The sequence below is a fragment of the Streptomyces polyasparticus genome (genome assembly GCF_014493765.1).
In the GTDB taxonomy this organism is placed as follows: Bacteria; Actinomycetota; Actinomycetes; order Streptomycetales; family Streptomycetaceae; genus Streptomyces; species Streptomyces polyasparticus.
In genome coordinates this window covers 55260-101870 of record NZ_JACTVJ010000031.1, presented here as the reverse complement: position 1 = coordinate 101870, position 46611 = coordinate 55260, and the positions used below count along the sequence as shown (strand labels likewise).

Here is a 46611-nt window from a genome sequence, read left to right as displayed (position 1 = left end):
CTTCGACTAAGGCCGGATCGCGGCGGCGGTGCAATGTCGACGGACCCGCTTCCATGGTCGTTGCCCATCGGCGGGGGGCGGCCGGCTCCACGGCTTTACCCACCTCCCCGGTCCGGGACCCGCGTCGGGCAAGACCAGGGGGCCACTCGATCACATTGCGGTCAGGCTCAAAGAGCTTGACCGAGTTGCCAACCAGCGTACGGCCCCCTGATCATGCCCGACCCCAAACCAGGCAGGACACCGGCCAAAGCCGCTACGCCGACCTCAGGTGCAATTCACGCTCTCCCCGTTCGAGTAACGACATAGAGCACCGCAGGAACGGCCACGATGGCAAACGTCAGCCACGGACCGATCAGACCTTGCAGCGCGAGCACACCGCCGCAGAACAGAAGCCATCCAAGCCCGATGGCCAACGGCTCGTTTGGCGTTGGCTGCCGGACTCTGCCCTCATCAGCCATGGGGCGGCGAGTGCCCCACTACCAAAGAGGGAAACCGCAGTTCAGGCGAGTTCCCGGAACTGCAGAGGGCCCCACCCAATGGATGGAGCCCCTGCACTACTGCGAGCAGCGTCAGCCGTGACGACTCACGTGCAGCCCCACGCGGTGATCGAAAGCCCGATGAGGAAGACGCTCGAACCACCAGTCGTAGGAGCCGTCAGAGCCGCAAAACCCAAGCTCGCTGCGCACTTACGGGCAGCGTTCTTCTGAGCCGATGTCAGCTTCGGGCCACCAACGTAGATGTAGTTCTTCCCCTTGTAAGTGATGCACCCAGTCGACGACGAGCAGTAGCCGGTGTACTTGCGGAACATCTCCTTGCGGCAACTGGCGCCCGGCTTGCAGTAGTTCTTGCTGCTCGTGTTGACCGTCTTGCACTTCCCGGACGGGGCACAAATCTTCTTGGTGGCCGCCTCAGCAGGGCTGGCCGTGGTGCCCAGGGTCGTCATCGCGAGGGCAAGAATCGCCAGGACCGCCAGGAGCCAGCGGCGCCGCTTCCCGGTGCTCGACATGGCCGGACCATGCGCGAGTGTGCTCATTACTACCTCCCCAGTTCAGGCAGTCGCACCCTCCTTCACGAGGGGCGAAGCCGACTCAGAGAGGTTCTCTCACGGACCAACCTGGGCGTAATGGACTAAAGTCCCTTTCTTTGATCTTGGTTCGGACAGCCGAGGTTGCGGGCTACTCCCCCAGTTCGATGCCGAGCGCATCCGCAAGATCCCTCAGGATCTCATCCGGCAATGCTGGCGCCGACTCGGTTTGCCGGGCTGCCCATTCGTCTAGGATCTCGTCCATTACGCCTCCTAGCTGCACAGACTCCAAGTGTCTGAGTTTCAGTAACTGACGCCCGACATCAGCCACTTGCGCAGCTTGGTGCCGTAGCCGTCGCCCTCGTCACCGGCCGCCTCCACCGGGGTGGGGGCTCCGGAGGACACCTCACCGCGCGCGGCCTTCTCGCGGACCTCGGCGATGAGGGCGGCGGGGCGGTTGATGCCCGCCTTCACACCGACGTCGACGGTGGGCTTTCCGGCGAAGCGGTCCTTGTCCCGTACGGGGACGTCGTGGGCGAAGATCACCGCGTCGGCGGCCGCGATCACGGCCGGGTCGAGCCGCGTGAAGCCCGCCGAGCCCTGCGTCTCGACGACGAGCTCTACGCCTGCCTCGCGCCCGGCGTTCTCCAGGGACTCGGCGGCCATGTAGGTGTGGGCGATGCCGGTGGGGCAGGAGGTGACGGCCACGATCTTGAAGGTCTGGCCGGGAGGGGTGGCGGAGGGGGCTTCGGGGGTGTGGGCCTCGGGGGTGGGGTGCTGCGGTGCCTTCAATGCCTCAGGTGTGTCCTTGGCCTCAGGCGTGTCCTTGGCCTCAGGTGCCGCTTGTGCCTCCGCTGCGGGCGCCTCAGCCGATTCCGATACGGGTGAGTCCCCACGTATCAGCGCGGCAGCCCTCGCCGGGTCCCCGACCGCCCGCAGCGCACCCGTGAACTCGGCGTTCATCAGCTGGCGGGCCAGCGAGGACAGGATCGTGAGGTGGTCCTCGTCCGCGCCCGCGGGAGCGGCGATCAGGAAGATCAGGTCGGCCGGGCCGTCCGGCGCCCCGAAGTCGATGCCCTCGGCGGCCCGCCCGAACGCCAGCGTGGGCTCGGTGACATGGGCGCTGCGGCAGTGCGGGATGCCGATGCCGCCGTCGAGCCCGGTCGGCATCTGCGCCTCACGCGCGGCGACATCGGCGAGAAAGCCGTCGAGGTCGGTGACGCGGCCCGCGGCCACCATCCGCTCGGCGAGCGAACGCGCCGCGGCCTCCTTGGTCTCGGCGGACAGGTCGAGGTCGACCAGTTCCGCGGTGATCATCTCGCTCATCGCGGGCTCCTTTGCTCGCATATGGGGGACAGCTGAAGGGAGTTGAAGGGCTGGGAGCGGCGAAGAGGAGCTCCCGGAACCCCGGGGTGGCCAAGCCGTTGGCGGACGGGGTGGCGGCGGGCGGAGTGGTGGCGGGCGGGGTGGTGGTGGCCGTGCAGTAAGGGGCGTTCGCGGGCGATGTCAGTGGGGGTCGATAGCCTTATTGGGGCTCGGCCCCCGGGTGGGCGGGGACTGTCCGGGTGGCTAGTGTGCTCAGAGGGCTTCACGCCGCCGGCTCCCTCAACGCCCGGTCCAGGGGCACCTCGTCGGTGAGCCGCACCGCCGCCGGATCGAGGTCGCCGGGTGTCGGCATCACGCTGCCCGGCAGCTGTACGGCGGCCGCTCCGTGCGCCACCGCGGAGGCGAGGGCCTCGGGCCCGGAGCCGCCCGCGATCAGGAAGCCGGCGAGGGAGGCGTCGCCCGCGCCGACATTGCTGCGGACGGTTTCGACCGGGGCGCTCGCGAAGTACGTACCGCTGTCGTCGACGAGCAGCTGCCCGTCGGCGCCGAGCGAGGCGAGCACGGCCCGGGCGCCGAGCGAGCGCAGCTCCTCGGCGGCCTTCACCGCGTCGCCAATGGTGGCCAGCGGGCGGCCCACTGCTTCGGCCAGCTCCTCGGCGTTGGGCTTGACGACGTCGGGGCGCTCTCGCAGTGCGGCGGTCAGCGCGGGTCCTGACGTGTCGAGCGCGATCCGGGCGCCGGCCGCGTGGGCGCGGGCCACCAGGTCGGCGTACCAGGACGGTGCGAGACCGCGCGGCAGGCTGCCGCAGCAGGCGATCCAGCTCGCGCCGACCGACTCGGCGCGTACGGCCTTGAGCAGCGACTCGGCCTCGGCGGCGGAGAGTTCGGGCCCCGCGGCGTTGATCTTCGTCAGGGTGCCGTCGGGTTCGGCGAGCGAGATGTTGGAGCGGGTCGCGCCTTCGACCTGCACCGGCGCCACCTCGATGCCCTGCTCGCCGAGGAGCTGGGCGACCAGGGCGCCGGGCATCCCGCCGAGCGGAAGCACCGCGACGGTGCGCTTGCCGGCGGCGGCCACGGCGCGCGACACGTTGACGCCCTTGCCGCCCGGGTCCATCCGGTCGCCGACGGCGCGGTTGACCTCGCCGCGCTCGAGGGCGGGCACCTCGTAGGTGCGGTCGAGGGAGGGGTTCGGGGTGACGGTGAGGATCATGCGTACCGCTTCCAAGTGGTTCATGTCGTACGGGAGTTCAGGTGCGACAGGTGGGGGTGGGGAACCGGGGGCCGGAGTGGGGTCCGGCGGGGCGGGGTCGAGGTGCGGGGAGGTCAGGGGCGGGGAGGTCGGCGGCGGGGGCCGGCGAGGGGAAGTCCGGCACGTGGAGGCCGGGCACGTGGAGGTAGGGCGCGGGATGGCCCGGCAGCGGAAGACCGGTACGGGGAGGTCATACGCGCCGGACCTCCACGCCGGACTTCTCGAGGGCCTCGGTGTCGGCGTCGCTCAGGCCGCTGTCGGTGATCAGGAGGTCGACATCGGCCAGGTCGCCGAAGCGGGCGAAGTGCTCCTCGCCGCACTTGGCGGAGTCCGCGAGCAGCACCACGCGGCGGGCCGCGGCGATCGCGGCGCGCTTGACGGCGGCCTCGGCGAGGTCGGGGGTGGTCAGGCCGTGGTCGGCGGAGAAGCCGTTGGCGGCGAGGAGGAGGACGTCGGCGCGGACCTCGCCGTAGGCGCGCAGGGCCCAGGCGTCGACGGCCGCGCGCGTACGGTGCCGTACCCGGCCGCCGATCAGGTGCAGCTGGATGCCGGGGTGGTCGGCGAGGCGGGCCGCGGTGGGCAGCGAGTGCGTGACGACCGTGAGCGCGGATTCGAGCGGCAGGTCGGCGGCGACACGGGCGACGGTGGAGCCGGCGTCGAGGATCACGCTGCCGTCGGCGGGGAGTTCGGCGAGGGCGGCCCGGGCGATGCGGTCCTTCTCGTCGGCGGCGGTGGACTCGCGCTCGGCGAGGTCGGGCTCGAAGTCGAGCCGTCCGGCCGGTATCGCTCCGCCGTGCACCCGGCGGACCAGGCCCGCGCGGTCGAGGGCCTTCAGGTCGCGCCGTACGGTCTCGGCGGTGACCTGGAACTCCTCGGCCAGCGACAGCACATCGACGCGTCCGCTCTCACGGGCGAGCCGCAGGATCTCCTGCTGACGCTCCGGTGCGTACATGTGGATTCAGCTCCGCTTCATGCCCGACTGTGTGGGTTCTCCGTCAGACTACGTCCACGTATCAACGAAGTAAACAGATTCGGGCACGGTCCGGGCAGAAACGGGCTTTGGTCCTACGAGGGGAACTGCTGGGCGGGCCCTTGGGCCCGGCTGCGGGGCGTGCGGGCCGAACTCCGGGGGCCTGCTGCGGGGGCGTGCGGGCCGGCCGTCGGGGGCCCGCACGCAACGGCGCCCCCGCACCACAGGGGTGCGAGGGCGCCGCAAGCAAGCGCGCGGGTCAGGTCAGTGGACCAGCACCGGCTCCTCGTCGTCGTCCGCCGCCTTGCGCGGAGCCTCGTCCGAAGACGAAGCCGCGTCCTCGTCCGAAGACGAAGCCGCGTCCTCGTCCGAAGACGGAGCCGCACCCTCGTCCGCCCCACCCTCGAGGTGCTGCTTCGGCCGCTTCGGCAGCGCGAACATCACCAGGAAGATGACGCCGAGCACCGCGGCCACGTACTTCAGGGCGTACTGGAACGCCGCCACGATCTCCGCCGCCATCTCCTGCGGCACCACGCTGTCCGAGAGCTGTCCGAAGAAGACCACCGAGACCAGGCCGAGGCCGAGCGCGTTGCCCATCTGCATGGTCGTGTTGATCAGACCCGAGGCCGATCCCGCGTGCTCACGCGGCACCTCGGAGAGCACCGCGTCGGTCAGCGGGGCGACGATCAGGCCCATGCCCAGGCCCATGACGATCAGCGGGAGGGCCATCTGCCACTGGGTGATGGCCATGCCGTACCGGTCGGCCTCCCAGATGTAGAGCAGGACGCCGACGGCCATGGTCAGCGCGCCCGCCTGCAGCACCTTGCGGCCGAAGACCGGGACCAGCTTCTGCACCGAGATACCGGCCGCGAAGGAGACGGCGATCGAGAACGGCACACCGGTCAGGCCCGCCTTCAGGACGCTCCAGCCGAGGCCCGTCTGCATGTAGAGGGTCCATACCAGGAAGAAGATGCCCATGACCAGACCGAAGGTCAGCTGCACCGCGATGCCCGCCGCGAAGCTCTTCACCTTGAACAGCGGCAGCTCGATCAGCGGCGATCCGTCCTTCTTCGCCTTGTGGTTCTCGTACGCCACGAGGAGGCCGAAGACCGGCAGCGAGCCCGCCATCATCAGGTGGCCCCACAGCGGCCAGTCCAGCTCGTGTCCGCGGGTCAGCGGGTAGAGCAGCATCAGCAGGGCGATCACGACGAGCACCACACCGACGAGGTCCAGCTTGAGCGCCTTGGGCGCCTTGGACTCGCTGATGAACTTGCGGCCGAGGATCAGGGCCGCGATGCCCACCGGCAGGTTGATGAGGAAGATCGGGCGCCATTCGAGGCCGAACAGATTCCACTCGGTGAGCAGCGCGCCGAGCAGCGGTCCGGTCACCGCGCCGAGCCCGACGATCGCGCCGAACAGACCGAAGACCTTGCCGCGCTCGTGCGCCGGGAACGTGGCGTGCACGATCGACAGGACCTGCGGCACCATCAGCGCCGCGGTCGCGCCCTGCAGGAAGCGGGAGGCGACCAGCATGTCCGGGTTGACCGCGAAGCCGCACAGCGCGGACGCGAGCGTGAAGCCGGCGATGCCGATCAGGAAGAGCCGCTTGCGGCCGTAGATGTCGCCGAGCCTGCCGCCGGTGATCAGGCCGGCCGCGAAGGCCAGCGCGTATCCCGCGGTGATCCACTGGATCTGGCTGAGCGAGGCGCCCTCGTCGCGTGTGATGGTGGGGATCGCGACGTTCACGATCGTCACGTCCACGAGGTCCATGAACGAAGCGGTCATCACGATCGCGAGCGCGATCCACCGCCGCCGGTCGGCCGCCGCCCCCTGCGCCGAAGCCTGTCCCGGGCTCTGGGCTATGCCCTGCGCGCTGCTGCTTGTCTTCTTCATGAGAAGTACGTTAGACGTCATGTAGGACAGGTCACGACCTAATTGAGGGGCATCCTCAAAAACATGACGACCGATACTCCGGCACGACTGCTGCAGCTTCTGTCGCTTCTGCAGACGCCACGCGAGTGGCCAGGCAGTGAGCTCGCCGATCGCCTCCAGGTCTCCCGGCGGACCGTCCGCCGTGATGTGGACCGGCTGCGCGAACTCGGCTATCCGGTGCAGGCGACCATGGGCGCGGACGGCGGCTACCGCCTCGTCGCGGGCAAGGCCCTGCCGCCCCTCGTGCTCGACGACGAGGAGGCGGTGGCGATCGCGGTCGGCCTGCGCGCGGGCGCGGGCCATGCGGTCGAGGGCATCGAGGAGGCCTCCGTACGCGCCCTCGCGAAACTCGAACAGGTGCTGCCCACGCGGCTTCGCCACCGCGTCAACACGCTCGGCGCGGCGACGAGTTCGCTCGTGTACAGCGGGGGCGGCGACGGCGCGACCATCGCGCCCGAGACCCTCACGGTCCTGGCGGCGGCGACCTCGGGACACGAGCGGCTGCGCTTCTCGTACGAGGCCGGGGACGGCGCGCGGACCCGGCGGCTGACCGAGCCGTATCGGCTGGTCTCGGCGGGCCGGCGCTGGTATCTGGTCGCGTACGACATGGACCGCGACGACTGGCGTACGTTCCGCGTCGACCGCGTCAGCGAACCCTTCGCGACCGGTGCGCGCTTCGTGCCGCGCGAGGTGCCGACCGGGGACGCGGCGGAGTTCATGCGGGCGACGGTGTGGCGGGGCTCGCCCACGTTCGAGATCGACGTGGCCTTCGCGGCTCCGGTGGCCGAGGTGGCCCGCCGGCTGCCGCCGGCCTTCGGGACCCCGGAGGCGACCGGTGAGGACAGCTGCCGGCTGCGCTCGACGGTCAAGGACTCCCTGGAGTGGGCGGCGATGCGCCTGGCCATGACGGGGGTGGACTTCACGGTCCACGGGCCGGCGGAACTGGTCGAGCAGGTGGCCCAGTTGGGCAGCCGGCTGACCAGGGCGACCTCGGCCTGACGGACGAGGCCTCCACCTGACCGCCGCCGGACCGGCGCGGCCGCCGTCCGATGCCGGGCAGCCGCTGCCGGGTCATGGCGGCGGGCGCCCGGCCCGCACGACAAACGAGCCCCGGCGCCAGGGGGGGGTGGGCGCCGGGGCTCGGTCTATGGGGGGCGGCCTGGGGCCGCCCCATGGTTACGCCGCCGCGTCGAAGCCGGTGTCGCGGGCGAGGCGCTTCAGTTCGAGCAGGGCGTGCTTCTCGATCTGGCGGATCCGCTCGCGGGTCAGACCGTGTTCCTTGCCGACCTCGGTCAGGGTGCGCTCGCGGCCGTCCTCGATGCCGTACCGCATCTTGATGATCGACGCGGTGCGCTGGTCGAGCCGGCCGATCAGACCGTCGAGCTCCTCGCTGCGAAGGAGCGTGAGCACGGACTGCTCGGGCGAGACGGCCGAGGTGTCCTCGAGGAGGTCACCGAACTGGGTGTCGCCGTCGTCGTCCACCGACATGTTGAGCGAGACCGGGTCGCGCGCCCAGTCGAGCACGTCGCCGACACGCTCCGGCGTCGAGCCGAGCTCGGCGGCGATCTCGGTGTGCTCCGGGTCGCGGCCGTTCTCCCGGTTGAACTCGCGCTGCACCCGGCGGATGCGGCCGAGCTCCTCGACGAGGTGGACGGGCAGCCGGATCGTGCGCGACTGGTCCGCGATCGAGCGCGTGATGGCCTGACGGATCCACCAGGTGGCATACGTGGAGAACTTGAAGCCCTTGCGGTAGTCGAACTTCTCGACCGCGCGCACCAGGCCCGCGTTGCCCTCCTGGATCAGGTCGAGCAGCGGCAGACCCGAGCGCGGATAGCGGCGGGCGACCGCGACGACCAGACGGAGGTTGGAGCGGATGAAGATGTCCTTGGCGCGCTCGCTGTCGGCGATCAGGGCCTCGAGCTCTTCACGGCTCGCGTCCTTGCCCGTCTCGGTCTCCTGCTCGAGCGTGCCGTCGAGGATCTGCTCGGCATACACACCCGCTTCGATGATCTGGGACAGCTCGACCTCCTTGGCGGCGTCGAGCAGCGGCGTGCGGGCTATCTCGTCCAGATACATGCCGACCAGGTCGCGGTCGGCGATTTCACCGGTTCCGACGCGAACACTGCTTGCCGCGTCGTTCTCGCCCTTGGCGGACTTACGACGGGCGACGGCACGGGTTGCCATGCGTGCTCCCTTGCGATGAGTGGGGCCTGCTGGTGGTCTTCGGGACTCCAGGGGCGGTGGCCGGTAACGCTTTGACTACCGCTTCCGAAGGAAACAACGACTGGAATCCGGACAGAATTCCCAAGCTGCCCAACATTTTTCGTGATCTTGCAGTACCCTGTGCCGCCGCAACGTGTGCCGACGCTCCGTCGGCGTCACGGAGGTGCAGGTCAGGCCGGGTGCGAAGACCCTTCCCGTACCCCTCGGGCGTCCTCGTCGACGCCCGGGAAATGAGACGGCCCTCACACGTTGTGCCTGCTCCGCCCCCCGGGCCGGCCCGCTTTCCCCGCTCCTGAAGACGGCGCCGACCGCTTCGTGGTTGCCCGGCAGCTCCCCGGGTTCCCTCGATCCGGCCCCTGCAACACCGCCACAGCCGCTTCAATCGCCCAACGGCCCGAACGCGCCAACAGTTCCCACGGCATCCGCAGGCTCACGGAGGCATCCGTCAGCCGAACTGCACCGACCTCTTCGCGAGCCCCATCCAGAACCCGTCGATCACCGACCGCTGCGCCCCGAGATCACCGGCCGCGTCCGCCGCCCCCATCGTCACGAACAGCGGCGCGAAGTGCTCGGTACGGGGGTGCGCGAGCTGTCCCGCGGGGGACTTCGCCGTGAAGTCGAGCAGCGCGTCCACGTCGCCGGCGTCCAGCGCCTCGTACCCCCAGGCGTCGAACTCCGCGGACCAGGAAGGGATTCCGCCCTGCCGCAGTGCCGCCAGGTTGTGCGTGAAGAAGCCGCTGCCGACGATCAGTACGCCCTCGTCGCGCAGCGGTGCGAGGGTGCGGCCGATGTCCATGAGCCGGCGCGGGTCGAGCGTGGGCATGGAGATCTGCAGGACCGGGATGTCCGCGCCGGGGAACATCTCCTTGAGCGGCACGTACGCGCCGTGGTCGAGGCCGCGGTCCGCGATGTCCTGCACGGGGGTGCCGGGCGTGCGCAGCAACTTCCTTACGGATGCGGCGAGTTCCGGCGCTCTGGGCGCCGCGTACTCGACCTGGTAGTAGTGCTCGGGGAAGCCCCAGAAGTCGTAGACGAGCGGGACGGTCTCGGTGGCGCCGAGGGCGAGCGGCGCTTCTTCCCAGTGCGCGGAGACCATCAGGATCGCCTTCGGCTTCGGCAGGTCGGCCGACCAGGCGGCGAGCTGGCCCGGCCACAGGGCGTCGTCGGCGAGCGGCGGTGCGCCGTGCGAGAGGTAGAGCGCGGGCATGCGCTCGGCGGTGGTGGCGTTCATGGCGACTCCCTGGCTCTCCGGCTCGCTGACCAGCCGACGTTCATGCTTGAAAGTTCAAGCACTACCTCGACGGTACTCCCGTCCCCCCTTTCCTTCAACCTTCAAGAAAGCCCTCCGTACAGTGGAGGCATGGCGACGAAGCACGAGGACGGGCCCCGCTGGCTCAGCGACGAGGAACAGCAGGTCTGGCGCACGTATCTGCAGGCCACCATGCTGCTCGACGACCATCTGGACCGGCAGCTGCAACGCGACGCCAAGCTGCCGCACCTCTATTACGCGCTGCTCGTCCAGCTCGGCGAGGCCCCGCGCCGGCGGCTGCGGATGACCGAGCTCGCCAAGCAGGCGAAGATCACCCGCTCCCGGCTCTCGCACGCGATCGCGCGCCTGGAGAAGAACGGCTGGGTCCGCCGCGAGGACTGCCCCTCCGACAGGCGCGGCCAGAACGCCATCCTCACCGAGCGCGGCGCCGAGGTGCTCGCCGAGGCGGCGCCCGGCCATGTCGCCGCCGTACGGCAGGCGCTCTTCGACCGACTGACCCCCGAACAGCAGAAGTCCCTCGGCGAGATCATGAAGATCGTCGCCGAGGGACTGCAGCCGTGCGAGGCGGGTGCGGATCTGCCCTGGTTGCGCTGAGTTCCCTACGGGGTGCTCAGGGCGGATCCGGTTGTTTCTGCGTGACGCGGGTCAGTGCGCCATGACCGGGACCTGGACGTCCTCGTCCGCACCCTTGCCGCCGCCGGAGGCGACGGGCGAGGAGCCCTGCGCCTTGGTGGTGATGAAGGTGAACGCGATCGCCGCGGAGACCGCGAGGATGCCGACAGCCCACCAGATCGCCGAGGTGTAGCCCTCGACCATCGCCTGCGACTGCAGGAGCTGCTGGTTGGTCGCACCGGCCGCGTTGTCCACCAGGTACGCGGTCGTGGCCGAGGCCGCGATCGTGTTCAGGAGCGCGGTGCCGATGGCGCCGCCGACCTGCTGCGAGGTGTTGACCATCGCGGAGGCCACACCGGCGTCCCGCGCCTCGACACCGATGGTGGCGAGGGACATGGCCGGCATGAACGCCGTACCCATACCGAGACCGAGCAGCAGCTGCGCCGGCAGGATCAGGAGCGGGTACGAGGAGTCGATCTCCATCTGCGTCAGGAGCAGCATGCCGAGCGCGGCGACCAGGAAGCCCGGGCCCATGAGCAGGCGCGGAGCGACACGGGTCATCAGACGGGCGCCGATCTGGGTCGAGCCCGTGATCATGCCCGCGATCATCGGCAGGAAGGCGAAGCCGGTCATGACCGGGCTGTAGCCCTTGACGATCTGCAGGTAGTACGTGAGGAAGAGGAACAGGCCGAACATCGAGATGACGGCGAGTCCGAGCGAGAGGTACACGCCACCGCGGTTGCGGTCGGTGATCACGCGCAGCGGGAGCAGCGGGTGCTTGACCTTGGCCTCGGTGAGGACGAACGCGGCGAGCAGCACCGCGGACGCGATGAACATCGCGATGGTCACGGAGTCGGACCAGCCGTCGGACTCGGCGCGCGTGAAGCCGTAGACGAGCGCGACCAGACCGGTGGTCGACAGGACCACACCCGGGATGTCGAGCGGCGAGCGGTTGCGGCCGCCGGCCGGCTCACGGATCACGAGGTACGCGCCGACGGCGGCGACGATCGCGAACGGAATGTTGACGAAGAAGGTCCAGCGCCAGTTCAGGTACTCGGTGAGCACACCGCCGAGGATCAGACCCACGGCGCCGCCGCCACCGGCGATCGCACCGTAGATACCGAAGGCCTTGGCGCGCTCCTTGGCGTCGGTGAACATCACCGCGAGCAGCGACAGAGCGGCCGGCGCGAGCAGCGCGCCGAAGGCACCCTGCGCGGCACGGGCGATCAGCATCATGGCCTCACCGGTGGCGGCGCCGCCGAGGGCGGACGCGCCGGCGAAACCGATCAGACCGGTCACGAAGGTGCGCTTGCGGCCCCACAGGTCGGCGATGCGTCCGCCGAACAGGAGCAGACCGCCGAAGGCCAGCGCGTAGGCCGTGATGACCCACTGGCGGTTGGCGTCCGAGATGCCCAGGTCCTGCTGGGCGGTCGGCAGCGCGATGTTCACGATCGTCGCGTCGAGCACGACCATCAGCTGCGCCAGGGCGATGAAGACCAGCGCCGTCCAGCGCTTGGGATCGAGCCCGGAATCGGGCTTGAGGGCTGTTTCAGACATGGGGGTACCCACCTCGGTATTTCTTGAAATTTCGCACGCGCACGACAGCGCACGATGACGGGAAAGAGAGCTGCTACGGAAGCTTGTGGTTACTGCGGAAGCCTGTGGTCACTGCGGAAGCTGGGGCGGGCCGGTCAGGCCCTTCGGCGGAGGTCCTCCAAAGTGGCCGCCGCGCCCGGGAGTTCGGATCGGGCCGGGGCCTGCAGGCCGTCGAGGAACAGCTGCAGGTGGCGGTGGACGAACTGGTCGAAGTTCACGCACCCCGACCCTGGCAGGGGCCGGGTGAGCTGGGACAGGGCCACCATCAGGTCGCCGACAGCGACATCGGTGCGCAGTCGACCTGCGGTGCGGGCCCGTTCCATCAGCCCTTCGACGAGGGACTCGATGCGGTCCCGGGCCTCGTCGAGGTCCGGGTGCTGCTTGTCGAAGTCGCCGGAGAGCATCGGGCACAGGGCTCCGATCCGCTCCTCGGCGGCCGCGTGCACGAAACGGCGCAGCGCCTCGAACGCGTCGCCCTCCTCGGCGAGCGCGCGCTCGGCCTGCTCCGCCGTGCGGTCCATCACGAAGCAGACGACCTCGCGGATGAGCTCCGCGCGGTCGGCGAAGTGCCGGTACAGGGTGGCGTTGCCGACGCCGGCCCTGCGGGCGATCTCGTCGAACGGGACCTCGGGTCCGAACTCGACGAACATCTCCCTGGCCGCCGCGACGATCCGCTCACGGTTGCGCAGTGCGTCGGCCCGGGGGCGCGGCACGGGACGCGACCGTTCAGCGGCTGCTGCGGTGACCATAACCATCCTGCCCTCCGAAGCGGACATCTGTCCACTTCTATTTTCCGGCTCCTTCACCCCCGTCTGCCGGTGCCGGCCGCGGGGCGCTGTCGCCTCGATGCGGGGAGTCAGTCCCCGTTTCGCGCGAACACAGGTCTAAACGGGGAGGGCGTCCCCGGTTATTTCCCGCACTCATGTGACCTGGCTCACACCTGTTCCGGGCGAGAAACCCACGATCGGCGCACCCAGCGCGCGCGTGTCGGGGCCCCGGCAGAAGGTGATCGTCATGGACGCGGTGCGCGCCGGCTCCCGGCTGCGCACCGCCGGACGGAAGGGCCCTCGCATGCAGCTGTCCCCTCGCTGGATACGCAGGCCGAGCCGCAGCAGCTTGCTCGCCGCGGCCGCCGCGCTGGCCATCTCCGCGACGGCGACGGCCAGTACGGGACAGCTTCTCGCCGACCCCTCCAGCGCGGCCGGACCGGTGTCCGCCGCCCGTTCCACCGCCCTCGGACCGTGCATGATCACGGGCTCGATGGGTGTGCAGATGTCCGAGGGCGTGCCCACTCCGCCCGGCTACTCCCGTTCCACGGGCACCATCCGCGCACTGAACCTGATGGTCGACTTCCCGGACGCCCCCGGTGAGGGGTCCGCGCTCGACCGGTACGCGGAGTTCTTCCCGCAGACCCAGAAGTGGTTCCGCACCAGCTCGTACGGGCGGCTCGACTACCAGCCGCACGCCCCGGTCAAGGACTGGCTGCGGATGCCCCGCAAGTTCTCCGCGTACGGGATAGAGCGCGGCGCGCCGTTCGATCCGGGCTACCGGGCGCTGGTGGAGGACATCGTGCGGGCCGCGGATCCCGATGTGGACTTCCGCGCGTACGACCTCGTGAACATCCTCGTGACGCCGAACGCGGGGCCCTCGGCGCTCGACACGGTCCTTTCGGTGACCTTCGCGGGGAACCACGAGGCGCCGGTCGCGGACGGGGTGCCCGTGGCCAACGCGTCCTTCGTGTACTCGCGGCAGGACGACGGGTCGGGGTCGTACCAGGAGACCGGGTACCGGGTGCTGCCGCACGAGAACGGGCACGTGTTCGGGCTGCCCGATCTGTACACCGCCGACGGGGGTGGGGCCGTGGGGCACTGGGACATCATGAGCGAGGACTGGGGGGCCAACAACGATCTGCTCGGCTGGCACAAGTGGAAGCTGGGGTGGCTGGACGACAGTCAGGTGCGGTGTGCTTCGGCTTCGGGGGTGTCCGAGCATCTGCTGAGTCCGCTGTCGTCGGGGGCGGACGGGTCGAAGCTGACGTTCGTGCCCGTGAGTGAGCAGATGGGGTACGCGGTGGAGGTGCGGACCCGTGGGGGGAACGACGAGGCCGTGTGCAAGCCGGGGGTGTTGGTGTACCGGGTCGATGCGGATGTGGACACCGGGCAGGGGCCGGTGGTTGTCGCCGATTCCGCGCGGGATTCCGGGGGGTGTACGCGGCGGCCCAATGTGCATGCGGAGCTGTCGGATGCGCCGTATGGGGTGGGTGAGTCGTTTGTGGACCGGGAGCATGGGGTCCGTGTGACGGTTCTTGGCGAGGAGCCGGACGGGCGTTTCAAGGTCCGCGTCCGCCGCGACTGAGGTCACGGGGGCGCCGCCCCCGGGCCCCCGCTGGTGGCTTCCGCTCCCAGGCCCCCTCTGGCTTGGGTGCGGCTTCGTGTCCGGCTTGCGGTGCACGGTGGGGCCTGCGGCTTCGTGTCCGGCTTCCGGTGCACGGTGGGGCCTGCCGCTTCGTGTCCGGCTTGCGGTGCACGGTGGGGCCTGCCGCTTCGTGTCCGGCTCTCCGCCGTCTCGTCTGCGCCTGCGGTTCGTCTTGGGTCGGTGCCGGGTGGGGTACCTGGTTTTCGGGCAATGTGGGCCGGTACCGAGGGACTCACCTGGTCGTCTCGGACCGCCCGAAAACCAGGCACCCCACCCCGTCCCCTCCCGCCGTCCCGCGGCTGCAGGCTGGGTGGGCTCCTGCCCCAGCGGTGCGCAACTGCAGGCCCGGGGGTTCCGCCCCCGCCGTCCCGCAACTGCGGCCCGGTGACGCCTTCGCCCGCACCCCTGCCGCCCCGCTCCATGCGCGCACTCCCACCCACCCTCGCGCCTCCCACCCGCCCTTGCGCCACGCACGCTGACTGCGCTGGACGGAGCGTCCAACTGCAGCCCGTCCGGCGTTTGAGGACGAGGGCCGTTCAGGCGCGACAAGGGGGCAAGGGGCGAAGCCCCAAAAGGCCCACCCACCCGGGTGCCCACAAGAGCCGGGGCTCAGCCCCACGTTGACCCACCCACCCCGGGACCCACTCACCCCGGGTGCCCGCCCGCCCTGCTTGCCCACCCACCCCGGGGGTCCGGGAGCGCTGCCCACGCCCGCGGCGGAGCCGCAAATCGATACAGCGGAAAGGGGCGGGTAGGGGAAAACCGCCCGCCGCAGGCGCAGACCACCCGCAGGGGGCGGCGCGAGGACAGTGGCACCCTGGGGGGCGTGAACCATGTGCAGCATGCCGAGCGTCCGCCCGAGAATCTGGTGCAGGCGCTCGCCGAGTACTCGACCCTCACCCTCGCCTACGTCGACAGCCAGGCGCAGCCCCAGGCATGTGCCGTGTTCTTCGCCGTGGCGGAGAGTGGCGCGCTGGTGTTTCTGACGGCTGTGAGCACGGGGCACGGGGCCGCCCTGGAGGCGCAACAGCCGGACGCCCACGTCGCGTTCACGGCGCAGGCCGATCAGCAGACGTGGACGTCGATCACCGGCGTGCAGGGGCGCGGAGTGTGCCGGCGGGTGGGCGAGGAAGGGCTTGCGGACGCGCGCGCCGCGTATCTGCGGGCCTTTCCGTATGTGGCGGAGGATCCGCGGCTCGCCAAGGCGGTCGCGTCCGCCGCGATGTGGGAGATCACGCCGCAGTGGCTGCGCGTGATCGACAACGCGAAGGGGTTCGGGCACAAGGAGGAGTGGGCGGCACCGGTGGCGGGGTGAGGCCGCCGCTCAGCTCTTGGTCGCGTCCAGGCCCGCTCAGCTCTTGGTCGCGCCCAGGCCCGTACCGCTCTTGGTCGCGCCCGAGCCCGCCCCGCTCTTGGTCGCGTCCAGCCCCGCCCCGCTCTTGGTCGCCCCGCTCTTCGTCGCCGGCGGACCGAAGGGGCCCGACGAGCTCTTCGTCGCGCCGAGAACCCGTATCGCCGCGATCGACGCGCAGCTCACGGCCGCGTCGCGCCCCGCGTGCAGGAAGCCGGTGAGTGCCGCGTCGACGACGTGGCGGAACAGGCCGAGCGGCGTCTCGGCGCGTACGAGGACCGCGAGCACCGAGCCGACCGTGAGCAGGCCGGAGCCGGGCTCCGGGGCGTCGGACTTGTCGTGGCTCGCGTACTCCGTGAAGGCCGCGCCCTCCGTGTCGCTCAGGAGGCCGGAGTTCGTCAAGTAGCGCAGGGCGTGGCCCACTTCGGCCCGGTCGGCGTCCGAGGGCGGCGCGTCCGACTTGGTGGCGGCGGGGCCCGGGTGGTGCAGGCCCGCGGTGACCGCTGTGCCCAGGAGGGCCGCCTGGTCGAGGGGGCCGGCAGGGTGGGAAGGTGCGTGTGTGGTCATGGTCTGTGCCTCCTTGTCGGAGTTTTCGTACCTTCGGCGGCGGAGTTCGGGAATTCCGCCCGGGACCACGCGGCGAGTGCGTCATCCTCAAGTCTCCGGGGTTCGCAGGTGAGTTGACGAAAACTGACACAACTGGCCGGGGAGGGCGCATGGGGGTGCTGCCGAGGCCCGAAGGGCTCGAAGGTCCGTTACGGGACCTGTTCGACGCGCTGCACGATCTGCATCACCGGGCCGGCCGCCCGAGTCTGCGGCAGATGGCCAAGGAGGTGGGGTGCAGCCATACGACGGTGTCCGTGGCGTTCTCCGGGCCCGCGCTGCCCCGATGGGGGCTGATCGAGCTGCTGGTGGAGACGCTCGGCGGGGACACGGAGCGTTTCCACGGGCTGTGGCTCGCGGCCGGTACGGATCCCGCACGGCCGCCCGCGGCGGCCCCGGCCGGGCGGCTCGTGCCGCGCCAACTGCCCGGTGACGTACCGGTGTTCACCGGTCGCGTACGGCAGCTCGCGGAGCTGGACCGGCTGCTCTCGGCGCCGGCCGCTTCGGGCGCGGTGGCGATCTGCGCGCTGTCCGGCACCGCCGGCGTGGGCAAGACGGCGCTCGCGGTGCACTGGGCGCACCGCGCGGCTCCCGCGTTCCCCGACGGGCAGCTGTATCTGAATCTGCGCGGGTACGACCCGGAGCGTCCGGTGTCCGCGGCCGAGGCGCTCGAGGTGTTCCTGCGGGCGCTCGGCGTGGAGGGGCCGGCCGTGCCGCACGGGCTCGACGAGCGTGCGGCCCTGTACCGGACGCTGCTCGCGGGGCGCCGGGTGCTCGTCGTCCTGGACAACGTCCGCGGGATCGAGCAGGTCCGCGAGCTGCTTCCCGGCACCCCGAGCTGCCAGGTCCTGGTCACCAGCCGTGACTCGCTGCCGTCGCTGGTGGCCCGCTACGGCGCCGTACGACTGACGCTTGACGTGCTGCCGGGCGAGGACGCGTCCGACCTGCTCGCCCGGCTGATCGGGGCCCGGGCCGAGGCCGAGCCCGGGCACACCGCGGCGCTCGCCGAGCGGTGCGCACGGCTGCCGCTCGCCCTGCGGATCGCCGCCGAACTGGCCGCCGCACGGCCAGGCGTGCCGCTCGCCCGCCTGGTCGCCGATCTGGGCGACGAATCCCGCCGGCTCGACCTCCTGAACGCGGGCGAGGACGACCACACCGCCGTACGGGCCGTGTTCTCGTGGTCCTGCCGCGCACTGCCCGAGCCCGCGCTCGACGCCTTCCATCTGCTCGGCCTGCACCCGGGTCCTGATCTGTCCGCCGCGGCCGCCGCGGCTCTGCTCGGTGTCGAACAGGCCGTCGCCTACCGGCAGTTGGACACCCTCGCGCGCGCCCATCTCGTGGACGAGACGGACGTGGGCCGGTTCACCATGCACGATCTGCTGCGCGCGTACGCGGCCGAGCAGGCGGCCACGCGCCCCGACCGCGAGTCCGCCCTGCTGCGGCTCTTCGACCACTACGCCGAGGCCGCACACCGTACGACCGATCCGCACGCCCCGTGGCTCGCGGCCGAGCGCCGCAATCTGCTCGCCGTGGCCGCCGCGTCAGCCGGCGTCTCGCCCCGGCACACCCTCGCGCTGTCCGCCGGTCTCGACCGGCTCCTGGACACCGCCGCCCACTACCGCGACGCCCTGGCCCTGCACGCCCTCGCCCTCGACGCGGCCCGCGCCCTGGGCGACCGCGCCGCCGAGGCCGCCGCGCTCAACCGGCTCGGCCACGCCCATCTGCGCACCGGCTCCTACACCGCGGCCGTACGCCACCACCAGGAGGCGCTCGACGCGCACCGCGTGGGCGGCGACCGGCTCGGCGAGGCGGACGCACTGCACGGGCTCGGCACCCTGTCCTGGCGGCTCGGGCGGTACGAGGACGCCAGGGCGCATCTGGAGGCCGCGCTCGCACTGCGCCGCGAGCTGGCCGACACCGGCGGCGAAGGCGCCGCGCTGTACGGCCTGGGCACCGTGCACCGCCAACTCGGCGACTATCCCCGGGCACTTGACCACCAGGAACGCGCCCTCGTCCTGTTCCGCGAGCACGGCGACCGGATCGGGCAGGCCCGGGTCCTCAACAATCTCGGCACCACCCTGGAGCGCACCGGCCGCTATCTGGAGGCGTACGACCACTACGCCCGCGCGCTCAGCATCAACCGCGAGATCGGCAACCGCGTCGGCGAGGCCGTGGCCCTGACCAACCTGGGCTCCGCCAGCCTGCGGCTCGGCCATCTCGCGGACGCGGCCGCCCACCATGAGGCCGCACTGCCCATCTACGTCGAGACGGACTACCGCAGCGGCCAGGCCGAGGCCCTCCGCGGCATCGGTACGGTCCATCTCGCGGCCGGACGGCACGAGGACGCCCTCGACCTGCTCGGCCGGGCCGTGGCCCTGGCCCACGAGGTGGGCGAGGCGGAGGTGGAGACCGGCGCGCTGATCGACCTCGGCGAGACCCAACTTGCCCTGGGACTGCGGGCGGACGCGGGCGGCTCCCACGCGGCGGCCCTGGACCTGGCCGAACGCAGCGGCGACCGCTACGAGCAGGCCCGCGCGCTCGCCGGTCTGGCCCGACTGTCCGACGCCGCGACGGCCCGGCGCCATCGGGCCGCGGCGGCCGCGCTGTTCGACGCGCTCGGGGTGCCGGAGGCGGCCGAGACCCATCGCCTTCTGGAGGAGCCCTGAGAGGCCAACTCATCTGCAAGCGCGGCCAGTTCTGTCCAGCTCTGTCAGCTTCCGTAAAGCCCCCTCCCGCCCGCTCCAGACTCGACGGTATTCCACCTGCTCTCCCGGAAGGGGCGCATGATGCCGTCCACCCTGCTGGTGCAGCTGACCACCGACGCCGAGGCCGAGACCGGTGCCGTCCGCGCGACGGGCGCCGAGGTCCTGGCCCGCTACCCCGACGCGCTCCTGGTCCGTGCGGACGCCGAACAGGCCGTACGGATCGGAGAGTTGGCGACCGTCACCGAGCTGCAGCAGCCCGCCGTCGTCACCGCGGGCAACACCTTCACGTTCGCCGACGCCGTCGAGGCGCAGCACACCGAGGCCCTGGAGCCGCCGCCCGGGCGCACCGCCTACTACCTGCTGCGGCTCGCGGGCCCGCCCGCTCCCGAGTGGCTGGCCGAGCTGGCCGCGCGCGGGGTCCGCGTGCACGACAGCCTGGCCGGGTTCACTCTGGTCATCGGCGTGCTGCCTGAGCACGCCGAGCAGCTCACCGAACTCCCCTGGGCCGAGGAGGTCACCCCGTACCGGCCCGCGATGAAGGTCTCCCCGAAGGTGTATCCCGCCGACGAGCGGCCCACGGCCCTCGCGCATCCGGCACCCGCCCAGGAGCAGCTCGTCGAGGTGTCCGTGTTCCCCGGCGAGTCCGTCGAGGACGTGGCTGCCGTGCTGCGCACCCAGGGCGGCGCGATCCTGTCCACGTCCGGGCGCACCCTCGTGGCGAGCGCCGTGCCCAGCCGGGTGGCCGAACTCCCCGGCGTGCAGGCCGTGTTGCCGTACGCCCTGGCCGAGTACCACAACGACCGCGCGCGCCGCGTCCTCGGCGTCGCGGAGGACAATTCCGCGGGCGGTATCGAGCTCGGCGGCGCGGGCCAGATCGTGGCCGTGGCCGACTCCGGCCTCGACACCGGCGACATCGCCACGCTCCACGAGGACGTACGGGGCCGGGTCACCGGTCTCGTCAGCTGGCCCGTGCGCTCCGCGCTCGCCCCGTACGTGGACGATCCGCCGGGCAGCGACGACGGGCCCGCCGACGGCGACAACGGCCACGGGACGCATGTCACCGGCTCGGTGCTCGGCGACGGCGCGGCCGCGCTCGCCGCCCACGCCTCCCCCGTCCCGGCCGGCACCGCGCCCGAGGCTCAGGTGTTCTTCCAGTCGATCGGGCAGCGCGTGCACTGGAAGACCGAGGCCGAGGTGGCACATCTGCCGAGGATCAGCGAGACCTGGCCGCCGCCCGCCTCCGGTCTGTACGGGCTGCCCGACGATCTGCGCCCGCTGTTCGAGCAGGCCCATCGCGCGGGCGCCCGGATCCACACCAACTCCTGGGGCGCGCCCACCGCCGGGCTCTACACGGCCAAGTCCCGTGCCGTGGACGACTTCGTGTGGAACCACCCGGACATGCTGATCCTGTTCTCGGCCGGCAACGAGGGCGAGGACCGCGACGGCAACGGCGTCGTGGACGAGGACTCCATCGGCTCCCCCGCCACCGCCAAGAACTGCCTCACCATCGGCGCCGGCGAGAACGACCGCCCCGCCGACTCCGCACCGGCGCCCGGCCGCAACACCACCTGGGACCGCTTCACCCGCGCCGGCGTCCTGCGCTACCCGAAGATGGCGGCCGCCGGCCATATCTCCGACGACGTCGACGGACTCGCGGCCTTCTCCTCCCGCGGCCCCACGGACGACGGCCGGATCAAGCCCGATCTGATCGCCCCCGGCACCAACGTCCTGTCCCTGCTCTCCCGCGCGCTGCCGCCCAACGCGGTCCCGCTGTGGGGCAAGCTGCCCGTCGGCCACCCGCTGCGCAGCGCGTACTGCTGGAGCGGCGGCACGAGCATGTCCACCCCGCTGACCGCCGGCGCCGCGGCGCTGGTCCGCGAATATCTCGTACGGGAACGGCGCCACCACCCGACCGCGGCGCTGCTCAAGGCGTTCCTGGTCAACGGGGCGGCCGCGATGCCCGGCCAGTTCGCGGGCGAGATCGCACCCGGGCCCAACAACGCGAGCGGCTTCGGACGCGTGGACGTGACCGGGTCCGTGGGCACCGACGGGCGGCACCGCGCGCTGTTCGCCGACGACTTCCAGGACGCCGTGCAGACCGGTGCGCGGGTCACGTACCGCCTCGAAGACCTGGACCCGGGGCGGCCGTTGAAGATCACCCTGGCCTGGACGGACGCGCCCTCCGAGGCCGCCGGCGGTCTCGTCAACAAGCTCTATCTGCAGGTCCGCCGCGCCGACGGAAGCGCGGTGCACGACGGTGACGTACGGCCGTTCCCGGGGGCGGTCAACAACGTCCAGCAGGTCACGATCGAGGAGCCGGGGACCGATCCGTATCTGATCGATGTCTGGGGCGTCATGGTGACGCGGCGCTCGCTGCGTGCCGTGTTCTCCGCGATCGCGCATCAGGACTTCGCGGTGGTGGCGTCCAACGGGCTCTCGCTGCGGCGCATTTGAGGGAGTGCGCCGCGGCGCGGAGGGGGAAACGGGGGGAGGCGGGGCCGGGGCCCGAGGGTCCCGGCCCCGCCTGTCCGTGCACTGTCTGTGACTCGGGCTGCCCGTGACTCAGGCCGGCAGCCGCTCCAGGAGGCCCGCGAAGTCCGTGCCCGGCGGGAGCGTGCCGAAGGCGAGGCCCTGACCGCCGGCCAGGCGGGAGCCGCAGAAGGCGTCGGCGACCGCCGGGGGTGCGTGGCGCACGAGCAAGGAGCCCTGAAGGACGAGGGCCGCGCGTTCGACGAGGTGGCGGGCGCGCAGCGGGGCGTCCTCGGTGAGGACGAGCTCTGCGCGCAGCTCGCGCCAGGCCGCGTCCAGGCGGGTGTCGGCGCCGGACGCCGCTTCCACCTCCGTACGGAAGGCGTCGAGCGATTCGGGTTCTCGGGCCAACACCCGCAGAAGGTCAAGGGCGTTGACGTTGCCGGAGCCCTCCCAGATGCCGTTGAGCGGGGCCTCGCGGTAGAGGCGGGGCATGCCGGAGGCCTCGTCGTAGCCGTTGCCGCCGAGGCATTCCAGGGCCTCGGCGACGAAGGCCGGCTGGCGCTTGCAGACCCAGTACTTGCCGACGGCCGTGGCCAGGCGCAGGAAGGCACGCTCGGCCCCGTCCCCGCGCTGCGCACGGTCCGCGGCGCCCGCGAGCCGCAGCGCCAGGGTCGTGGCCGCCTCGGATTCGAGCGAGAGATCCGCCAGTACGTTGCGCATCAGCGGCTGGTCGATGAGCTTGGCGCCGAACACGGAGCGGTGGCGCGCGTGGTGGGCGGCCTGCGCGAGGGATTCGCGGACATGGGCCGCGGAGCCGAGCACGCAGTCCAGGCGGGTCATGGTGACCATGTCGATGATCGTGCGGACCCCTCGGCCCTCCTCCCCCACCAGCCAGGCCACCGTGTCGTCGAACTCGGGCTCGCTGGAGGCGTTGGAGCGGTTGCCGAGCTTGTCCTTGAGGCGCTGGATGCGGAAGGTGTTGCGGCTGCCGTCCGGCAGGACGCGCGGCACCAGGAAGCAGGACAGGCCGCCCGGCGCCTGCGCGAGGATCAGGAACAGATCGTTCATCGGGGCACTGGTGAACCACTTGTGGCCGCGCAACCGCCAGCTGCCGTCGGCCTGTTCGGTGGCCGTGGTGGTGTTGGCGCGCACATCCGTGCCGCCCTGCTTCTCCGTCATGCCCATCCCGGCGAGCAGCCCCTGCTTCTGGGTGGGAGTGCGCAGGCCCGGGTCGTACGTACGGCTGGTGAGCAACGGCTCGTAGACCTTGGCGAGTTCGGGTGCGCGGCGCAGCGCGGGAATGACGGCGTACGTCATGGAGACCGGGCACATGTGGCCCTGCTCCATCATCGTGGCGAGCATGAAGGTGCCCGCGCGGGCCACATGCGCGCCGGGCCGCTCGTCGGCCCAGGCGGAACCGGCCGCGCCCGCGCCCACCGTCGTGGTCATCAGGGAGTGGTACGCGGGGTGGAAGTCGACCTCGTCGATGCGGTGGCCGTAGCGGTCGTGGGTGCGCAGCTCGGGCTCGTGCCGGTTGGCCTGCTCCGCCCAGGCGCGGGCCTCCTCGCTGCCGGCGACCTTGCCGAAGCGGCGCAGCTCCTCGATGTGCCACTCCGCGCCCTCACGGCGTACGCCGTCGAGGAGCACCGCGTCCTCGGCCGGGTTGTGACCGGTCAACGGCGGTGCCTGGTTGGTCACTTCGTGCGTCACGCCGGTGGGCATCGGGGCCTCCAGTGGGGTCCGTAGGGGCGGGTCTGCTCAGTGCGTGGGGCGCTCAGCGCATGGGGCTCCGGCGCAGCGCAGGGCGGCGGCGGTGAGGTCGGCGAGGAGAGCCCGCGTGGCGCGCCCGTCGGACTGCGGGAGCTGCTCGTCCGCGGCGCCCAGCGGTTCGACGAGGACCTCGCCGATCGCTCCGGTGAGCGCGGCGGCGGTGATCTCGGCGTTCTGCGGCGGCAGCAGGCCCGCGGCCGTCCCTTCGCGTACGACCTCGGCGAACAGCGTGCGGTAGCGGCGCCGGAAGGCGAGCCGCTCGGCGCCGACAGCGGGTTCGGCGGGGGCGGCGAGCAGGGCGTAGGCCAGGCCGCGGTTCTCCAGGGCGCGGCGGGCGAACACGTCGACGCCGCGGGTCAGGCGTCCGACGGGATCACCGGCGCCCTGCAGGACCTCGCCGAGCACCTCGACCTCCCGCCCGGCCGCACGCCGGAACACCTCGACGGCGAGCGCCGCCTTGGACGGGAAATGCTGGTACACCGAGCCGGCCGCGATCCCGGCGGCGTCCGCGACGGCGGACACGGAGGCCCCCGCCCAGCCCACCTCCGCCACCACCTCGGTGGCACAGGTGATCAGCCGCTCGCGGACGGCTTCCAGACGGCTGAGTTCGGCGGGGGTCTTGCGGTAGGCCACGCAAGAAGTGAACCAGCATTCAGACTTTATGGCTACGGCCGCGCGGGCCGCGGCCCGCGCGGCCCGCTCAGGAGTTGAGCACGCGGGCCTTCTCGGTCGCGAACTCCTCATCCGTGAGCAGCCCTTGGGCCTTGAGCTCGGCGAGCGCGGTGAGCTGGGTGACGCGGTCCGGCACGGCGGGGGCGGCGGGCGCCGACGGCGCGGGCGGCGGCGCCACGGGGGCCGGGGCGGGTGCGGGCGGGGCCGCCTGCTGCTGCGCGTACGCCTGGCGTTGCGCATCACGCTGGGCCATCCCGCGGTTCACACGGTTGGAGACGGCGGAGGCCGTGCCCGAGATGACCGCGGTACGGGCGATGGTGCCCAGCAGGCCGGGACGTCCGATTCTCCGAGGCATGCGCTGTCCCTCCGTTGGTGTCCGGCGGCGTATCAGTCGACGTCAGTCGGCGTCAGTCGGCGTCGAGCGCCGCGAAGGCCGCGACGACGGTGTCCCGCGGAATGCGTTCGAGCAGCCGCAGCTCGCCCTGCGAGCCGCGGATCGCCGCGCCCAGGCGGGCGGCCCAGCTGTTCTCCCAGGCCACGACGAGCGCCGAGGACTGCGCGGGCATCCCGTCCGCGATCTTCAGCAGGTCCTCGTCGCTGAAGAGGTCGAACTGCGCCTCCGTGACCTGCTGGAACTCCTCGGCCACTTCCTCGTCGCCGAGCTCCAGGATGTCGACGGAGCCGTCGGCCCCCTTGCGTACGAAACTCAGGTCGAGCACCCGCACGGTCCCGTTCTGCTGCAGCTCGCGCAGCGCGGGGGCGACGTCCCCGTTGAACCGGTTCCCCTCGAAGGCGATCACCGCGACGTCGACCGGTCCGATGGCGTCGGTGTTCAGACCACTGGGCACGGGGGCCGCCTTCCCTGGGGTGCATTGCGGACTAATCGGATCCTAAGGTGACAAATATCCGACCGCTAGTGCGAGCAGTGATGCACCCATGGACCCACGGAACCCTCGCTCCGATGCCGCCTTCGAGCCGGCCCGGCGCGCCTCACCCGGCCGCCTGGTGGCCGCGTTCCTGTGCGGCGCGCTGGTCTGGATCGCCGCGGGCGCCCTCGCGGTCGTCCTGCTCGGCCACACCTCGATCCTGTGGCGCCTCCTGCTCGCGGTCCTCGTGTCCTGGCTGGTCTTCGGTGCGGCGCTGACCTGGGCGATAGCGCTGCGCCACCGGGAGGAGCGCCGTGCCCCGGGAGACCTCGGAGACCCGACAGGCGCGGGAGACCGGGCAGGCCCGGGAGACCCGGGAGGAGCGCCGTGACCTTCCTCGACGTCCTGCTGACCTTTCTCGCCTTCTATCCGGTGGTCACCGGCGGCGCCTGGATGGTGGGCGGCGTTCTCTTCCGGATCCTGGAGGGCAGCCCGGCCAGCACCCCGCCGGGCGGCTGGCCGGGCGTCACGATCCTCGTCCCCGCGTACAACGAGGAACGCGTCATCGCCCGCTGCGTCGAGGCCCTGCGGGACGTCGACTACGGCGGCGACCTCGAGATCCTGATCCTCAACGACGGTTCGGCCGACGCCACGGTCGCCGCCGCCCGCGCCGCGGCGGGCGACGATCCGCGCGTCACGGTCCTCGACGACGGCGTGAACCTCGGCAAGGCCGACCGGCTCAACGGCGGGATGCGCCGCGCCCGCCACGACCTGGTCCTGGTCACGGACGCGGACACCCATCTGCACCCCGACGCCGTACAGCACCTGACCGCGCGCATCCTGCGCTCGCCCCGCTACGCCGCCGTCGCCGGCAGCCCCCGCGTCACCAACCGCGGCGGGGTGCTCGCGACGCTGCAGATGCTGGAGACGGCCTCCCTGATCGGTCTGATGCGCCGCACGCACTCCCTCGCGGGCCGGGTGGGCACGGTCGCCGGAGTGCTCGGTCTCTTCCGCCGCGACGCGGTGCTCGCGGTGGGCGGCTACGACCCGAGGATGGCCACCGAGGACATCGAGCTCACCTGGCGCCTTCTGGAGGCGGGACACCTCACCGGTTTCACCCCTCATGCCCTGGTCGGCATGCAGGTCCCCCAGTCCGTACGGAGCATCTGGGCGCAGCGCACCCGGTGGGCCAGGGGCCAGGGCGAGGTCCTGCGCACCCACGCCCGGACCGTCTTCCGCCCGCGCCACTGGACGCTCTGGCCGATCGCCCTGGAAGCCCTGCTCTCGTATCTCTGGGTCCTGACGATGCTGGTCGCCACCGTCTGGGGTGTCGTCCACTGGATCACGCACCCCGACGACATGAAGTTCCGCTGGATGATCGCGTGGGGCGTGGGCATCGCGGTGGTCGCGGTGCTCCAGATCGCGATCGCGGTCGCCGTCGAGCGCCGCCTCGACCCGAGACTCCCGTACGCCTGCCTGCTCCTGCCGCTGTACCCGCTCGCCTACTGGACGATCAACGCCCTGGCCGCCCTCACCGCCCAGACGCGGGGACTGCTGCGCGGCCCCCGCAAACGGCGGGTGACCTGGGATCTGCCGCGGAGCTCGACCTAGCCCCTGCTTGCGAAAGGGCCCGCAACCTCCGTGGTTGCGGGCCCTGTTCGTGCTCCGTGCGGCGCTCCTACGCCTTCGACGCCTGCCACTCCGCGATGTAGTCGTCGAAGATCGCCTTCAGGTAGTGGCCGATCTTCAGGTAGTCGAGGTCGTCGAGGTTGGCGAGCGAGGCGCGCACGGACCACTCGGGGCCCTCGAATCCGCCGCCGTTCAGGAGCACCACACCGGTCTGCTCGGCGAGGCGGAACAGCGGGTCGACGGGCTCGTAGTTCTGCTCCAGGAACGCGGCGAACTCCGGGCCCTGCTGGCGCTCGGCCTCGGCGAGCAGATCGAGCTCGATGTAGTAGCCGGCCCGCTGCGGGTCGTCGGCGATCTTCATCTGGGCGGCTTCGAGCAGCAGGTCGAGCCGGGTACGGACGATCTCGCGGATCCGGTGCTTGTAGGCCTGGCCCTCCTCCAGCATCGTGAAGAGCGAGAAGAGGGACATCATCATCTGCTGCGGCAGCGAGAGCCCGGCGGTGTGGTTGAGGGCCACCTGACGCGAGTCGGCGACGAGCCGGTCGATGAACTTGATCTTCTCCGGTTCGAGCGTGAGCGTGCCGTACCGCTTGTTCAGGAGGTCCTTCTCCTCCTGGGGCAGGTTCGCGATCATCTCGTCGATCACGTTGTCGTCGTGCAGGCCGATGACGCCGATGCGCCAGCCGGTGCACCCGTAGTGCTTTGAATACGAGTACACGAGGAGGGTGTTGCGCGGCAGGTCGGCGGCAATCGAGCGGAAGCCCTCCACGAAGGTGCCGTAGACGTCGTCGGTGACGACGAGCAGGTTCGGGTTCCTGGTCGCGACGATGTCCTTGATCTGGTCGGCGACCCGCTGACTGAGCGCCAGGGAGGGCGGGTTGGACGGGTTGACCAGGCAGAGCGCCTTGATGTCCGGGTCTTCGAGCTTGGCCACTTCCTCGGCCGGATAGCGCCATTCCCGTACGCCCTCCTCGACGAATCGCGAGGCGTTGATGAAGACGACCTCGAATTCATACGTGTCGAGTTCGGGGATCTCGATGTACGGGGTGAAGACGGGGACCATGAGGGCGATCTTGTCGCCCTTCTTGAGGAGCCTGTTCTTCACGAGGGAGTCGAAGATGTAGCACATGGCGGCGGTGCCGCCCTCGGTCGCGAAGTAGGAGATGTTCCCGGGCGGCGGCTTCTTGTCGAAGAGCTCGTCGCCGATATAGCCGCGGATGATTTTCTCGGCGTGCGGCATGATCCGGTCGGGCACCGGATAGTTGTCGCCGATCGCGCAGTCGGACAGCTCGTGGACGAAGGCGTCCTTCTCGAATCCGAAGCGCTTGACGGCGTGTTCCACGCAGTTCTGCAGGAGCTCGATGCCGGGCAGATCGGGGTGGCGGCGCACGAAGGTGTCGAACCGCTCGCCGGAGCCCACGAGTTCGGGCATGCCGCCCAGGTTGTCCGCCGTCCACACCCGCTGGGACTCCGCCAGGGCGAAGTAGCCGAGCGCGTAGAAGGCCTCGCGCGGTCCGGTGGCCACCCAGTTCGGGTTGCCGCGGCCCGCGTTGAGCATCTGGACCGAGGACTTGTCCTTCTGTCCGGGCTGGTCGGCCTGCGCCTTCTGCGCGAGGTCGATGAACACGTTCTTCAGCTCGAACGGGGACAGCTGCGCGTATCCCTTGATCTGCTCACGCGACAGGGTGCTCTTGGGCATGCTCTTTCCTTACGTGGATCAGTGGTGGAGCAGGACGATGACGGCGCCCCAGATGGTCAGGAGCACGTTGGAGACCGCGTACGGGATGGTGTAACCGAGCGTGGGCACCTGGGATTTGGACTCTTCGTTGACCGCGCCGATCGCGGCCGTCGTGGTCTGGCCGCCGGCCAGGACGCCCATGAGGATCGGGAAGCGGATCTTCTGGATGTGGTGGCCGACCAGGAAGCCGACGAGCAGCGGGATCAGGGTGGCGACGGCGCCCCACACGAGCAGTCCCCAACCTGCCGTGGAGAGACCCTCGGTGAAGGTCGGTCCGGCGTTGAGCCCGACGATCGCGACGAACATGCACAGGCCGAGGGTGTCCATGAACCACTGCGCGCCCGGCGGTACGTTGCCGAAGGTCGGGTACTTGCTGCGGATCCAGCCGAAGACCAGGCCCATGATGAGCGCGCCGCCGGAGGTGGACAGGGAGATCGGCACACCGCCCGCCGTGACGGCCAGCACGCCGAGGCAGCCGCCGAGGAAGGTGCCGAGCCCGACCCAGACCATGTCGCTCGCGAACGAGGTCGGCACGGGCTTGCCGATCGCCGCACCGGCCGGGTCCACCAGGCGCTTGGGCCCGGTCAGGATGAGCGTGTCACCGCGCTCGATCTTCGTGGACAGCATCACGGGGAACGCGGAGCCCGAGCGGTAGATCTTGTCGATGTAGACGCCCACCATGAACGGCTCGGCCCGCAGCTCGCCGACGGTCCTGCCCAGCTGGGCCTTCTCGGAGGCGATGACGTGCAGCGTCTCGGTCTGGTAGCCGAGCAGCTCGGTGTCGTCCGCTTCGCTGCCGATGTGGGTGCGTGCGTCGTAGTCCACGAGATCGTGGCGCAGCGCGCTGACCGCGACCACGTCGCCTTCCTTCAGGACGCGCTGCTGGTCGTGTTCGAGGAGCGTGCCGTCGCGCCGTACGGCCGTGAGGTAGATACGGCGGCCGAGCGCCTTCTGCTGGTCCTCGAAGTCCTGCACCGTACGGCCGACGACGTCGGGGCGCTGCACCGTGTACGCCCGCAGCACCACCTGGTAGTAGCCCTCGCCGAGGTCCGGGTTGTCGGTGGGCACGTCGAGTTCGCGGGCGAGTTCGGCGGATTCGGCGGCCAGGTTCCTGCGGTAGAGCTTCGGCAGGACATTGGCCAGGAGCAGGGCACAGAGGATGGTGCCGAGCGGGTAGCAGACGGCATAGCCGACGGCGACGAGGTTCTGCTCGTTCTTGACCTCGTCGGGTGACAGGCCGGGCAGGTTGGCGATGGCGTCCTGCGCGACACCGATCACGGCCGACTGCGTCAGGGCGCCGCCGAGGAAGCCCGCGCTGAGCCCGGGACCGTATCCGAGCATCGAGACGAACGCCCAGGACACGAGCAGGCCCGTCACACAGACCACGATGGCGTTGACGACCTGGGGAATGCCGTCCTTCTTCAGACCGCGGAAGAACTGCGGTCCCACGCGGTAGCCGAGGGCGAAAAGGAACAGCGTGAAGAAGAGGTTCTTCACGGTCCCTTCGATCGTCACCTTGAACTGCGCGCCGAAAATGAGCCCGACGATCAGGCAGCCGGTGACCGCGCCGAGCCCGATCGCCTTGTAGCGCAGCTTCCCGAAAAGGAAACCGATCGCCACGGTGATGAACACCAGCAGCTCCGGATGGGGCTGGAAGATGTTCCGGTTGAGGAAATCAATCATGGGTCAGTGGCGCCTTCTGTGCCGTGCAGCTCCGAAACTCCGACCTCCTGCCTGCGCAAAGTAAGCGATTCTCGCGGCGGTCGCCCGGTGAGATTCGGGCGGCCGATTGCTCCGTATCGGGCGGCGGACTGCTCTATTGGAATGGCGTCTCAGCCGAGCGTGATGCGCAGCTCGTAGCGGTCCGCGCGGTAGAGCTCCTCGCTCGCGGCGACGACCGTGCCCTCCGCGTCGTACGAGAGACGTCTGACGTTGAGGACCGGGGCCGCGCGGCGGCTGTCGAGGTCGAGGAGTCCCCGCTGCCGCGGGGTCGCGAGGGCGGCGCGGGCGACGCAGCTCGCGGTGGCGACGGTGTGGCCGCGGGCGGCGAGCTGCGCGAAGAGGGAGGCGGTGGTGAAGTCCTCGTCGGCGAGGGCCGGAGCGAGAGCCGACGGCACGAGGTCCTGCGCGATGCAGACGGCGAGGCCGTCGAGGTAGCGGATGCGGTGCAGCTCGAATACGCGGGAGGGGGCGGGGAGTCGGAGGCGTTCGGCTTCGTCGGCCGTGGCGCGGCGTGTGCGGGCGAGGAGCACACGGGCGGTCACCGCGCGGCCGAGGGCGCGGTTGATCTCGGCGAAGCCGGCCTGCGTCGCGGCGCCCGCGGAGTGCGTGAAGCCGACCTGCCGGACCCGCCAGCCGCGCCGCTCCGACGAGACGACCAGGCCCTGCTCCCCCAGGGACTGCAGGGCCCGGCGCAGGGTGACGCGGCTGATGCCCAGCTGTTCGCAGAGATGGCGCTCGGAGGGCAGGCGCTGTCCGGGGGTGAGCGCGCCGGTCGCGATGGCGTGGGCGAGGGCCTGTTCGGCCTGGACGTACGGGGGTTGGGCGCCGTCGGCGGAGACGGGGTGGAAGGTGGGGTCCGGGGGCATACGGGGGTTCCTCGGGGGCTCGGGTTGACCGCGGCGTGCGGACGGGCAGCAGGTCGACCTCGGCGTGCGGGACCTTCGGCCCTGCTTCCGCCTGGTCTGACTTTGGTATACCCGAGAGGGAGGCGAAAGCGAGGGGGGCGCACCGCGCCGCACACCGAGGGCCGCCGGCCCTCCGACCGGAAGGACCCCATGTCCCGCATCCTCGATCTCGACAGCGCCCAGCTCGCGCACCTGCGCGGCCGCGAGCTGACCGCCTCCGTGGCCGCGAGCGAAGGCCGCGCCGTGGTCGCCGAAGTCTGGGCGAACATGACGCTCCTGATGAGCGCCCACGAGACGGGCGGCGTCAGCAATATCGAGGTGGCCGCGGCGTTCGGCGCGGACATCGTGATCATCAACGCCCTGGAGACCGTCTTCGACGGAGACCGCTGGAACCTCGCGGTGCTCGGCGGCTTCGACAGGCTCGCCGACATCGCCGACGCCGTGGGCCGCCCGATCGGCGTGAACCTCGAGCCCGGCACCGTACCGGAGCTGCGCAAGGCCACCGTCGAGAACGCCAAGCGCCTGGTCGACCAGGGCGTGGCCCTGCTGTGCGTGACCGCCAACCCGGCCACCGGCGCGACGCTCGACGACATCGCCCGCACCAGCGAGGAGCTGCGGCGCGGGCTCGGCGACGACGTCGCCATCTGGTCCGGGAAGATGCACATGGCGGGCCGTATCGAGACCCTCGACGCCGGCCGGATGGCCGCCGTGGCGGAGGCCGGCGCCGACGGTGTGCTCGTGCCGCTGCCCGGTACGGTGCCGGGCGTCACGCGCGAGATCGCCGCCGAGGCCGTACGGCGTATCCACGCGGCCGGCGCCGTCGCGATGGGCACGATCGGCACGAGCCAGGAGGGCTCGCACCGCAACCTCGTGCCCCAACTCGCCCTGAACGCCAAGGAGATCGGCGTCGACGCCCACCACATCGGCGACGCTTACGCGGCGGGCTCGATGGACCCGGAGTTCCTCTACGACTACTCCGTCGCCATCCGCGGCCGCCGCCACACGTGGCACCGGATGGGGCGGAACACGCGCAAGCGGGGCTGAGGAGGGCTTGGCTTGGGGGCCGGGGGCCTGGCCTGGGGTCTTGGCCTGGGCGGGGCTGGCCTGGGGTCCTGGCCTGGGCGGGGCTGACCTGGGCGGGGCTGGCCTGGGGTCCTGGCCTGGGCGGGGCTGACCTGGGGGCTGGCCTGGGGCCCGGCCTGGGGGCGGGTCGGTCCGTGCGGGTGGGGCTCGGGGGGTGTAGATCACACAGAACCCGACACCCGGCGAAGGAACGTTCATGACACCCGACCGTCCCCTCCCCCGGACCGAGTTGACGCAGAGGCCGTACCGATGGGCCTGACCGGCGGCGGGCCGCCGTGGCTGCGGCACACGGTCCGGACGCGGCCGGTGCCGGTGGACCGCGCTCTGGTCGTACGGGGAGCGCTGGGCATGCTCGTGCCGCTGGCCGTCGGCCAAGTGGCCGGGCGGCCCGACCTCGGGGCCGCTGCGGCGCTCGGCGCGTACGGTGCGGCCGTCGACGATTCCGCGGCGCCCTGGCGCACCCGCGCGCTGACCCTCGTCCTGCCGCAGCTCGGCGGTGCGGCCGGGCTCGCGCTCGGCCGGCTCACGCACGGTGAGGCATGGGCGCAGATCCTGCTCGTCACCGTGGTCGCGCTGGTCAGCGGTCTGGTCTCGACGATCGGCCGGATCAGCGACATGGCCACGCTGGTGCTGCTGCTCGCCACCGCCATGGGTCTCGGACTGCCCGCCGGGCCGCCGTGGTGGCAGGTGCCGCTGCTGTTCCTGCTCGGCGGGATCCCGCTGATGCTGCTCTCCCTGGGCCACGCCCTGCGCCGCCCCGGCGAGGGCGAACGGCAGGCGGTGGCCGGGGCGTTGCGTGCGGTCGCCGACCTCCTCGACGCCACCGACGGCACCTGGGCCGAGCGCCGCCACGCGGTGACCGAGGCGATGGACGCCGCCTACGACACGGTCCTGGTCCGACGCCTGTCCGCTCCCCGTCCGGGCAGCGCGACGGCACGGCTCACGGGCGTCCTCGACCTTCTGGTGGAGGTCATCGGGGTGGCGCCCGTGGTGCTCGCACCCCGCGCCGGAACCGTCGAAGGGTATGCGCGGGCGCTACGTGAGGTGGCGGACGCGGTCGCCGCGGGCACGCCCACGACCGACGCGCACCTCCCGGTCCGGCCCGACGACGCGGCCGCCCGGGCCCTCCACACGGCGATCGCCCGCCTGGCCACCTCGCCTGCCGAACGGACCAGCGGGCGGGCCGCTGATCAACAAACCGCCGCCACGCCCCGGCGCGTATCACCCCCGCCCGCTCCCCGGCACCGCCTGGCCAGGGCCCTGTCCGGCCGGCTGCACGACGCGGCCGCCCGCCGCTACGCGCTGCGGCTCGCGGTCTGTCTCGGCCTGGCCCAGACCGTCGCCTCCCTCAGCGGACTGCCGCGCTCGGGCTGGCTGGTCCTCACCGTCGCGCTCGTCGTACGCCCCGGGCTCGGCACCGTGCCCGCCCGCCTCGTCCTGCGCGCCGCCGGCACCACTGCGGGCGTGCTGCTCGGCCTGGCCGCCATGGCCGTGTTCCCGGCCGGCTGGTGGCGGATCGCGGTCACCGTCGTCCTGACCGGCCTGCTCCAGGCGTACGCCCGCCGCAACTACGCCCTGCAGACCCTCTTCCTCACCCCGGTGATGCTGCTGCTCGCCGACCCCCTCGGCCAGGCCGGCTCCGCGGTGCCGGAGGCCCGCCTGCTCGACACCCTGATCGGCTGCGGCATCGCCTTCGTGTGCGGTTACCTCCTGTGGCCCGAGGACACCCGGTCCCGCCTCCCCCACCGGCTCGCGACGGCCCACGACACCATCGCCGCGTACGCCGACCGGCTGCCCGCCCACGTCGACGACTCGGCGGCCCTGCACACCCTGCGCCGCCGCGTCCACGCCGAACTGGCCGCCGTACGCACCGAACTGGCCCGCCTGCGGACGGACCCGCGCCACCGCACAACCCTGGACGACTGGCACGACGACCTCACGTACGCGGAAACGGCGATGACCCGCCTCACCACCCACGCGGCGGCCGGCCACCCCCGCACCTCGGAGCTCGGCGACCTCGCCGAGGACCTCCGGCGACGGGCGGCGCGGCTGCGCAAGGATTCCTGAGCGGCCGGCCTCCGCCCTCGGCCAGTGCCGCGTCAGGCAACGTTTGCCCGTCAAGGAGCGGCGTCCGGTGCGTGCTCTCGGCGTACCGGCCGGAAGTCCTCGTACTGGACGTACTGGGGCTTCCGGCCGGTGCGTCGAGAGTGCGTGCCGGGCGTCGTGACGGGGCGAACGTTGCCGGACGCGGCACTAGCTGCCCCCCTCCAGGAGCTCCAACTCCTCGTCGGTGAACTTCGCCGTGCAGGCGTCCTCGGTGGCCGTGACCGTGGCCACCCTCAGGGCTCCCAGATCATGGTGTCGCGCGAACAGGGTCCAGCCCCGCTTCTTGTACACAGCCATCGCCGTGGAGCCGTCCTCTCCGAGAGGTACCTCCTCGAACGGCCGCTTCTCCCGCCAGCCCCGCTCCGCCAGGTCACCGGCCATGACCTTGAGCTTCCTGTCCATCCGGCCGTCTTCCGCCGTGTCGGCCGAAGCGGCACCGGCCGACCACGACCAGGCGACAGTGCAGGCGGCCATCCGCTCGGCCACCTCCTGACGCCTGCCGTCGTCGCCCTTGGTGCTCCATTCGCCGGCCTTCCCTGTTCCGACGCTCTCGGGAAGCCCGGCGGCCGCCACCGCGGCATCGAGCTCGGCCTGCACCGCCACCTTGCCGAAGTCCCGCACAGCCGACGGCGAAGCCGCCGCCCTGTCCGCTCCGGAACCGGCCCCGTCACCGGCCCTGTCACCGACCCCGGACCCGCACCCGGTCACCAGCACGCCGCCCACCGCGACAGCCGCCACCACAGCTGCTCTTCTCACCATCGACCCCACCCCACTCGATTCGACGCGGCCGTCCACCGGCCAAGAGGTGTGGCATCGCGCTGCGGGAGGTGAGCGTAGATCACCGCCCCCGCCCTCCGAGCCGAACCCGGCCCCCCACTCCCGCAACCCGCATCCGCTACCCTGTCCTGAGCTGTCCTTGAGGACGGCTCGGACCTTACGGATCACCGCGAGGTCTCGCCTCCGTAGCTCAGGGGATAGAGCACAGCTCTCCTAAAGCTGGTGTCGCAGGTTCGAATCCTGCCGGGGGCACGGACAGAAGGGCCAGGCCAGGGACTTGCTCCCCGGTGCTGGCCCTTCTTCGTCAAACGCCGCCTCGGGCAGAGCCGTCCGCCGGGTCGGAGGACGGGTGTCCTGCGAGCCCCGGCTGCGCCGCAACCCTGTTCAGGCAGGGGGCGTCATGTCGAGGACCTCGTAGATCCCGGCCGTGCCGCCGTTGGCGAGGTGCGGGTGTCCGGTGAGGAGCTTGTCGACCGCGTCCGTGTCCTCGGCCTCAGCCTCAGCCTCGATGATCGCGTGGCCCGCGACGCGTCGCCGGACGCCTCAGGCCTGGGCCGCCCTCCGCGCCCTGAAAGCCGCCGCCTTGACGCGGCTTCGGCAGGCCGGGGAGCAGAAGTGGCGGACCGCGTTGCGGGAGGCGTCGACGTAGACGCGGTCGCATTGCGGGGCCGTGCAGACGCCGAGGCGGCCGGCGAGGTCGGAGCCGATGGCCAGGGCGAGGGCCGTGGCGCAGCCGGCGGTCCAGCCCACGGCGAGGCTGTCCTCGAAGCCGTGGAAGTGGACCTGCCAGGGCTCGCCGTCGACGCGGTCGAGCTGGGGCCGCGCGCCCGCGGTGCCCAGCAGGCCGTTCACCAGGTGGGCCGCCCGGTCGATGTCGTCGGCGGCGACGGCCTCGAAGACCGCTCGCATCTCCTGTGCCGCGCGCGCGAGGTAGGCGGCGTGCGCCGGGGCGATCGCGGCGGGGCGCTGTGCCGCGAGCGGCAGCGCCTCGTGCACCGCCTGCGGGAGTCGGTCTCCGCGCGGCGCGGTGTAGGGGCGGCCCTGCCGAGTGCCGTCGGTCAGCGCGTTCACGAGGGAGACGGCTGCGTCGAGCAGCGTTGCTACGTGACCATCGAACATCACTTGACCGGTCACTCCTTGGGCCTCTAGCGTCCACGTGTGCAACCGACGATAGCCCTTTCGTCGGTCACGGCCGAGGGGGGTTCGTGTTCTCTGCGCAGGACGGCACGCAGGACGGTGTGCAGGACGGCACGCAGGACGGCGTGCAGGACAGAGCTCAAGGCAGAGCGCAAGGCAGGAAACGGCTGCCACGCACGGTCCGGCTGCTGGTCGTGGCGCGGGCGGTCAATCGGCTCGGTGCGTTCTCGCTGCCGTTCCTCACCGTGCTGCTCACCACCGGCTTCGGCGCCGCCCCGGCCGCCGCCGGGTACGTCGGCGCCGCCTTCGGGCTCGCGACGATCCCCTCGCGGCTGCTCGGCGGGCGCCTGGCCGACCGCATCGGCCGGCGCCGCACGATCGTGGTCGGGCTCGCCGGGTGCGCGCTGGCGCAACTGGGCATCGCCGCGTCCGACAGCCTGGCGAGCGCGGCCTGTTGCGCGGTGCTGATGGGGCTGGCCTTCGAGATCTACGAGCCGCCGAGTCAGGCGATGATCGCGGATGCGGTGGGGCCCGATGAACAGGTGCGCGCCTACAGCCTGTTGAACGCCGCCCTGGCCGCAGCCGGCATGGGCGCGGGCCTGCTGGCGTCCGCCCTCGGGCGCTGGGATCTGCGCTGGCTGTTCGTGGCCGACGCGCTCACCTGCCTGCTCTGCGCCCTGACCGTGCAGCTGGTCCTGCCCCCGGACCACCGCACGGCGGCTGCGGACACCCGGCCGGCCGCCGCGGTCGCCCCGTGGCGCGACCGCTCCCTGCTCGTGATGCTCGCGGCAGGGACGCTCTTCGCGGTGGTCTGCCTCCAGATCATGGTCGCGCTGCCGCTGTCCCTGGAGCTCACCGGACTGCAACCGGCCGACGCCGGGCTGCTGTTCACCGCATCCGCCCTCACGATCGCCGCCGGCCAGCCGCTGCTGCGTCTCGACCGGCTCGCCACGCTCCCCACCCCGTCCGCGTTCCTCTGCGGCTATCTCCTGATGGCCCTGGGGCTCGCCGGATACGCGTGTGCCGGCAGCCTGGCCGGCTACCTCGCGGCCACCGTCGTATGGAGTCTGGGCGATCTGCTCCTGGTCGGCCGCGCGTACGCCTTCGTCGCGGCTCTCGCTCCCGCCGGGGGCAAGGGCCGGTACTTGGCGGTCTACGGAACGAGCTGGGGCATCGGGGCGATCGCCGCCCCGCTCGCCGGGACACAACTGATCGCGCACACCGGCACGTTCGGGCTGTGGAGCACGATGTGCTGTGCGTGCCTGACGCTCGCGGCGCTCCATCCCGCGTGGATGCGCGCTGCAGGACGCCGCGTCCCGGACGCGGCACACCCTCAGGACGAAGCCGTACGCACCGGCCCGCGCACCTGAAAGGCAATCGGTCTCAACGCTGTTGGGGCTTGCGCGCGAGGAAGGTGGCGTAGGTCCGCTCGGACCCTTCGGCCGGTTCTTCCACCAGACGTGCGGTGAGGACGAGGCCCGCCTGCCGCAGCAGCCCGGCGAGCTGCTCCGGCGGCAGCAGGTAGGACTCCCAGGAGACCGGATGGCCGCCGTACGCCTGTGTGGGGCGCAGGTGTTGGCCGGTCCCCACATGGCCGGACAGCATCAGGCAGGCGCCGGGGGCGAGGGTGCGGTGGAACTCCGCGAACACCGTCGGCAGCAGCTCCGGTGGCGTGTGGTGGGTGGAGTAGAACGCGAGGATGCCGCCGAGTTCGCCGTCCGCGAGGGGCAGCGACGTCATGGAGCCGACATCGAAGCGAAGCTCGGGGTAGGCACTCCGGGCCAGCGCGACCATCGCCGGCGAGAGGTCGATACCGAAGGCAGGCACCCGGCGTTCGGCGAGGTACGCGGTCACCTTGCCGGGCCCGCATCCCACGTCGGCGACGGGTCCGAGGCCGTCGGTCCGCACCGTCTCCGCGAAGACGTTCAGCATCCCCCGCGTCAGCGGGTCCAGCTCCTGCGGGGGCTTGACCTGCTCGAAGTAGCTTGCGGCGACGGTGTCGTACGAGTCGCGGACCGCGGTGAGATACGAGAGATCGGCCATGGCGGCGACCCTAGCCAAGGCGCTGCGCCCGCACCGGCGCGGTCAGTCCGGTGCCGCGTCCCGCGTGCGCGGCCCCGCACCCCCCGCGCCCCGCGCACGCGACCCCCCGCCGCCCGCATTCAACCGCGCCGCCTGCCGCGTCAGATGAGTGCGTTCCGCCAGGTTGGACGCCTTGGCTGCGGCCTCCGTGTACAGGCGGGCCGCCGTCGTCGGGTCGCCCGCGCGTTCGTGGAGGTAGGCCGTCGCCGCCGTGTGGCGGGGCAGGGTGGGGTCCACGGTGGCGAGGGCGGCGAGGCCCGCCTGCGGGCCGTCGGCCTCGCCGAGGGCGACGGCCCGGTTGAGGCGGACGACGGGGTTGTCGGTGAGGCGGACGAGCTCGTCGTACCACTCCACGATCTGCACCCAGTCCGTCTCCTCGGCGGCGGGCGCGTCCGCGTGCAGGGCGGCGATCGCTGCCTGCGCCTGGAACTCGCCAAGACGGTCGCGGGCCAGCGCCGCCTGCAGGATGGCCACGCCCTCGGCGATCAGACGGGTGTCCCAGCGGCCCCGGTCCTGTTCTGCCAGCGGTACGAGGCCGCCGTCGGGTGCCGTACGGGCGGCGCGGCGCGCGTGGTGGAGCAGCATCAGGGCGAACAGGCCCGCGACCTCGGGATGGTCGATCACGGTGGCGAGTTGGCGGGTGAGGCGGATCGCTTCGGCCGCGAGGTCGACGTCGCCGGAGTAGCCCTCGTTGAAGACGAGGTAGAGGACGCGCAGGACGGTGGAGACATCGCCGGGCTGCTCGAAGCGGACGCCGGAGACGGTGCGTTTGGCCCGGCTGATGCTCCCCCACTGCCTTAAGGGCGTGGGAGGTACCCCCTGGGCCATGGTCGCCTCGGGCACGAGATAGGCCTCGGCGATCTGGCGCGTGGTGAGCCCGCCGACCGCGCGCAGCGTGAGCGCGACCGCGGACGAAGGCGTCAGGGACGGGTGCGCGCACAGGAAGTAGAGCTGGAGGGTGTCGTCCACCGCGGGCGCGGGCCCGGGCGCCGGCTCCTCCTCGACGCGGTCCTCGCGCCGGCGCCGTGCCGCGTCCGCCCGGGTCGCGTCGAGGAACTTGCGCCAGGCCACGGTGACCAGCCAGCCCTTCGCGTCGCGCGGAGGGTCGGCCGGCCACACCCGGACGGCCTCGACGAGCGCGTCCTGCACGGCGTCCTCGGCCGCCGCGAAATCGGCTCCTCGGCGGACGAGGACGGCGAGCACACCCGGGGTGAGGTCCCTCAGGAGCAGTTCGTCCACCGCACGCTCACTCCGGGAAGGAGCTCGCTCACTCCCTGACGGCACGCGCTCACTCCGTAATGGTCGGCCGCACGCCGTAGAACGGGCGCAGCTCCAGCCACTCGTGGATCGGCTTCCCGCCCGCGCCCGGGGCGGCCGACAGCTCTCCGGCCAGCTCCACGGCGCGCTCGTAGCTGTCCACGTCGATCACCATCCAGCCCGCGATGAGGTCCTTGGTCTCGGCGAACGGGCCGTCGGTGACGGGCGGCCGGCCCTCGCCGTCGTACCGGACCCAGGTCCCCTCCTCGGCGAGCGCCTGACCGTCGACGAACTCGCCGGTCTTCTCCAGACGGGCCGCGAAATCGGTCATGAACTGCAGGTGCGCCGAGATCTCCTCGGGCGTCCACTGGTCCATCGGTACGTCGTTCACCGCTGCCGGGGCGCCGCGGTAGTGCTTGAGAAGCAGGTACTTGGCCATGGTGTCTCTCCTCACCGGTACGACCCATTGTGGTCGCGTTCGCACCGGGGACGGAGCCGGGCGCGGGATCTCGACATCGCCGCGGGAAGTTTTTCCGCCGCACGTGTACGAGGGGTGTCCCGGCAACCGGGACACCCCTCTCCCCTCCTCGTACACGGCAGGATCCGTCAGGCCTCGTACGAGGCCTGATCCGCTAGGTCTTCTTGCGCCCCGTCATCGTCCGCTGGATCAGGATGAACGCGCACAGGAGCACACCCGTCGCGATCTTCGTCCACCACGAGCTGAGCGTGCCCTCGAAGGTGATCAGGCTCTTGATCAGGCCGAGGACCAGGACGCCGAAGAGGGTGCCGACGACATAGCCCGAGCCGCCGGTCAGGAGGGTGCCGCCGATGACCACCGCGGCGATGGCGTCGAGCTCCATGCCGACGGCGTGCAGCGGGTCCCCGGACTGGATGTAGAGCATGAAGAGCAGGCCCGCCAGGGCCGAGCAGAAGCCGCTCACCGTATAGACGGCGATCTTCGTGCCGCCCATCGGGAGGCCCATGAGCAGGGCGGACTGCTCGTTGCCGCCGATCGCGTACACGCGGCGTCCGAAGCGGGTGTGGTGCAGGACGTAGTACGCGACGGCGAGTACGGCGAGCGCCACCAGGGCGCCGATCGACAACTCGCCGAGCCCGAGCGGCACCCGGGTCTGGGCCAGGGTGTCCACCGAGGGGTCGCTGACGGAGATGGACTCCTTGCTGATGACCAGGCACAGGCCGCGGAAGAGGAAGAGTCCGGCGAGGGTGACGATGAAGGGCTGGATCTCGAAGTTGTGGATCACATAGCCCATCAGGAAGCCGCCGAACGCGCCCACGCCGAGTGCGATGGGGACCACCAGGACCAGCGGCAGACCCTGCCGTTCCACCAGCCAGGCCGTGAACATCGTGGTGAAGCCGATCACCGAGCCCACGGACAGGTCGATGCCGCCGGACAGGATGACGAAGGTGGCGCCGATGGCGGCGACCAGGAGGTAGCCGTTGTCGATGAACAGGTTGAGGAACACCTGGGGTTCGCCGAACCCGTAGTTGGTGTAGCGGCTGAGGCCGCCCCCGTACATGGCGAGGAACAGAGCGGCCGTGACGAGGACCGGCAGCCGGGGGTCGGCGAGCAGGCGGGTGGTGCGCGATGCGGTGCCGTTCGCGGCGGCCTTGGGCTTCTGGGCGGTCGCCGTCATCGGGACACCTCCGTCTTCGGCGCGGGCTCGACCGGCGCCACGGGCTGGGCGGGGACGGTGACCTTGCGGCGGGTTTTCCTGCCGAAGACCTTCTCCCGGAACTTCGGGGACTGCAGCAGGCATACGGCGATGACGACGGCGGCCTTGAAGACCAGGTTGGTCTGGGTGGGCACGCCGATCGTGTAGATCGTGGTGGTCAGGGTCTGGATGACGAGGGCGCCGAGCACCGTGCCGCCGATGGAGAACCGGCCGCCGGTCAGCGCGGTGCCGCCGATCACCACGGCGAGGATCGCGTCGAGTTCGATCCACAGACCGGCGTTGTTGCCGTCCGCGGCCGAGGTGTTGGAGCTGATCATGAGCCCCGCGATACCGGCGCACAGCGCGCAGAACACGTACACCATGATCTTGATACGGGCGGACCTGATGCCGACGAGCCGGCTGGCCTCGGCATTGCCGCCGACCGACTCGACGAGCAGTCCGAGCGCGGTGCGGCGGGTGAGCAGCATGGTGGCGGCGACGACCACGGCCACCACGAAGATGGAGAACGGCAGGGTCAGCCAGTAGCCGCCGCCGATCAGCTTGTACGGCTCGCTGTTGATGGTGATGATCTGGCCGTCGGTGATCAGCTGGGCGACACCGCGGCCCGCGACCATGATGATCAGGGTCGCGATGATGGGCTGGATGCCCATCCGGGCGACGAGGAAGCCGTTCCACAGACCGCAGACGACGGCTGCCACGAGCCCGATGCCCATGGCGAGGAACACCGCGGACAGCGCGCTCTGGTCGGCCTGGTCGCTGATGTACGAACAGGTCAGGGCGCCGGTGATGGCGACGACCGCGCCGACGGAGAGGTCGATGCCGCCGGTGGCGATGACGAGGGTCATGCCGACCGCCACGAGGATGAGCGGCGAGCCGAACAGGACGATCGAGACGAGACTGCCGTACAGGTGGCCGTCCGTCATCTTGACCGAGAAGAAGTCGGGCGTGAAGGGGACGTTGACGAGCAGCAGGCCGATCAGGACCGCCACCGGCCAGAAGAGATGGTGCCGCGTCAGCGCTCGCAGGCGGGACGTGGTGGTCACTGGTGTTCTCCGCTCGCGATGGTCTCGAGGATCCGGCTCGTGGTGATCTCCGGGCCGTTGGCCAGGCGCGCCACGAGCTTGCGGTCGCGCAGCACCCCGATGGTGTGGCTGAGCCGGAGCACCTCTTCCAGCTCGGCCGCGATGTAGAGGACGGACATGCCGTCCTCGGAGAGGGAGACCACCAGTCTCTGGATCTCCGTCTTGGCGCCGATGTCGATGCCGCGGGTGGGCTCGTCGAGGATCAGGAGCTGCGGGCTGGTGATCAGCCAGCGGGCGAGCAGCACCTTCTGCTGGTTGCCGCCGCTGAGCTGGCCGACGCGGGCCTCGGGGTTGGCCGGGCGGATGTCGAGCGCCTTGATGTACTTGGCGACGAGTTCATCGCGCTGGGAGGCGGGGATGGGGCGGGTCCAGCCGCGGGCCGCCTGGAGCGCGAGGATGATGTTCTCGCGCACCGTCAGATCGGGGACGAGGCCCTCGGTCCTGCGGTTCTCCGAGCAGAACGCGACGCCCGCGCCGATCGCGTCGTTCGGCGCGCTCATCGAGACCTGTTTGCCGCCGATGGTCACCTTGCCGGTGTCGGGGTGGTCGGCACCGAAGAGCAGCCGGGCCAGCTCGGTGCGTCCGGAGCCCAACAGGCCTGCCAGGCCCAGGACTTCGCCCTTCTTGATCTCCAGGTCGAACGGGGAGATCTTGCCGCTGCGCCCGAGCCCCTCGGCCTTGACCAGGGTCTCGCCCACGTCCGAGTGCAGCTGGTGCTCGTGCAGCTCCTCCAGCTGGTCGAGCGCCTTGCCGATCATCAGCTCGATCAGGCCGACCTGGTCGAGGTCGCGGACCAGGTGCTCGCCGACCAGGGTGCCGTTGCGCAGGACGGTCATGCGGTCGCAGATCTCGTAGATCTGGTCGAGGAAGTGCGAGACGAAGAGGATCGCCACTCCGTCGTCCCTCAACTGCCGCATGAGCCGGAAGAGTTCGAGCACCTCGTCGCGGTCGAGGCTGGAGGTGGGCTCGTCCAGGACGAGCACCTTGGTGGCCGTACCGGACCCCGGGGCCTGGCCCGCCCCGGAGCCCGGCGTCTCACGGTCGCCGGTGCCCACCGACCGTACGATCGCCACGAGTTGCTGCACGGCCAGCGGATACGAGGACAGCGGCGCGGCCACGTCGATGTCGAGCCCGAGCCGGTCGACCAGCTCCGCCGCCTCCTTGCGCATCCGCTTCCACTGGATGCGGCCGCCGCGGGTGGGCTCGCGGCCGATGAAGATGTTCTCCGCCACCGACAGGTTCGGGCAGAGGTTCACCTCCTGGTAGACCGTGCTGATCCCGGCCTGCTGCGCCTGCAGCGGGCTGGTGAACTCCACGGACTCGCCGTCGAGCGTGATGGTGCCGCCGTCCAGCGAGTGGACCCCCGTGAGCACCTTGATCAGCGTGGACTTGCCCGCACCGTTCTCCCCGATCAGGGCGTGTATCTCGCCCGGGAAGAGCCGGAAGTCGACGCCCGACAGAGCCCGTACCCCCGGAAATTCCTTCACTACGCCCGTCATCTGCAGGACGGGCCGCGGCTCTGCCATGGCAGCGCTCCTTGCTCCTCGTGCGGCCGGTCAGTACTTGCGCGTGGGCAGCGCGTCCTTGGCCTGGTCCTGCAGGAAGTCGCTCTCCTCGGTCTTGATCCAGCGCTCGACCTTCTCGCCGTCCTTGACCTTCTTCACGACGTCCATGAGCTGGGGGCCGAGCAGCGGGTTGCACTCGACGATGGCGTTGATCTTGCCCTCGGACATGGCGATGAAGCCGTCCTTCACGCCGTCGACCGTGACGATGAGGATGTCCTTGCCGGGCTTCTTGCCGGCCGCCTCGATGGCCTGGATGGCGCCGATGCCCATGTCGTCGTTGTGCGCGTACAGGACGTTGATGTCCGGGTTCGACTGCAGGAACGCGGCCATGACCTGCTTGCCGCCGGCGCGCGTGAAGTCGCCGGTCTGGCTGACGACGATCTTCCAGTCGTCCTTGTGGTCCGCGTCCATGATCTCCTTGAAGCCCTTGGCGCGCTCGATCGCGGGGGCGGCACCGGTGGTGCCCTCCAACTGGGCGATCTTCACGGGGCCCTTGTGGCCGGCCTTCTCCAGGACCTTCTCCAGGATCTTCGCGGCCCGGCGGCCCTCGTCCGTGAAGTCGGATCCCACCAGGGTCACGAAGAGCGAGTCGTCCGAGGTCTCCACGGAGCGGTCGGTCAGGACGACCGGGATCTTCGCGGCCTTGGCCTCCTTGAGCACCGCGTCCCAGCCCGTGACGACCACCGGCGAGAAGGCGATGACGTCGACCTTCTGCGCGATGTAGTTGCGGATCGCGGAGATCTGGTTCTCCTGCTTCTGCTGGGCGTCGGAGAACTTGAGGGTGTAACCCGCCTCCTTGGCGGCCGACTTGACCGACTCGCTGTTGGCGGTGCGCCACCCGCTCTCCGAACCCACCTGGGAGAAGCCGAGCGTGAGCGCCTTGCCCCCGCCGCCGGTGGAGCCGGAGGGCTTGCCGTCCTCCTTGGCGCAGGCCGCGAGCCCGGCCGCGGCCGCCGCACCTACCGCCGCGGTGAGGAAGTTACGCCTGGTGAGCATGCTGGATCTCCTTCGTAGCGGTGCTGTTCGGGGACGTGCGGTGATGTTCTGAGGCTCGGGCATTGTTCGAAATCTCGAACATGAGAGGGCGTTCAGGGGTGGAACTCGGTGAGTTGGATCAAGAAGGGGGGTGCGGCTGCGAGAGGTCATAGTGAGCTCTCACCGCTCCCTCCGGTCAAGAGGTCGCGCACGAAGCCGGACATCACGTTTACGTAACGCGCGCGGGCTCAGGGCGTCCTGCCTGGCCCGTCGCGAAACGGAGTCACCGCATCCGGGGATCCTCGGTCGGGTCCGCGTACATCGCGGGGCAGCCGGCGGTGACCGCTTGCGGACGCAACTCGTAATGCCAGGGCTCGTTGCGGTAGATCTGGCACAGCCCGTACGCGGCACCGTGGCGCGAAAGCCACGTCTGGGCGGCGCTGGGCCCTAGGTCGATCGCCTCGCCCGAGACATGCGGGGAGTTCTGTGCGGTGGCCACCCAGCGGGCGGCCTCCTCCTCGGAGCCGTACTGTGCGACCGCCTTGCGCAGGAGCTCCTCCTGGTAGTCCGCCGAGCGCCAGCCGCTGTTCACGGTGAACGTCAGCCGGGCGTCCGAGGCCGCGCGCTGCAGGGCCGTGAGCAGTGCGGGGTCGAGGTTCGCCACGGCCGCGATGTGCTCGTCGAAGACGGTCACGCCGTCGGGCACGCGGCCGTCCTGCTCGCCGAGCGGGCGGTGGTCGGCGCGTTTGCCGGGCGGGGCGGGCGGCTTCGAGGCGGACGGCTCGGAAGCGGACGGCTCGGGGGCGGCCGAGGTGGCCGAGGCGCTCGGGGTCGGCGAGACCTGGGTGAACGACGAGGAGGTCGGTGACGACTGGCAGCCCGCGAGGCCGGTCAGCGTCGCACCTGCGATCACGGCCGCGACGGCGGCGCGCAGGGCCGGGCGGCGCCGTGCGGGACGAGGCGCGGAGTGGGGAGCGGGAACTGCGGATATGTCGCTGTGGTTCATACGCCGCAGTCAAGAAGGAAGGGTGTTGCCGTCCCGTATGCGGTTTTCGATATGCCGACGATATGTCCCGGCTCGTAGCCTCGGAGCATGCGAGTGCTGATCGTGGAGGACGAGCCCTACATGGCGGAGGCCATCCGCGATGGTTTGCGTCTGGAAGCGATCGCGGCGGACATCGCCGGGGACGGTGACACCGCTCTGGAGCTCCTGAGCATCAATACGTATGACATCGCTGTCCTCGACCGTGACATCCCCGGTCCCAGCGGTGACGAGGTGGCCAGGAGCATCGTGGCCTCCGACAGCGGGATGCCGATCCTCATGCTGACGGCCGCCGACCGGCTCGACGACAAGACCAGCGGGTTCGAGCTCGGCGCCGACGACTATCTGACCAAGCCCTTCGAGCTGCAGGAACTCGTGCTCAGGCTGCGGGCCCTCGACCGCAGGCGCGCGCACAGCCGACCGCCCGTACGGGAGATCGCCGGGCTGCGGCTCGATCCGTTCCGCCGGGAGGTCTTCCGCGACGGGCACTATGTGGCGCTCACCAGAAAGCAGTTCGCGGTCCTTGAGGTGCTCGTGGGAGCCGAGGGCGGAGTGGTCAGCGCCGAGGAGCTCCTGGAGCGGGCCTGGGACGAGAACGCGGACCCGTTCACCAATGCCGTACGGATCACGGTGTCGGCGCTGCGCAAGCGGCTCGGGGAGCCGTGGGTCATCGCCACGGTGCCGGGCGTCGGCTACCGGATCGACACAGCCCCTGGAGGGGAGCGTGCCTAGGCAGCCCGGCTGGAGCGTCCGGCTCAAAC

39 protein-coding genes, 1 tRNA gene and 1 pseudogene (1 of these 41 cut by a window edge) are annotated in these 46611 nt (G+C 71.1%); 14 read left to right on the top strand and 27 right to left on the bottom strand.

What is annotated here, in order from left to right; translation table 11 throughout:
- Positions 1 to 583: 583 nt before the first annotated feature.
- From H9Y04_RS41665 to H9Y04_RS41645, 5 genes and pseudogenes are all read right to left on the bottom strand, one after another.
- On the bottom strand, positions 584 to 1033 hold the full coding sequence (locus H9Y04_RS41665) for a hypothetical protein (RefSeq protein ID WP_187819475.1): 450 nt from the start codon (positions 1031 to 1033) through the stop codon (positions 584 to 586).
- Positions 1034 to 1330: 297 nt separating this feature from the next.
- Positions 1331 to 2350 (bottom strand): annotated as a pseudogene (locus H9Y04_RS41660) (fructose PTS transporter subunit IIA); the annotation flags it as partial.
- Positions 2351 to 2612: 262 nt separating this feature from the next.
- Positions 2613 to 3560, bottom strand: a complete 948-nt coding sequence (pfkB, locus tag H9Y04_RS41655) for a 1-phosphofructokinase (RefSeq protein ID WP_187819483.1) — start codon at positions 3558 to 3560, stop codon at positions 2613 to 2615.
- 229 nt (positions 3561 to 3789) lie between these two features.
- Entirely contained in the window at positions 3790 to 4551 is a 762-nt protein-coding gene (locus H9Y04_RS41650) for a DeoR/GlpR family DNA-binding transcription regulator (RefSeq protein ID WP_187819474.1), read from the bottom strand.
- 282 nt (positions 4552 to 4833) lie between these two features.
- Positions 4834 to 6354: an MFS transporter gene (locus tag H9Y04_RS41645; protein ID WP_236072092.1), complete on the bottom strand. Its 1521-nt coding sequence runs from the start codon at positions 6352 to 6354 to the stop codon at positions 4834 to 4836.
- Between the two features lie 171 nt (positions 6355 to 6525).
- Between H9Y04_RS41645 and H9Y04_RS41640 the strand changes: the two genes are divergently transcribed.
- Positions 6526 to 7500: a helix-turn-helix transcriptional regulator gene (locus H9Y04_RS41640; protein ID WP_187819472.1), complete on the top strand. Its 975-nt coding sequence runs from the start codon at positions 6526 to 6528 to the stop codon at positions 7498 to 7500.
- Positions 7501 to 7677: 177 nt separating this feature from the next.
- Here the strand turns inward: H9Y04_RS41640 and H9Y04_RS41635 are convergent, their stop codons facing one another.
- Together H9Y04_RS41635 and H9Y04_RS41630 are read right to left on the bottom strand one after the other, a co-directional pair.
- The gene (locus H9Y04_RS41635; protein WP_187819471.1) at positions 7678 to 8685 is read right to left on the bottom strand and encodes a sigma-70 family RNA polymerase sigma factor; all 1008 of its coding nucleotides are present in this window, start codon (positions 8683 to 8685) and stop codon (positions 7678 to 7680) included.
- Between the two features lie 484 nt (positions 8686 to 9169).
- Complete coding sequence (locus H9Y04_RS41630) at positions 9170 to 9955, bottom strand: dioxygenase family protein (protein ID WP_187819470.1); 786 nt, start codon at positions 9953 to 9955, stop codon at positions 9170 to 9172.
- Between the two features lie 129 nt (positions 9956 to 10084).
- Here H9Y04_RS41630 and H9Y04_RS41625 point away from each other — a divergent pair, with 129 nt between their 5' ends.
- Positions 10085 to 10588, top strand: a complete 504-nt coding sequence (locus H9Y04_RS41625; RefSeq protein WP_187819469.1) for a MarR family winged helix-turn-helix transcriptional regulator — start codon at positions 10085 to 10087, stop codon at positions 10586 to 10588.
- A 51-nt stretch (positions 10589 to 10639) separates the two neighbouring features.
- On the opposite strand, the gene H9Y04_RS41620 is transcribed toward H9Y04_RS41625, so the two are convergent.
- On the bottom strand, positions 10640 to 12163 hold the full coding sequence (locus H9Y04_RS41620) for an MFS transporter (protein ID WP_187819468.1): 1524 nt from the start codon (positions 12161 to 12163) through the stop codon (positions 10640 to 10642).
- A 134-nt stretch (positions 12164 to 12297) separates the two neighbouring features.
- Positions 12298 to 12951, bottom strand: a complete 654-nt coding sequence (locus H9Y04_RS41615; protein ID WP_187819467.1) for a TetR/AcrR family transcriptional regulator — start codon at positions 12949 to 12951, stop codon at positions 12298 to 12300.
- Between the two features lie 322 nt (positions 12952 to 13273).
- Here H9Y04_RS41615 and H9Y04_RS41610 point away from each other — a divergent pair, with 322 nt between their 5' ends.
- Positions 13274 to 14557, top strand: a complete 1284-nt coding sequence (locus H9Y04_RS41610) for a M6 family metalloprotease domain-containing protein (protein WP_187819482.1) — start codon at positions 13274 to 13276, stop codon at positions 14555 to 14557.
- Positions 14558 to 15443: 886 nt separating this feature from the next.
- The gene (locus tag H9Y04_RS41605) at positions 15444 to 15932 is read left to right on the top strand and encodes a pyridoxamine 5'-phosphate oxidase (RefSeq protein WP_308801944.1); all 489 of its coding nucleotides are present in this window, start codon (positions 15444 to 15446) and stop codon (positions 15930 to 15932) included.
- Between the two features lie 36 nt (positions 15933 to 15968).
- On the opposite strand, the gene H9Y04_RS41600 is transcribed toward H9Y04_RS41605, so the two are convergent.
- Complete coding sequence (locus H9Y04_RS41600) at positions 15969 to 16535, bottom strand: hypothetical protein (protein ID WP_187819466.1); 567 nt, start codon at positions 16533 to 16535, stop codon at positions 15969 to 15971.
- A 149-nt stretch (positions 16536 to 16684) separates the two neighbouring features.
- On the opposite strand from H9Y04_RS41600, the gene H9Y04_RS41595 reads away from it, so the two are divergent.
- Both H9Y04_RS41595 and H9Y04_RS41590 read left to right on the top strand, forming a co-directional pair.
- The gene (locus H9Y04_RS41595; RefSeq protein ID WP_187819465.1) at positions 16685 to 19237 is read left to right on the top strand and encodes an ATP-binding protein; all 2553 of its coding nucleotides are present in this window, start codon (positions 16685 to 16687) and stop codon (positions 19235 to 19237) included.
- A 120-nt stretch (positions 19238 to 19357) separates the two neighbouring features.
- Positions 19358 to 21730, top strand: a complete 2373-nt coding sequence (locus H9Y04_RS41590) for a S8 family serine peptidase (protein ID WP_187819464.1) — start codon at positions 19358 to 19360, stop codon at positions 21728 to 21730.
- A gap of 108 nt (positions 21731 to 21838) precedes the next feature.
- Here the strand turns inward: H9Y04_RS41590 and H9Y04_RS41585 are convergent, their stop codons facing one another.
- The 4 genes from H9Y04_RS41585 to H9Y04_RS41570 form a co-directional block, all read right to left on the bottom strand.
- Positions 21839 to 23470: an acyl-CoA dehydrogenase family protein gene (locus tag H9Y04_RS41585; RefSeq protein ID WP_187819463.1), complete on the bottom strand. Its 1632-nt coding sequence runs from the start codon at positions 23468 to 23470 to the stop codon at positions 21839 to 21841.
- A 36-nt stretch (positions 23471 to 23506) separates the two neighbouring features.
- Complete coding sequence (locus H9Y04_RS41580; RefSeq protein WP_187819462.1) at positions 23507 to 24151, bottom strand: TetR/AcrR family transcriptional regulator; 645 nt, start codon at positions 24149 to 24151, stop codon at positions 23507 to 23509.
- Positions 24152 to 24218: 67 nt separating this feature from the next.
- Positions 24219 to 24545 (bottom strand): SHOCT domain-containing protein, encoded by a 327-nt coding sequence (locus H9Y04_RS41575; RefSeq protein WP_187819461.1) that lies wholly within the window; start codon positions 24543 to 24545, stop codon positions 24219 to 24221.
- Positions 24546 to 24597: 52 nt separating this feature from the next.
- The gene (locus H9Y04_RS41570; RefSeq protein WP_308801938.1) at positions 24598 to 25038 is read right to left on the bottom strand and encodes a DUF6325 family protein; all 441 of its coding nucleotides are present in this window, start codon (positions 25036 to 25038) and stop codon (positions 24598 to 24600) included.
- Between the two features lie 88 nt (positions 25039 to 25126).
- On the opposite strand from H9Y04_RS41570, the gene H9Y04_RS41565 reads away from it, so the two are divergent.
- Both H9Y04_RS41565 and H9Y04_RS47210 read left to right on the top strand, forming a co-directional pair.
- Positions 25127 to 25447 (top strand): hypothetical protein, encoded by a 321-nt coding sequence (locus H9Y04_RS41565; protein ID WP_187819460.1) that lies wholly within the window; start codon positions 25127 to 25129, stop codon positions 25445 to 25447.
- Entirely contained in the window at positions 25444 to 26667 is a 1224-nt protein-coding gene (locus H9Y04_RS47210) for a glycosyltransferase family 2 protein (protein ID WP_308801936.1), read from the top strand. Before H9Y04_RS41565 ends, H9Y04_RS47210 begins: the two co-directional genes overlap by 4 nt.
- Before the next feature lie 67 nt (positions 26668 to 26734).
- Here the strand turns inward: H9Y04_RS47210 and H9Y04_RS41555 are convergent, their stop codons facing one another.
- From H9Y04_RS41555 to H9Y04_RS41545, 3 genes are all read right to left on the bottom strand, one after another.
- Positions 26735 to 28384: a bifunctional aspartate transaminase/aspartate 4-decarboxylase gene (locus tag H9Y04_RS41555; RefSeq protein ID WP_187819459.1), complete on the bottom strand. Its 1650-nt coding sequence runs from the start codon at positions 28382 to 28384 to the stop codon at positions 26735 to 26737.
- Positions 28385 to 28402: 18 nt separating this feature from the next.
- Complete coding sequence (aspT, locus tag H9Y04_RS41550) at positions 28403 to 30106, bottom strand: aspartate-alanine antiporter (RefSeq protein WP_187819458.1); 1704 nt, start codon at positions 30104 to 30106, stop codon at positions 28403 to 28405.
- A 149-nt stretch (positions 30107 to 30255) separates the two neighbouring features.
- Positions 30256 to 31011 (bottom strand): GntR family transcriptional regulator, encoded by a 756-nt coding sequence (locus tag H9Y04_RS41545; protein ID WP_187819457.1) that lies wholly within the window; start codon positions 31009 to 31011, stop codon positions 30256 to 30258.
- 189 nt (positions 31012 to 31200) lie between these two features.
- Here H9Y04_RS41545 and H9Y04_RS41540 point away from each other — a divergent pair, with 189 nt between their 5' ends.
- Both H9Y04_RS41540 and H9Y04_RS41535 read left to right on the top strand, forming a co-directional pair.
- Positions 31201 to 32094, top strand: a complete 894-nt coding sequence (locus H9Y04_RS41540; protein WP_187819456.1) for a DUF7916 family protein — start codon at positions 31201 to 31203, stop codon at positions 32092 to 32094.
- 288 nt (positions 32095 to 32382) lie between these two features.
- Complete coding sequence (locus H9Y04_RS41535) at positions 32383 to 34200, top strand: FUSC family protein (protein WP_187819455.1); 1818 nt, start codon at positions 32383 to 32385, stop codon at positions 34198 to 34200.
- Positions 34201 to 34386: 186 nt separating this feature from the next.
- Here the strand turns inward: H9Y04_RS41535 and H9Y04_RS41530 are convergent, their stop codons facing one another.
- Positions 34387 to 34998, bottom strand: coding sequence for a hypothetical protein (locus tag H9Y04_RS41530; RefSeq protein WP_187819454.1), 612 nt, complete (start codon positions 34996 to 34998; stop codon positions 34387 to 34389).
- A 197-nt stretch (positions 34999 to 35195) separates the two neighbouring features.
- Between H9Y04_RS41530 and H9Y04_RS41525 the strand changes: the two genes are divergently transcribed.
- A tRNA-Arg gene (locus H9Y04_RS41525) sits at positions 35196 to 35268 on the top strand.
- 291 nt (positions 35269 to 35559) lie between these two features.
- On the opposite strand, the gene H9Y04_RS41520 is transcribed toward H9Y04_RS41525, so the two are convergent.
- On the bottom strand, positions 35560 to 36135 hold the full coding sequence (locus H9Y04_RS41520) for a CGNR zinc finger domain-containing protein (RefSeq protein WP_187819453.1): 576 nt from the start codon (positions 36133 to 36135) through the stop codon (positions 35560 to 35562).
- 86 nt (positions 36136 to 36221) lie between these two features.
- On the opposite strand from H9Y04_RS41520, the gene H9Y04_RS41515 reads away from it, so the two are divergent.
- Positions 36222 to 37523: an MFS transporter gene (locus H9Y04_RS41515; RefSeq protein WP_308801932.1), complete on the top strand. Its 1302-nt coding sequence runs from the start codon at positions 36222 to 36224 to the stop codon at positions 37521 to 37523.
- Positions 37524 to 37536: 13 nt separating this feature from the next.
- Here the strand turns inward: H9Y04_RS41515 and H9Y04_RS41510 are convergent, their stop codons facing one another.
- The 8 genes from H9Y04_RS41510 to H9Y04_RS41475 all read right to left on the bottom strand — a co-directional run bounded on the left by H9Y04_RS41510 (position 37537) and on the right by H9Y04_RS41475 (position 45814).
- Complete coding sequence (locus tag H9Y04_RS41510) at positions 37537 to 38196, bottom strand: class I SAM-dependent methyltransferase (RefSeq protein WP_187819452.1); 660 nt, start codon at positions 38194 to 38196, stop codon at positions 37537 to 37539.
- A gap of 42 nt (positions 38197 to 38238) precedes the next feature.
- The gene (locus H9Y04_RS41505) at positions 38239 to 39474 is read right to left on the bottom strand and encodes an RNA polymerase sigma factor (RefSeq protein WP_187819451.1); all 1236 of its coding nucleotides are present in this window, start codon (positions 39472 to 39474) and stop codon (positions 38239 to 38241) included.
- A gap of 49 nt (positions 39475 to 39523) precedes the next feature.
- Complete coding sequence (locus tag H9Y04_RS41500) at positions 39524 to 39931, bottom strand: YciI family protein (RefSeq protein WP_187819450.1); 408 nt, start codon at positions 39929 to 39931, stop codon at positions 39524 to 39526.
- A 193-nt stretch (positions 39932 to 40124) separates the two neighbouring features.
- Positions 40125 to 41147 carry a galactofuranose ABC transporter, permease protein YjfF gene (yjfF, locus tag H9Y04_RS41495; protein ID WP_187819449.1) on the bottom strand — a complete coding sequence of 341 codons (1023 nt, stop codon included), beginning with the start codon at positions 41145 to 41147 and terminating at the stop codon, positions 40125 to 40127.
- Positions 41144 to 42229 carry an ABC transporter permease gene (locus H9Y04_RS41490; RefSeq protein WP_187819448.1) on the bottom strand — a complete coding sequence of 362 codons (1086 nt, stop codon included), beginning with the start codon at positions 42227 to 42229 and terminating at the stop codon, positions 41144 to 41146. The genes yjfF and H9Y04_RS41490 overlap by 4 nt, the downstream gene beginning before the upstream one ends.
- Positions 42226 to 43794 (bottom strand): sugar ABC transporter ATP-binding protein, encoded by a 1569-nt coding sequence (locus H9Y04_RS41485; protein ID WP_187819447.1) that lies wholly within the window; start codon positions 43792 to 43794, stop codon positions 42226 to 42228. The genes H9Y04_RS41490 and H9Y04_RS41485 overlap by 4 nt, the downstream gene beginning before the upstream one ends.
- Positions 43795 to 43824: 30 nt before the next feature.
- On the bottom strand, positions 43825 to 44829 hold the full coding sequence (locus tag H9Y04_RS41480; RefSeq protein ID WP_187819446.1) for an ABC transporter substrate-binding protein: 1005 nt from the start codon (positions 44827 to 44829) through the stop codon (positions 43825 to 43827).
- 262 nt (positions 44830 to 45091) lie between these two features.
- Positions 45092 to 45814 carry a M15 family metallopeptidase gene (locus H9Y04_RS41475; RefSeq protein WP_187819445.1) on the bottom strand — a complete coding sequence of 241 codons (723 nt, stop codon included), beginning with the start codon at positions 45812 to 45814 and terminating at the stop codon, positions 45092 to 45094.
- A gap of 87 nt (positions 45815 to 45901) precedes the next feature.
- On the opposite strand from H9Y04_RS41475, the gene H9Y04_RS41470 reads away from it, so the two are divergent.
- Positions 45902 to 46582 (top strand): response regulator transcription factor, encoded by a 681-nt coding sequence (locus tag H9Y04_RS41470; protein ID WP_187819444.1) that lies wholly within the window; start codon positions 45902 to 45904, stop codon positions 46580 to 46582.
- A protein-coding gene (locus H9Y04_RS41465) for a sensor histidine kinase (RefSeq protein WP_308801930.1) crosses the window boundary here: on the top strand, positions 46575 to 46611 show its 5' portion. Its footprint extends 1118 nt past the window's final position; 37 of the gene's 1155 nt are visible here — the first part of the coding sequence; its start codon is at positions 46575 to 46577; its stop codon lies off the right edge, out of view. Before H9Y04_RS41470 ends, H9Y04_RS41465 begins: the two co-directional genes overlap by 8 nt.

Excerpts from the sequence above, each read along its gene's own strand:
- H9Y04_RS41665 (WP_187819475.1), bottom strand. The coding sequence starts at position 1,033 with ATGAGCACACTCGCGCATGGTCCGGCCATGTCGAGCACCGGGAAGCGG.
- pfkB (WP_187819483.1), bottom strand. The coding sequence starts at position 3,560 with ATGATCCTCACCGTCACCCCGAACCCCTCCCTCGACCGCACCTACGAG.
- H9Y04_RS41650 (WP_187819474.1), bottom strand. The coding sequence starts at position 4,551 with ATGTACGCACCGGAGCGTCAGCAGGAGATCCTGCGGCTCGCCCGTGAG.
- H9Y04_RS41645 (WP_236072092.1), bottom strand. The coding sequence starts at position 6,354 with ATGACCGCTTCGTTCATGGACCTCGTGGACGTGACGATCGTGAACGTC.
- H9Y04_RS41640 (WP_187819472.1), top strand. The coding sequence starts at position 6,526 with ATGACGACCGATACTCCGGCACGACTGCTGCAGCTTCTGTCGCTTCTG.
- H9Y04_RS41635 (WP_187819471.1), bottom strand. The coding sequence starts at position 8,685 with ATGGCAACCCGTGCCGTCGCCCGTCGTAAGTCCGCCAAGGGCGAGAAC.
- H9Y04_RS41630 (WP_187819470.1), bottom strand. The coding sequence starts at position 9,955 with ATGAACGCCACCACCGCCGAGCGCATGCCCGCGCTCTACCTCTCGCAC.
- H9Y04_RS41625 (WP_187819469.1), top strand. The coding sequence starts at position 10,085 with ATGGCGACGAAGCACGAGGACGGGCCCCGCTGGCTCAGCGACGAGGAA.
- H9Y04_RS41620 (WP_187819468.1), bottom strand. The coding sequence starts at position 12,163 with ATGTCTGAAACAGCCCTCAAGCCCGATTCCGGGCTCGATCCCAAGCGC.
- H9Y04_RS41615 (WP_187819467.1), bottom strand. The coding sequence starts at position 12,951 with ATGGTCACCGCAGCAGCCGCTGAACGGTCGCGTCCCGTGCCGCGCCCC.
- H9Y04_RS41610 (WP_187819482.1), top strand. The coding sequence starts at position 13,274 with ATGCAGCTGTCCCCTCGCTGGATACGCAGGCCGAGCCGCAGCAGCTTG.
- H9Y04_RS41600 (WP_187819466.1), bottom strand. The coding sequence starts at position 16,535 with ATGACCACACACGCACCTTCCCACCCTGCCGGCCCCCTCGACCAGGCG.
- H9Y04_RS41595 (WP_187819465.1), top strand. The coding sequence starts at position 16,685 with ATGGGGGTGCTGCCGAGGCCCGAAGGGCTCGAAGGTCCGTTACGGGAC.
- H9Y04_RS41590 (WP_187819464.1), top strand. The coding sequence starts at position 19,358 with ATGCCGTCCACCCTGCTGGTGCAGCTGACCACCGACGCCGAGGCCGAG.
- H9Y04_RS41585 (WP_187819463.1), bottom strand. The coding sequence starts at position 23,470 with ATGCCCACCGGCGTGACGCACGAAGTGACCAACCAGGCACCGCCGTTG.
- H9Y04_RS41575 (WP_187819461.1), bottom strand. The coding sequence starts at position 24,545 with ATGCCTCGGAGAATCGGACGTCCCGGCCTGCTGGGCACCATCGCCCGT.
- H9Y04_RS41565 (WP_187819460.1), top strand. The coding sequence starts at position 25,127 with ATGGACCCACGGAACCCTCGCTCCGATGCCGCCTTCGAGCCGGCCCGG.
- H9Y04_RS41555 (WP_187819459.1), bottom strand. The coding sequence starts at position 28,384 with ATGCCCAAGAGCACCCTGTCGCGTGAGCAGATCAAGGGATACGCGCAG.
- aspT (WP_187819458.1), bottom strand. The coding sequence starts at position 30,106 with ATGATTGATTTCCTCAACCGGAACATCTTCCAGCCCCATCCGGAGCTG.
- H9Y04_RS41545 (WP_187819457.1), bottom strand. The coding sequence starts at position 31,011 with ATGCCCCCGGACCCCACCTTCCACCCCGTCTCCGCCGACGGCGCCCAA.
- H9Y04_RS41540 (WP_187819456.1), top strand. The coding sequence starts at position 31,201 with ATGTCCCGCATCCTCGATCTCGACAGCGCCCAGCTCGCGCACCTGCGC.
- H9Y04_RS41535 (WP_187819455.1), top strand. The coding sequence starts at position 32,383 with ATGGGCCTGACCGGCGGCGGGCCGCCGTGGCTGCGGCACACGGTCCGG.
- H9Y04_RS41530 (WP_187819454.1), bottom strand. The coding sequence starts at position 34,998 with ATGGTGAGAAGAGCAGCTGTGGTGGCGGCTGTCGCGGTGGGCGGCGTG.
- H9Y04_RS41520 (WP_187819453.1), bottom strand. The coding sequence starts at position 36,135 with ATGTTCGATGGTCACGTAGCAACGCTGCTCGACGCAGCCGTCTCCCTC.
- H9Y04_RS41510 (WP_187819452.1), bottom strand. The coding sequence starts at position 38,196 with ATGGCCGATCTCTCGTATCTCACCGCGGTCCGCGACTCGTACGACACC.
- H9Y04_RS41500 (WP_187819450.1), bottom strand. The coding sequence starts at position 39,931 with ATGGCCAAGTACCTGCTTCTCAAGCACTACCGCGGCGCCCCGGCAGCG.
- yjfF (WP_187819449.1), bottom strand. The coding sequence starts at position 41,147 with ATGACGGCGACCGCCCAGAAGCCCAAGGCCGCCGCGAACGGCACCGCA.
- H9Y04_RS41485 (WP_187819447.1), bottom strand. The coding sequence starts at position 43,794 with ATGGCAGAGCCGCGGCCCGTCCTGCAGATGACGGGCGTAGTGAAGGAA.
- H9Y04_RS41480 (WP_187819446.1), bottom strand. The coding sequence starts at position 44,829 with ATGCTCACCAGGCGTAACTTCCTCACCGCGGCGGTAGGTGCGGCGGCC.
- H9Y04_RS41475 (WP_187819445.1), bottom strand. The coding sequence starts at position 45,814 with ATGAACCACAGCGACATATCCGCAGTTCCCGCTCCCCACTCCGCGCCT.
- H9Y04_RS41470 (WP_187819444.1), top strand. The coding sequence starts at position 45,902 with ATGCGAGTGCTGATCGTGGAGGACGAGCCCTACATGGCGGAGGCCATC.